The 57,032-nt window shown below is 41.9% G+C and carries 63 protein-coding genes, 2 tRNA genes and 1 pseudogene (1 of these 66 running past the window's edge); 28 read left to right on the plus strand and 38 right to left on the minus strand.

What is annotated here, in order from left to right:
* Both ACP5L5_RS00005 and ACP5L5_RS00010 read left to right on the plus strand, forming a co-directional pair.
* Nucleotides 1–458, plus strand: a pseudogene (locus ACP5L5_RS00005) (hypothetical protein); the annotation flags it as partial.
* Complete coding sequence (locus tag ACP5L5_RS00010; RefSeq protein WP_428760750.1) at nt 394–1,116, plus strand: hypothetical protein; 723 nt, start codon at nt 394–396, stop codon at nt 1,114–1,116. The pseudogene ACP5L5_RS00005 and the gene ACP5L5_RS00010, both read left to right, overlap by 65 nt.
* A gap of 80 nt (nt 1,117–1,196) precedes the next feature.
* Here the strand turns inward: ACP5L5_RS00010 and ACP5L5_RS00015 are convergent.
* Nucleotides 1,197–1,286 (minus strand) — tRNA-Arg (locus tag ACP5L5_RS00015).
* A 40-nt stretch (nt 1,287–1,326) separates the two neighbouring features.
* Entirely contained in the window at nt 1,327–2,133 is an 807-nt protein-coding gene (locus tag ACP5L5_RS00020; protein WP_428760752.1) for an aldose 1-epimerase, read from the minus strand.
* 87 nt (nt 2,134–2,220) lie between these two features.
* Here ACP5L5_RS00020 and ACP5L5_RS00025 point away from each other — a divergent pair, with 87 nt between their 5' ends.
* A complete protein-coding gene (locus ACP5L5_RS00025; RefSeq protein WP_428760754.1) occupies nt 2,221–4,551 on the plus strand; it encodes an STT3 domain-containing protein in 2,331 nt (776 codons plus the stop codon).
* A 2-nt stretch (nt 4,552–4,553) separates the two neighbouring features.
* Here the strand turns inward: ACP5L5_RS00025 and ACP5L5_RS00030 are convergent, their stop codons facing one another.
* From ACP5L5_RS00030 to ACP5L5_RS00070, 9 genes are all read right to left on the minus strand, one after another.
* On the minus strand, nt 4,554–4,787 hold the full coding sequence (locus ACP5L5_RS00030; RefSeq protein ID WP_013603846.1) for an RNA-protein complex protein Nop10: 234 nt from the start codon (nt 4,785–4,787) through the stop codon (nt 4,554–4,556).
* A 2-nt stretch (nt 4,788–4,789) separates the two neighbouring features.
* Nucleotides 4,790–5,641 (minus strand): translation initiation factor IF-2 subunit alpha, encoded by an 852-nt coding sequence (locus ACP5L5_RS00035; protein ID WP_428760755.1) that lies wholly within the window; start codon nt 5,639–5,641, stop codon nt 4,790–4,792.
* A gap of 43 nt (nt 5,642–5,684) precedes the next feature.
* A complete protein-coding gene (locus tag ACP5L5_RS00040; RefSeq protein ID WP_048057133.1) occupies nt 5,685–5,891 on the minus strand; it encodes a 30S ribosomal protein S27e in 207 nt (68 codons plus the stop codon).
* A 10-nt stretch (nt 5,892–5,901) separates the two neighbouring features.
* The gene (locus ACP5L5_RS00045) at nt 5,902–6,186 is read right to left on the minus strand and encodes a 50S ribosomal protein L44e (RefSeq protein ID WP_428760757.1); all 285 of its coding nucleotides are present in this window, start codon (nt 6,184–6,186) and stop codon (nt 5,902–5,904) included.
* Nucleotides 6,187–6,233: 47 nt separating this feature from the next.
* Entirely contained in the window at nt 6,234–6,734 is a 501-nt protein-coding gene (locus ACP5L5_RS00050; protein WP_013603842.1) for a hypothetical protein, read from the minus strand.
* Complete coding sequence (gene priS / locus ACP5L5_RS00055; protein WP_428760759.1) at nt 6,727–7,770, minus strand: DNA primase catalytic subunit PriS; 1,044 nt, start codon at nt 7,768–7,770, stop codon at nt 6,727–6,729. Before priS ends, ACP5L5_RS00050 begins: the two co-directional genes overlap by 8 nt.
* 68 nt (nt 7,771–7,838) lie before the next feature.
* Nucleotides 7,839–8,594, minus strand: coding sequence for a proliferating cell nuclear antigen (pcna) (gene pcn, locus ACP5L5_RS00060; protein WP_428760761.1), 756 nt, complete (start codon nt 8,592–8,594; stop codon nt 7,839–7,841).
* 77 nt (nt 8,595–8,671) lie between these two features.
* On the minus strand, nt 8,672–9,010 hold the full coding sequence (locus ACP5L5_RS00065) for a transcription factor S (RefSeq protein ID WP_193387200.1): 339 nt from the start codon (nt 9,008–9,010) through the stop codon (nt 8,672–8,674).
* Nucleotides 9,011–9,047: 37 nt separating this feature from the next.
* Entirely contained in the window at nt 9,048–9,920 is an 873-nt protein-coding gene (locus ACP5L5_RS00070; RefSeq protein WP_428760763.1) for a DUF1028 domain-containing protein, read from the minus strand.
* A 126-nt stretch (nt 9,921–10,046) separates the two neighbouring features.
* Between ACP5L5_RS00070 and ACP5L5_RS00075 the strand changes: the two genes are divergently transcribed.
* From ACP5L5_RS00075 to ACP5L5_RS00120, 10 genes are all read left to right on the plus strand, one after another.
* Nucleotides 10,047–10,529 (plus strand): 30S ribosomal protein S19e, encoded by a 483-nt coding sequence (locus tag ACP5L5_RS00075; RefSeq protein WP_428760765.1) that lies wholly within the window; start codon nt 10,047–10,049, stop codon nt 10,527–10,529.
* 66 nt (nt 10,530–10,595) lie between these two features.
* Entirely contained in the window at nt 10,596–10,964 is a 369-nt protein-coding gene (locus ACP5L5_RS00080; protein WP_013603836.1) for a DNA-binding protein, read from the plus strand.
* A gap of 6 nt (nt 10,965–10,970) precedes the next feature.
* The gene (locus tag ACP5L5_RS00085; RefSeq protein ID WP_428760767.1) at nt 10,971–11,126 is read left to right on the plus strand and encodes a 50S ribosomal protein L39e; all 156 of its coding nucleotides are present in this window, start codon (nt 10,971–10,973) and stop codon (nt 11,124–11,126) included.
* Between the two features lie 73 nt (nt 11,127–11,199).
* Nucleotides 11,200–11,682 carry a hypothetical protein gene (locus ACP5L5_RS00090; RefSeq protein WP_428760769.1) on the plus strand — a complete coding sequence of 161 codons (483 nt, stop codon included), beginning with the start codon at nt 11,200–11,202 and terminating at the stop codon, nt 11,680–11,682.
* A gap of 26 nt (nt 11,683–11,708) precedes the next feature.
* Nucleotides 11,709–14,354 carry an ABC transporter substrate-binding protein gene (locus tag ACP5L5_RS00095; RefSeq protein WP_428760770.1) on the plus strand — a complete coding sequence of 882 codons (2,646 nt, stop codon included), beginning with the start codon at nt 11,709–11,711 and terminating at the stop codon, nt 14,352–14,354.
* Between the two features lie 60 nt (nt 14,355–14,414).
* Nucleotides 14,415–15,524, plus strand: coding sequence for an ABC transporter permease (locus ACP5L5_RS00100; RefSeq protein ID WP_428760771.1), 1,110 nt, complete (start codon nt 14,415–14,417; stop codon nt 15,522–15,524).
* 6 nt (nt 15,525–15,530) lie between these two features.
* On the plus strand, nt 15,531–16,949 hold the full coding sequence (locus tag ACP5L5_RS00105) for an ABC transporter permease (protein WP_428760773.1): 1,419 nt from the start codon (nt 15,531–15,533) through the stop codon (nt 16,947–16,949).
* A gap of 5 nt (nt 16,950–16,954) precedes the next feature.
* Nucleotides 16,955–17,935, plus strand: coding sequence for an ABC transporter ATP-binding protein (locus tag ACP5L5_RS00110; RefSeq protein WP_428760775.1), 981 nt, complete (start codon nt 16,955–16,957; stop codon nt 17,933–17,935).
* A gap of 72 nt (nt 17,936–18,007) precedes the next feature.
* Nucleotides 18,008–19,024 carry an ABC transporter ATP-binding protein gene (locus ACP5L5_RS00115; RefSeq protein ID WP_428760777.1) on the plus strand — a complete coding sequence of 339 codons (1,017 nt, stop codon included), beginning with the start codon at nt 18,008–18,010 and terminating at the stop codon, nt 19,022–19,024.
* A gap of 48 nt (nt 19,025–19,072) precedes the next feature.
* Nucleotides 19,073–19,567, plus strand: coding sequence for a flavin reductase family protein (locus tag ACP5L5_RS00120; RefSeq protein ID WP_428760779.1), 495 nt, complete (start codon nt 19,073–19,075; stop codon nt 19,565–19,567).
* A gap of 94 nt (nt 19,568–19,661) precedes the next feature.
* On the opposite strand, the gene ACP5L5_RS00125 is transcribed toward ACP5L5_RS00120, so the two are convergent.
* From ACP5L5_RS00125 to ACP5L5_RS00155, 7 genes are read right to left on the minus strand one after another with little or no spacing between them, the layout of a single operon-like run.
* Complete coding sequence (locus ACP5L5_RS00125) at nt 19,662–20,000, minus strand: hypothetical protein (protein ID WP_428760781.1); 339 nt, start codon at nt 19,998–20,000, stop codon at nt 19,662–19,664.
* Nucleotides 19,997–20,593 carry an RNase P subunit p30 family protein gene (locus ACP5L5_RS00130; protein WP_428760783.1) on the minus strand — a complete coding sequence of 199 codons (597 nt, stop codon included), beginning with the start codon at nt 20,591–20,593 and terminating at the stop codon, nt 19,997–19,999. The genes ACP5L5_RS00125 and ACP5L5_RS00130 overlap by 4 nt, the downstream gene beginning before the upstream one ends.
* Nucleotides 20,594–20,603: 10 nt before the next feature.
* Nucleotides 20,604–21,017, minus strand: a complete 414-nt coding sequence (locus ACP5L5_RS00135) for an RNA-binding domain-containing protein (protein WP_428760785.1) — start codon at nt 21,015–21,017, stop codon at nt 20,604–20,606.
* A 26-nt stretch (nt 21,018–21,043) separates the two neighbouring features.
* Entirely contained in the window at nt 21,044–21,616 is a 573-nt protein-coding gene (locus tag ACP5L5_RS00140; protein ID WP_428760786.1) for a 50S ribosomal protein L15e, read from the minus strand.
* Nucleotides 21,617–21,653: 37 nt separating this feature from the next.
* Nucleotides 21,654–22,187 (minus strand): hypothetical protein, encoded by a 534-nt coding sequence (locus tag ACP5L5_RS00145; RefSeq protein WP_428760788.1) that lies wholly within the window; start codon nt 22,185–22,187, stop codon nt 21,654–21,656.
* Complete coding sequence (locus tag ACP5L5_RS00150; protein WP_428760789.1) at nt 22,184–23,134, minus strand: THUMP domain-containing protein; 951 nt, start codon at nt 23,132–23,134, stop codon at nt 22,184–22,186. The genes ACP5L5_RS00145 and ACP5L5_RS00150 overlap by 4 nt, the downstream gene beginning before the upstream one ends.
* Before the next feature lie 57 nt (nt 23,135–23,191).
* On the minus strand, nt 23,192–24,430 hold the full coding sequence (locus ACP5L5_RS00155) for a M20 family metallo-hydrolase (RefSeq protein WP_428761157.1): 1,239 nt from the start codon (nt 24,428–24,430) through the stop codon (nt 23,192–23,194).
* 125 nt (nt 24,431–24,555) lie between these two features.
* Between ACP5L5_RS00155 and ACP5L5_RS00160 the strand changes: the two genes are divergently transcribed.
* Entirely contained in the window at nt 24,556–25,728 is a 1,173-nt protein-coding gene (locus ACP5L5_RS00160) for an NAD(P)-binding domain-containing protein (protein ID WP_428760791.1), read from the plus strand.
* A gap of 6 nt (nt 25,729–25,734) precedes the next feature.
* Here the strand turns inward: ACP5L5_RS00160 and hemL are convergent, their stop codons facing one another.
* On the minus strand, nt 25,735–27,015 hold the full coding sequence (hemL, locus tag ACP5L5_RS00165) for a glutamate-1-semialdehyde 2,1-aminomutase (protein ID WP_013603819.1): 1,281 nt from the start codon (nt 27,013–27,015) through the stop codon (nt 25,735–25,737).
* An 86-nt stretch (nt 27,016–27,101) separates the two neighbouring features.
* Here hemL and ACP5L5_RS00170 point away from each other — a divergent pair, with 86 nt between their 5' ends.
* The gene (locus ACP5L5_RS00170) at nt 27,102–27,656 is read left to right on the plus strand and encodes a nucleoside-diphosphate kinase (RefSeq protein WP_428760793.1); all 555 of its coding nucleotides are present in this window, start codon (nt 27,102–27,104) and stop codon (nt 27,654–27,656) included.
* Between the two features lie 316 nt (nt 27,657–27,972).
* On the opposite strand, the gene ACP5L5_RS00175 is transcribed toward ACP5L5_RS00170, so the two are convergent.
* Together ACP5L5_RS00175 and ACP5L5_RS00180 are read right to left on the minus strand one after the other, a co-directional pair.
* A complete protein-coding gene (locus tag ACP5L5_RS00175; RefSeq protein WP_428760794.1) occupies nt 27,973–29,583 on the minus strand; it encodes a hypothetical protein in 1,611 nt (536 codons plus the stop codon).
* Nucleotides 29,584–29,693: 110 nt separating this feature from the next.
* Nucleotides 29,694–30,749, minus strand: a complete 1,056-nt coding sequence (locus ACP5L5_RS00180; RefSeq protein ID WP_428760796.1) for a glucose 1-dehydrogenase — start codon at nt 30,747–30,749, stop codon at nt 29,694–29,696.
* A 169-nt stretch (nt 30,750–30,918) separates the two neighbouring features.
* Here ACP5L5_RS00180 and ACP5L5_RS00185 point away from each other — a divergent pair, with 169 nt between their 5' ends.
* Complete coding sequence (locus tag ACP5L5_RS00185; RefSeq protein ID WP_428760797.1) at nt 30,919–31,668, plus strand: cyclase family protein; 750 nt, start codon at nt 30,919–30,921, stop codon at nt 31,666–31,668.
* 13 nt (nt 31,669–31,681) lie between these two features.
* On the opposite strand, the gene ACP5L5_RS00190 is transcribed toward ACP5L5_RS00185, so the two are convergent.
* Together ACP5L5_RS00190 and ACP5L5_RS00195 are read right to left on the minus strand one after the other, a co-directional pair.
* Nucleotides 31,682–32,257: an NUDIX hydrolase gene (locus ACP5L5_RS00190; protein ID WP_428760798.1), complete on the minus strand. Its 576-nt coding sequence runs from the start codon at nt 32,255–32,257 to the stop codon at nt 31,682–31,684.
* 69 nt (nt 32,258–32,326) lie between these two features.
* On the minus strand, nt 32,327–33,352 hold the full coding sequence (locus tag ACP5L5_RS00195) for a 2-hydroxyacid dehydrogenase (protein WP_428760799.1): 1,026 nt from the start codon (nt 33,350–33,352) through the stop codon (nt 32,327–32,329).
* Between the two features lie 89 nt (nt 33,353–33,441).
* On the opposite strand from ACP5L5_RS00195, the gene ACP5L5_RS00200 reads away from it, so the two are divergent.
* Entirely contained in the window at nt 33,442–33,699 is a 258-nt protein-coding gene (locus ACP5L5_RS00200; protein WP_428760800.1) for a DUF504 domain-containing protein, read from the plus strand.
* Nucleotides 33,700–33,703: 4 nt separating this feature from the next.
* On the opposite strand, the gene ACP5L5_RS00205 is transcribed toward ACP5L5_RS00200, so the two are convergent.
* Both ACP5L5_RS00205 and dph5 read right to left on the minus strand, forming a co-directional pair.
* On the minus strand, nt 33,704–33,892 hold the full coding sequence (locus tag ACP5L5_RS00205) for a hypothetical protein (protein WP_428760802.1): 189 nt from the start codon (nt 33,890–33,892) through the stop codon (nt 33,704–33,706).
* 98 nt (nt 33,893–33,990) lie between these two features.
* The gene (gene dph5 / locus ACP5L5_RS00210) at nt 33,991–34,827 is read right to left on the minus strand and encodes a diphthine synthase (RefSeq protein ID WP_428760804.1); all 837 of its coding nucleotides are present in this window, start codon (nt 34,825–34,827) and stop codon (nt 33,991–33,993) included.
* A gap of 53 nt (nt 34,828–34,880) precedes the next feature.
* On the opposite strand from dph5, the gene ACP5L5_RS00215 reads away from it, so the two are divergent.
* Nucleotides 34,881–36,128, plus strand: coding sequence for an NADP-dependent isocitrate dehydrogenase (locus ACP5L5_RS00215; protein WP_428760806.1), 1,248 nt, complete (start codon nt 34,881–34,883; stop codon nt 36,126–36,128).
* Between the two features lie 45 nt (nt 36,129–36,173).
* Here ACP5L5_RS00215 and ACP5L5_RS00220 read toward each other — a convergent pair whose 3' ends face one another.
* Nucleotides 36,174–37,064: a carbon-nitrogen hydrolase family protein gene (locus tag ACP5L5_RS00220; protein ID WP_428760808.1), complete on the minus strand. Its 891-nt coding sequence runs from the start codon at nt 37,062–37,064 to the stop codon at nt 36,174–36,176.
* Nucleotides 37,065–37,152: 88 nt separating this feature from the next.
* On the opposite strand from ACP5L5_RS00220, the gene ACP5L5_RS00225 reads away from it, so the two are divergent.
* Genes ACP5L5_RS00225 through ACP5L5_RS00235 form a run of 3 tightly spaced genes read left to right on the plus strand, consistent with a single transcriptional unit; the run spans nt 37,153 to nt 38,923 of the window.
* Entirely contained in the window at nt 37,153–38,022 is an 870-nt protein-coding gene (locus tag ACP5L5_RS00225) for an NAD+ synthase (RefSeq protein ID WP_428760809.1), read from the plus strand.
* Nucleotides 38,023–38,054: 32 nt separating this feature from the next.
* Nucleotides 38,055–38,570, plus strand: coding sequence for a hypothetical protein (locus ACP5L5_RS00230; RefSeq protein WP_428760810.1), 516 nt, complete (start codon nt 38,055–38,057; stop codon nt 38,568–38,570).
* A complete protein-coding gene (locus tag ACP5L5_RS00235; RefSeq protein WP_048056822.1) occupies nt 38,570–38,923 on the plus strand; it encodes a hypothetical protein in 354 nt (117 codons plus the stop codon). The genes ACP5L5_RS00230 and ACP5L5_RS00235 overlap by 1 nt, the downstream gene beginning before the upstream one ends.
* Here the strand turns inward: ACP5L5_RS00235 and moaA are convergent.
* Nucleotides 38,892–39,863, minus strand: a complete 972-nt coding sequence (moaA, locus tag ACP5L5_RS00240; RefSeq protein WP_428760813.1) for a GTP 3',8-cyclase MoaA — start codon at nt 39,861–39,863, stop codon at nt 38,892–38,894. The genes ACP5L5_RS00235 and moaA overlap by 32 nt on opposite strands.
* Before the next feature lie 55 nt (nt 39,864–39,918).
* Nucleotides 39,919–41,028 carry a DNA topoisomerase IV subunit A gene (locus ACP5L5_RS00245; protein WP_013603804.1) on the minus strand — a complete coding sequence of 370 codons (1,110 nt, stop codon included), beginning with the start codon at nt 41,026–41,028 and terminating at the stop codon, nt 39,919–39,921.
* A 79-nt stretch (nt 41,029–41,107) separates the two neighbouring features.
* Between ACP5L5_RS00245 and argF the strand changes: the two genes are divergently transcribed.
* The 3 genes from argF to ACP5L5_RS00260 all read left to right on the plus strand — a co-directional run bounded on the left by argF (nt 41,108) and on the right by ACP5L5_RS00260 (nt 44,671).
* Nucleotides 41,108–42,049 (plus strand): ornithine carbamoyltransferase, encoded by a 942-nt coding sequence (gene argF, locus ACP5L5_RS00250; RefSeq protein ID WP_428760816.1) that lies wholly within the window; start codon nt 41,108–41,110, stop codon nt 42,047–42,049.
* 81 nt (nt 42,050–42,130) lie between these two features.
* Nucleotides 42,131–44,041 (plus strand): S16 family serine protease, encoded by a 1,911-nt coding sequence (locus ACP5L5_RS00255; protein ID WP_428760818.1) that lies wholly within the window; start codon nt 42,131–42,133, stop codon nt 44,039–44,041.
* 9 nt (nt 44,042–44,050) lie between these two features.
* The gene (locus tag ACP5L5_RS00260) at nt 44,051–44,671 is read left to right on the plus strand and encodes a hypothetical protein (RefSeq protein WP_428760820.1); all 621 of its coding nucleotides are present in this window, start codon (nt 44,051–44,053) and stop codon (nt 44,669–44,671) included.
* Between the two features lie 23 nt (nt 44,672–44,694).
* On the opposite strand, the gene ACP5L5_RS00265 is transcribed toward ACP5L5_RS00260, so the two are convergent.
* The 3 genes from ACP5L5_RS00265 to ACP5L5_RS00275 form a co-directional block, all read right to left on the minus strand.
* Nucleotides 44,695–45,516: a mechanosensitive ion channel family protein gene (locus ACP5L5_RS00265; protein ID WP_428760822.1), complete on the minus strand. Its 822-nt coding sequence runs from the start codon at nt 45,514–45,516 to the stop codon at nt 44,695–44,697.
* Between the two features lie 193 nt (nt 45,517–45,709).
* A tRNA-Leu gene (locus ACP5L5_RS00270) sits at nt 45,710–45,811 on the minus strand.
* 55 nt (nt 45,812–45,866) lie between these two features.
* Entirely contained in the window at nt 45,867–46,736 is an 870-nt protein-coding gene (locus ACP5L5_RS00275; RefSeq protein ID WP_428760823.1) for an amidohydrolase family protein, read from the minus strand.
* Nucleotides 46,737–46,822: 86 nt separating this feature from the next.
* Between ACP5L5_RS00275 and ACP5L5_RS00280 the strand changes: the two genes are divergently transcribed.
* Nucleotides 46,823–47,398, plus strand: a complete 576-nt coding sequence (locus ACP5L5_RS00280; RefSeq protein ID WP_428760825.1) for a class II aldolase/adducin family protein — start codon at nt 46,823–46,825, stop codon at nt 47,396–47,398.
* A gap of 9 nt (nt 47,399–47,407) precedes the next feature.
* On the opposite strand, the gene ACP5L5_RS00285 is transcribed toward ACP5L5_RS00280, so the two are convergent.
* The 3 genes from ACP5L5_RS00285 to ACP5L5_RS00295 form a co-directional block, all read right to left on the minus strand.
* Nucleotides 47,408–48,112: a DUF120 domain-containing protein gene (locus tag ACP5L5_RS00285; RefSeq protein WP_428760826.1), complete on the minus strand. Its 705-nt coding sequence runs from the start codon at nt 48,110–48,112 to the stop codon at nt 47,408–47,410.
* A 171-nt stretch (nt 48,113–48,283) separates the two neighbouring features.
* The gene (locus tag ACP5L5_RS00290; protein WP_048056820.1) at nt 48,284–48,577 is read right to left on the minus strand and encodes a winged helix-turn-helix transcriptional regulator; all 294 of its coding nucleotides are present in this window, start codon (nt 48,575–48,577) and stop codon (nt 48,284–48,286) included.
* Nucleotides 48,578–48,631: 54 nt separating this feature from the next.
* Nucleotides 48,632–49,681 carry a hydroxymethylglutaryl-CoA synthase gene (locus ACP5L5_RS00295; RefSeq protein WP_273303923.1) on the minus strand — a complete coding sequence of 350 codons (1,050 nt, stop codon included), beginning with the start codon at nt 49,679–49,681 and terminating at the stop codon, nt 48,632–48,634.
* A 139-nt stretch (nt 49,682–49,820) separates the two neighbouring features.
* Between ACP5L5_RS00295 and ACP5L5_RS00300 the strand changes: the two genes are divergently transcribed.
* Nucleotides 49,821–52,067: a CDC48 family AAA ATPase gene (locus ACP5L5_RS00300; RefSeq protein WP_428760829.1), complete on the plus strand. Its 2,247-nt coding sequence runs from the start codon at nt 49,821–49,823 to the stop codon at nt 52,065–52,067.
* Here ACP5L5_RS00300 and ACP5L5_RS00305 read toward each other — a convergent pair.
* Nucleotides 52,053–52,766 (minus strand): N-acetyltransferase, encoded by a 714-nt coding sequence (locus tag ACP5L5_RS00305; protein WP_013603793.1) that lies wholly within the window; start codon nt 52,764–52,766, stop codon nt 52,053–52,055. The two genes, ACP5L5_RS00300 and ACP5L5_RS00305, sit on opposite strands and share 15 nt — an antisense overlap.
* A 53-nt stretch (nt 52,767–52,819) precedes the next feature.
* On the opposite strand from ACP5L5_RS00305, the gene ACP5L5_RS00310 reads away from it, so the two are divergent.
* Together ACP5L5_RS00310 and ACP5L5_RS00315 are read left to right on the plus strand one after the other, a co-directional pair.
* The gene (locus ACP5L5_RS00310; protein ID WP_428760831.1) at nt 52,820–53,398 is read left to right on the plus strand and encodes a hypothetical protein; all 579 of its coding nucleotides are present in this window, start codon (nt 52,820–52,822) and stop codon (nt 53,396–53,398) included.
* An 84-nt stretch (nt 53,399–53,482) separates the two neighbouring features.
* Nucleotides 53,483–54,943: a chromosome partitioning protein ParA gene (locus tag ACP5L5_RS00315; protein ID WP_273303918.1), complete on the plus strand. Its 1,461-nt coding sequence runs from the start codon at nt 53,483–53,485 to the stop codon at nt 54,941–54,943.
* Here ACP5L5_RS00315 and ACP5L5_RS00320 read toward each other — a convergent pair whose 3' ends face one another.
* From ACP5L5_RS00320 to ACP5L5_RS00330, 3 genes are all read right to left on the minus strand, one after another.
* Nucleotides 54,944–55,258, minus strand: coding sequence for a C4-dicarboxylate ABC transporter permease (locus ACP5L5_RS00320; protein WP_428760833.1), 315 nt, complete (start codon nt 55,256–55,258; stop codon nt 54,944–54,946).
* Nucleotides 55,259–55,263: 5 nt separating this feature from the next.
* Entirely contained in the window at nt 55,264–56,919 is a 1,656-nt protein-coding gene (gene lysS / locus ACP5L5_RS00325; protein WP_428760835.1) for a lysine--tRNA ligase, read from the minus strand.
* A gap of 103 nt (nt 56,920–57,022) precedes the next feature.
* Nucleotides 57,023–57,032 carry the end of a MoaD/ThiS family protein gene (locus tag ACP5L5_RS00330; protein ID WP_428760836.1) on the minus strand. It continues 275 nt past the right edge of the window, so the window shows 10 of its 285 coding nt (coding positions 276–285); its start codon lies beyond the right edge, outside the window; its stop codon occupies nt 57,023–57,025.

The following is a 57,032-nucleotide window of genomic DNA, read 5'->3' on the forward strand; positions in this document are numbered from 1 at the left end:
TGGATTTACTCGAGAAAAATGCCATTGACATAGTAGTGACTGGCAAAAACAACAGCGAGAAGTCACTCATGGTACACCTATACAACAGGGACGTGGCTATTGAGGTGAATAAGGTCGCCAAAGGCGGGAGCATCACGATAAACCTATCGCTATCCGAACTTGAGGGAGATGACGTTAAGGTGATCAACACATTCAGCGACAAGGAAGCCCTCAGGGCTATCCAACGTGGTTGGGAGATGACGGATGGAGGCGTTATAAATGACCACCCAGCAATGAACACCGCACAACCTTGGCAAGCAGTCCTGTGGGCACTTACTTACCCTGGAGTGGTTTACATGCATATAGGCGGTATAGGCATTAATGAGGAGGATATCTCGGTCATATGGATCTTGATTGCTAAGGATCATAGGGCTAAGCCGAAGAGAGGTCGCAGAGGAGGTCAAAAAGCTTGGTGTTGAGAGACTTAAGGCATTCATGGCTCCGGCTGTTTGGGGTGATGGCGATGTGGGTGTTGATGAGGGGCGTATAAGACTCACGATAGGTCTGGTCAAGTTCGAGTTGTGGCTTGGAATTATTGAGAGGTTGGTTAATGAATTGGGCTTCACGATACGTCTAAGGGAGTACAAGGTCGAGGTTATGCTCAAGTCAAGCAAGGCTGTTGGGTTGGCTAGGGATTGGCTCTCGGTGCCAGACATTAGGGAGTTGATTGAGCTTGGCGCAAGCATGCCAGGTGGCGAGAAGCTTAGTCGGATAATTGAGTTGGCATCAATGGAGATGAAGGAGCTCGGGTCATCATCGATTGTTATTCCTGGAACAAGCGTAAGCATGAACATCCACATAGACAGCCATTGCAAGGTTGAGCTTAGGGCAAAGAGGAAGGACGAGAATGAGGCTTTGGGGTTAGTCGAGGAGTTGAGGAGGGCCGGCTACAACCCATCAATATACGTCGATGGTGAAGACCACGTGGTCTCAATAGCCCATGCAAGAGTTCGCGACAGCCCATTGAGGGAGCCAGTCTGCAAGAAGCTGGGCGAGTGGCTTGAAGACGAAAAGAACGAGAGGAGGGAAAGGATAGCCAAGGCAATGCAAAACCTCAAATGCCTCGATGATACCTAACCACCCAAACCCACGGGCTGGCAAAACATCTCTTCCTTTTTCTCTTTAATCAAACCAAGAAAGGAAAGCACGACAGATAGCGGCCCCGGTGGGATTTGAACCCACGACCTACGGCTCACTCCCGCCTACGATAGAAGGCCGCCGCTCTATCCATGCTGAGCTACGGGGCCAATTTATGATTAGTTTACTTGGTTTTTTAGCTTTTCTCGTCTAAGCCCTTAGTACCTTTATCGTGAACCTAAAGTTCTTTTCCTCCCCTGGCTTTATTATAGTTAGTCCCATGCCATTATGGTACGCGTCTGGTGCTCCGCTCATCGGCTCTATGGCTATGGCATTAGGCACTCCCGTGAATAATTGTATGTAGGGCATACCATGCCTTATGATCTTAATTGTTGAGTAGTGGGACTCTAGGGTTATGTCGCCATTAACCAAGAAGCAATCATCAAATTCCCTTCTTTCTGTGTTATTTAGATCAACAGGTATTAATTTGCCGGTTGGTATCTTATTAACTGTCTCACACATTAATATCTCTCCCTGAGTATTTATCATCCAGTCATTACTGACTATAAAGTATGGATGAGCACCAACAACTAATGGTGCGCTCCTGAGTCCTGTATTTTTAATGATAAACTCAACATCGAGTTCTCCTTCAACTAGTGTGTATTTGATTATTGATGTTAATTCCGTTGGATAATCAGGGTGTTTAAGAACATGTTCGAGCGAGACACTGTTCTCACCGATGTATGTTATGCTCCATTCCTCGTTTAAGATGAGACCATGAATTGCATGGCCCTCCTTATTCCTAGGTAGCGAGTACTTTATGCCTTCAAATTCGTATTCTCCATTCTTGATCCTGTTCGCGAAGGGTATCATTATTGCCATGCCGCTCCACGTTGGTCTATCAGGATCACCAGGTAGTATTATATCCTTGCCTGAGACCGACCACTCGAGTAAGTACGCACCCCTATTGCATATTACAGCCCTCGAGGTGTAACTACTTACTTCGAGACAAACCACAGTGGTATTTTATTATGCCTTGCTAATTTATTTTTCGTGCTCGGTCTGTGAAAAATGCTTTTAAATTGATTATTTAATCAAGTCGTAATGAGTAAGGCAAAGGCCGTGAGTAAGGCTAAAATGGAGTCTATTACGCAGGTAGTACCTACTGTGCCACTTGATGTGAGGGTTACGCAGTGGGTTGCGATGCTTTCAGCCGTGGTCTCATTCACACTACTTGCATATTACCTGAGACTTTACCCTGTGTTGCTTTATGGTTGGTACATAAATGAGTTTGACCCATACATAAGGCTCTTCATGACCGAACAAATGCTTAAGTATGGAACCATCAAGGGACTTCTTTGGTGGCTTCATAAGGGTTATGGTGCACTATTCACACATTTCTGGTATCCATGGGGTGTTAACTGGACGGTAGTACTATCGCCAGGTGTTTCATGGTTTGGGGTACTTGCATACAAGGTACTGTCGCACTTGGGTTTTGATCTAGTACAATCGGTAGTTTTGCTTCCAGCAATTGCAAACGCCGCAGTGGTCCCAGCAATGTTTTACCTTGGCTACAGACTTGGCGGTAAGTATGTAGGACTATTAGCGGCTCTATGGTCTGTATTTTCAACAATGCTTCTTCAGAGGGGTACGGCTGGTTGGTTCGCGGCTGAACCATTATTTCAATTTATAGCGACACTAGGCATTGCCTTCTATATCGAGTCCCTGATTAGGAAGGATAATTACTGGATACTTTTTGCGGTGCTTTCGGCAATATTTAATGGAATAACGACTTGGGTGTGGGGTTCCTACGTATTCCTATGGAATTTCTACGGCTTATTCACAATAGTAATACTACTTTACCTGCTCATTAGGATAGCTAGGAGACAAAACCTACCATTCACCATTGATAAGCTTGTGATAACCTACGTACTCACTGACCTTGGGTTCTCGGCCTTTGTAGCAATAACCCCTAGATATGGCTTCCACACATTGATATCTGGAATGGGTGGCGTCGCCAATGTCGCTTTATTATTCTCAATAATCGCTTATGCCCTAATTAAGCTATACCCAAGGTACCCAAGGATTATGGTCCCTATAATTAGGTACTTCCTCATGGCTATTGTAGTGCTCGTGGTCGCCGTAATAGGACTAAGCTTCACATCGATAGGTGGTAAGTTCCTTGGTGCATTAGCGCCATTTGCCAGGAGCGCAATTGTACAGAGCGTTGCTGAGCACTCCCCATCAACTCTCCAACAGAGCATGTACAATATATCAATAACAATACCGTTTATGATATACACAATGATCCTCTCCATAATGTCACTATCACTCCCAGTAATACTAATTAGTCTTGGATCACTGGTCGCAGCCTACTTCGCATCGTCAGAGGTTTGGCTATTCATGCTGCTCGGCCTATTTTGGGTGCCGGCTGCAGCATATGGCTTTGTAAAACTCACTGAGTTAGCACTAAATAGGCGCATAGTTATTGGGCTTTCCTTAGCAGCCCTTCTCGGTATTATATTGGCAATCGCTCTCATTGTTAATATTCAACCTGCACTGTCAATGTCCATAATGCCGCAGCAAATAGTTAGTACTGTAACGCCACCAATACCAACGCCTGACTGGCTTGATGCGCTTCAGTGGTTGTCTTACAATACACCGCCAAATGCTACTGTGCTCTCATGGTGGGATTACGGCTATTGGATCGCCGTTATAGGTAATAGGACTAGCCTAGCTGATAATTCAACAGTAAATGGTACACAGATAGCGTTGATAGGTAATTTCTTCATGTCGAACCCCTATAATTACACGGGTGTTTTGGAAAAACTGAATGAGCTTCATGATCCACAGTATATACTGATTTTTGAGCCATATTATATATATGGACCTGTAAATATGACAAATTATGGCTTAGGATCAATATGCATTCTCATACCTGAGTATCCAGCGGGTGGTGATTTTGCAAAGAGCTATTGGATGGCAAGGATAGCCGGCTATACCAATAATTACATACTAAATACATTTATTTATCCTGCCCAGGTGGGCTCCTCGACCATTTACGTACCATATGCCAACAACACCTTCTATGCGGCTTATAACGTCACACTCTACAGCCTAATGTTTAACTCAGAGGTTGTTAGTGCGTCATATGCTGTGTGGTCAACATGCACTGTGAATAATATTCCGGCTTATTGGATATTTGAGGGTGTACCAACAATAATGCCAGGGGCAAGCCTCACATCAGCTAAATTAGCCTACATAGGCATACCTGGTTATAATGGCCCTACAACACCCTGGCCTCTCCTATTCTATCCACCACCCTGGGCCCAATTAGTGTATGTCTCTAGACCATATGGTTGGGTAATAATATACAAGGTCAATTACAGTCTCCTCAATGCATTAGCACGTAATCAAACACTTATTAATCAATAATTTCACTGGGCCTTAGAATCGGTTGAGGTTAACCCCAAAACCGCCGATATAACGCTTTTATCAAGCTTTATTTTACCACTCATTATCTTCATTAATAATCTGTACCTACCGTACTTATCCTCAGGCGAGAATTTAGGTGGATGCGGAATTTCAAGATCACCACCACAGTATGGACACTTGTCCTTCCTCATTGTATACCTACCGCAGTTCCTGCACCTCCTTAGTATTGAATCCATAATTACTCGCCTATCCTGGTGAAACTTGCCTCCCCACCCCTCCTCTTGATCTCTGTGGTGACTAGATTAACTACATCCTTCAGAACTTGTTCCAATTTCTTCGGATCCCTGCCCATAATGTCTATCCTATACCTGGGAGGACCAATTGTATATATCTTAACACTCTCAGCGCCCTCCTTCCTAGCCAACTCCATGGCCTTAAGCAGCACATCCCTGATATGCTTAACACCATCAGGTTTAATGTTTATCATCCTAATAATACCTGAAATCTCCACAGGTTCTACCTCGATCCTCTCCTTAGCAACCTCCATAATGGTGTTAATAACATTATCGCTAAGTCCTAGTTTCCTGAGGTCCGCAGGTCCATACTTTACCACATTCTCAAAAATTGATAGGAAGTCTCCATAGTAGTCCTCGAGCTTCCAACCAAAATCCTGTAAAGCTCTATCAAGCGTAATGTTTAATCTCTTGGCAACAAGCTCAAGAAGCTTAACGCCCCTAATTGTCCTCTTCCACCTAGCTAGTTTCTCCTTCTTCTCCTCTTCCTTGACTCTCCTAAGCGAGATATCTATGAGCCTCCTACGTGCATCAACCCTGATAACTCTAAAAACAGTCTTCTGACCCGGCCTTAGGTAGTCCTTAATATCGTGAAACCATGATTGAACTATCTCATTTATTGGCGCATAGGCCTCTAAACCTCCATACTCATCAAGAAGGACATAAGCGCCATGCTCCAGTATTCTATATACCGTGCCAATAACCAATTCACCTATTTCGGGTAATTCCTTCCTAGCAATCCTGACCGAGAAAACACTCTTCTTAATATCGTCTAACTTCTCCTCCCTCTTACTCATCGACTATGATAGGATGGGGTGCATTTATACCTTTTTCGTTATTTTACTCGTACGTCGCAACTACTGTTGCGCCAACAATCTTACCCTTACTACCGGTTGGTTCTATCAGGACATTGCCACAGACCAGGCACCTAACGGCCATGGCTGGTCTATCGAAGACCACCTGCTCATTACCACAATTATTACACCTAACCCTTAGGAACCTTGATCTCGGCCTTGGAACAAGGACTGAACGCCAATTACTGGGCATAATCACCACCTCACTTTGTTTCAACTATCTCAAGCTTCTTTAACCTACCAATTGGTCTTAATAATACATAACCGCACTGCCTACATTGAAGCTTAACGACGATCTTCTTTGTAGTCTTAGCAAATCTCTTCTGCTTTGGCTTCCTGCTTGAACCATAACCCTTAAGCTTTCTTAAGTATCTTCTCTGCCCCTCGGATAGGTTCCTCCTCTTCCCATGGCTATATATCGTAACTGTGTGGTCCGTATATGCATTACACCTTGGGCAGTAGGCTCTCACAACCTTAGGAAACTTCACGAGAAGCTCGGGGAAAACCCCCTTTTATTTTTTTACCTCCGTTGTTTTTAACGCACAATATCAATTACACTCCTACGTAGTAACTCCTCGGCATCACTTCTCGGTATTGCTGCGATGTCAAATTGCGAAAATGGTCCAATAGTCACTAAACGAACACTATAGAGCACGGGAAATCCCTTCTTAAAGGATATTATTGCTAATCCCTGGGCCTCGCTCTTTGGTGCCTCAGTAATTCTTAGCTCGAGTAATGGCATGAGAAACCTTCTCTCCTCCATAAACAATGCGTCTTGCGGTATCTCCTTATTAGTCTCATAGTACCTCATTATTTTCTCAATCCTCTTTCTAATAAGTGCTGCAATGGTTTCTCTAACCATTGTTCTTGTGGATTCAATCAATTCCTTATCAAGTACATTACCACTCATTAACAACCTATTATTCAATTCCTGCACTAACTGGGCATAGGACTCAAACGGTGGTCTCTGAATCTCCTCAGTACCTATCTCTAGTTTCGTGAAGTCTATCAACCTTCTAAGCACATCACTAATCAACTAACTCACCCCAACCACTAATTACTAGATATATACCGACATATGTGGGCACTTTAATAATACTGCCCTCATCACCCACGACATCCTCACCCAAAACCCTCCTAACTGGTACCTTCTTAATGAGCCTAAGCGTTAATATACCCCTTCTAAATTGTATTGCCTTATCAATAATAAAATCAGCACCCCTCTCTAGATCACTTGGACCTACCTTAACGACTCTAAGCCCTGTCTTACCATGCAATGAATTAGGCATCCTAATTAATCTATGTATGTCCATGGTCACCACCTCATCTATGTGTATGGAAAGTCTCTCACTAATTACGGAATTAAGTGTATTTAGTTTCCGAATTAAGGACTTACTCAATCTCTTCTTACTACCAAGGTTATTAAGTAATTCAGGATCCAATTCATGGATTAGGGACGCCAACCTACCACCAATACCCCTTAACCTAGCATCTATGAGAACAGCATTACCCCTGATTAGGCGTTCTATGTCAAAACCACGGAGAAGCAGGTAATCTATGATCTCCCTCCTCTCATCATCCATTAATCCCCTAATCTCAGGTAATTCAATATGTACATGATAACCCCTATGACCACTAAAGAATATCTTAATTGATGAATCAGAGAAGCCGAAGTCCTCAATGAGGGAATCAATGAGCTTACTAACTTCATCCGTGGCATCATTTAAGCACTCAAGCGTCATTAATTCAGCACCTTGACAGTTGGGTGTTGGTAAGTGATCACCATCAATGTCAAAAATCAAGTCAGCACCTAGCCAACCCTTAGCGTCCATATCGGGGTTTGCTGGGTCATTGTAGAGCGCTGATGAGTAGTAGACGTGGGATGGCACATTACTTATTAAGTAATGCCTTAGCTCGTCGCTATTTCTAAAACTAGCATGCCTAATCATTCCCTCCTTATCGAAGAATTGAAAACCGAACTCCCTCTTCTCTAGGTCACTGGTTTCCGATAGGTCAATACCTCGATAATAATTCCTAAATAATACCTTTACTAAATCAATAAAACTGGGCATATCACATGCCGAGTACTAATCTGCATTAAAAATTATTTTTACCACTTAATTAATTATAATACTTGGTATTACTCAATCATTGGTGCTATGTAGTACGTTAACTTACCACCCATGGGAATCTCGAATGTTAGCGCAATGGGTTTTTGCGTTGCGAATTCTACCGTGACTATATCACTTATCCTATAGGCCTTTGATATTGTATCAACCAAGTAGTCAAGGCTATACTTGGCTGTTGATGGCTCCTTGAGGTCATACTCAAACATTACCTCGCCCTCTCTCTCAAACTTAACCTCAACATCACCCTTATCACTACTTGCCGATACATAAAGACCATCATCCTTAGCATCAAACTTAACGGCATCAGCAATTACATCAGCATCCTTAAGTGCCTCATTCAATGCATCACTAGACACCTTAGCCAGTACTGTGTATACTACCTTTGGTGTTGGTAACTCCTCGGCACCAATATCAATAAGTGGGAGCGTCATTGTCCTAGATGCCTTACCAACAAGCCTAACCTTGAGCTTGCCCTCGCTCGTCTCAATACTCAATTTATCGCCTTTCCTAATTCTCCTAAGTAGCTTTTTGAAATCATCAAAATTAATGCCAATTTTAACCTCTTCATTAAGGCTTTCAGGAAACTCCTCAAAGGCCTCCCTGGGTATTAATAAATCAATCATTGCAGTCCTCGATGGGTCTAAAGCCCTTAACTTAAGCCCGTCGCTCGCTAACGTAAAGCTTGCCTCCTCAATTAGTGCCGATACTGCATCTATTATTTGCGAGAATTCCCTGGCATCTGGATATGTTATCTTAACCTCAGACATCAATTACTACTTAGTCGCCACTTAAATATAAACTCTACATCTTCAGCAAAAACAGTATTATTTAGCGACGCTTAAGCCTACTCATATTCACGCCAAACGTACCCACACCTAGCACATTTATAAAACCTGGTTGGTGGTTCATCAGCAGCTCTCGTCTGCTGAACCCAGAAGTACGCCTCCTCATAACCACACTTAGGACATGTCTTCTTAACCTTAGGCAGAGCCTCCTCACCAGACTTGGTTAGTACTATTGGTTTATCATCCTTCCTGGTTAATGTCGTCTTCTCAACAAGCTTCGCACTACTAACACTAACCTCCTCCTCATAACCACACTTAGGGCACTTCCAAACAGCTTTACCACCCTCCTTTGTTAGAACCATTACACTCTTACATCTCGGGCAGAATTTAATGGCCATTGCTCAAACCCACAAAACAACCTATTTATTAATCCTTCTAATCATTAATCAACAAACCCCTACGCCTAGCCTCATTAATTAAGTAGCGATAAACCGATCCCCAGATCTTATCATCATTCCTAATCTTGTTCTCGAAATTCTCGAGGCCAGCCCACGCCTTGAAGGCCTCCTCGGTTGCCTCATCCCAATTGCCATGAACATCACCATTATAAAAACCAAGCCCCTTAAGTATCCTCTGAACTGTTGATGCAACACTGGACTTTAGGATCACATCATTGGGATCCTCCCTATTCAACAACGTCAATTCCCAAATGCTGAATAACCTACGTAACTCAGCAACAGGGTCTGGGTGGTCATCTACCCTAAGATCAACGTAAGTATCGGTAAGGCCTAGGTAACCACCACTCGGCCTGAGCACCAGAATAGCGGCTGACTGCCTACCTCTCCTATCACCACCAGCTGCATCACCTGCTGATAGAGCATCAAGCAATTTATCCACTAACTCACCTCGCTTCGTCTCGAAGGCCCTAGCCATTCTCTCAAGAACATCAGGACCAGTCAATATATTGCCCTGAACTGCATAACCACTACCCACGATATGTCCTGCATATTCAGAACACTTAGAGCCTGTATATGCGATTGCATCACCACGTATAGAAACAACACCAACCTGTCTCTCCTCCTTATCAGAATCCTCATTTAGCGCCTTACTTAATGCATCATTGGTATTAAGGCCCGACTCAAGTAACTTAAGTATTAATGAACCCAACCTAGGGTTTGCATAACACTGTGATGCAACTGCACCAACTTTAGCCTGGGCCTGTGGTACTATTGCACCCACTGCTATGAATTTAGATGCCACGGCAATGCCAACATCAATCCCATCAGTTGCCACAATGGAGAACGTCATATAACCAAGTAAAAAGAATCTATGCTATATACTTAACTGGTATTAAGTTCATTGCTATACGTGACTGTGAATACCACGTTTAGTAAATACTTATTAACCCTAGCTATCCCGCATTCTTGATCGGCCTTGGTTAGTGTTAAGGACGTACCCGCAGAATTACTAATTAGGGAATTGGCTAAGTACCTTAAGGAGAATGTGCCTCAGGTTAAGCCGCCGGACTGGGCGTTATTCGTTAAGACAGGCCCGAATAAGGATAGACCTCCAATGCAGGATGATTGGTGGTACATAAGGACTGCCGCTATTTTAAGGAGGATCTATCTAAACGGACCTGTGGGTATTGGCAGCCTTAGGATGGCATTTAGCTATAGGGCTAAGGCTGGTAGTGCCGTTAGGAGCGAGAGGACTAGGAAGGCTGGTGGCGCGGTAATAAGGAATATACTTCATCAACTTGAGACTGCTGGTCTCATAACCAAGACCAAGGCAGGTAGGGTGATAACACCCCAGGGCAAGTCATTATTAGATAAGATAGCCCTAAATACACTTAAAGAGTTAGTTAAGCAAAGACCTGAGCTCACTAAATACTTAACGCCAAAGACTACCGCTGAGTAGGTTTGTTCACGGTTAAGATCCCCAAGGTTTAAGGTTAATAAATAGGTTTACTGCCTTTGTTATGCCATGTCTATTGACGAGAATTACGGAGAGGAGGAAGGTAGTGATCAAGAAATGAGTGAGGATGAACTTGAAGCCATTAGGCAGAAGAAGCTTCAGGATCTTCAGAAACAAATGGAGGAGGAAAGGAAAAGACAGGAATTAGCTGCCCAGAGGAGAGCCGTGCTCAGGGTGATACTAACGCCTGAGGCCAGGGAGAGGCTTGATAATCTTAGGGTTGTTAAGCCCGAACTTGTCGAGGCTCTTGAACAACAATTAATAACATTAGCCCAATCCGGCAGAGTCAAAGTGCCCATTACGGATGAAGACCTCAAGAAGATACTGGAAACAATTTATAAACAGACCCATAGGGAGTTCAGGATAAGGTACAGGTGAGCGGGCATGGCTAGGAATAAACCATTGGCAAGGAAGTTGAGACTTGCCGCAGCCAATAAATCAAATAGGGCCCCACCGATATGGGTAACAGCAAAAACCAATAGGAAAGTTTTAACAAACCCAGCCAGGAGGTACTGGAGGAGAGTTAAGTTAAAGGTTTAAGCAATGGTAACTGTGCAGGTTATGAAAATAAGTAAATAAATTTATTAACAGCAACCTCATAACTATATCATAAATGCATATATTGTTTAATAAAGTAGTCATAACAGGATACGTATTGGGCCTAATGACGATATTACTTGCGATATACTTAATAACGCACCCATACGTGTCTCATTTGTATTATAGTGGCTCTATAAACGGTACACTTATCGTAAACACAAATCCAAATGATTATCTAACCCTCCTACTGTATAACACTAATTGTAAAAGGGCCTCATTTAATGTAACAGTTATTGAAAGAGTACCAGAGACCAACGTTACCGTACCCCAATACTACACCATTAATTTGGGACCCAATGAGAACAGAACCATGAATTTCATGCTAGTTAGTAAGCTGTACGTGGAGGGTAATGGTTCGGTAATTCTAACGGGTATTAGGAGACCATTAATAAATTATTTACTTACATTATTATTAATAATAATGTTTGTATTCACAATAGCGCTATTATTCATCGGCTATCTTAAATCAATAAAGAATATACTAGGAAAAGCTTAAATAAAAGTTAATAAAATAGGTCCACTATGACGAAGGAATCTAGGAAAATAGTACAGGTAATACTCGTATTAATGACCCTACTAATACTCTCACTAGTACTAGTCCTTAATGCACAACAAGCGGCACCGATGCCCCAGACCGTAAACATATACGAAGTACCCAGAGACCAAATAGCTCAGTATTTCGCATCTGGAAAGATCGATGTATTCCTTAATCCTTGGGCGATCCCAGTCAACGTGCTTCAGCAGCTCCTTCAGAATCCTAATGTGACGTTCGTAAGCCCAGGCCTAATATCGGCATATGACCTCTTATTCAATCCATACCCAAGCAACACCACTTTCAACCCATTCGCCTATTGGCAGGTTAGATTCCTAATGAATTACCTAGTTGATAGGGATAGATACGTAACCCAGGTATTCTTTGGATATGCAATACCCATGTATAGCTGGCCAAGCTCCTTTGCACTTTACAGTCAACTGCTCATAGAGAATTACGTAGCGAGCTTTAACATCCATTACGACCCAGTCTACGTCAATCAGTCACTCTACAACTTCTTTGTTTACTTAAATAAGACAGACCCAGTATGGCACGGCAGGATACTATATATAAGCCACAAGTGGTATTACATACCGCCTAACAGCACAACACCACAGCCCGTTACCATAATATTCTTCATAAGGCAGGATGACCCATACCGATACCAAATGGGTCAGATATTCATGGCAGAGCTTCAGAACCTGGGCTTCACCGTCAAGCCAATATACGGAACCCTACGTCAAGCATTAAGCGTGGTCTATGGCTCAAACCCCGCAGACATGCAGTGGCAGATATACACTGAGGCTTGGTCAATAAGCCCAATGCCCTGGGATACTGGTGGCGGCGCTTCATTCTGTGCTTCATGGTATGGCAATATGCCGGGGTGGGGTGAGGCAGGTTTCTGGCAGTACACGAACACTACAATCGATAAGCTAACCACATGGATCTCAAATGGCAACTTCACATCACTTGATCAATTTAAGGAATACTCAACAATAGCACTAGAGGATTGTTTCCAGCAGGCCGTGAGGGTATGGCTTGTTTCGAGGGCCGCAGGTTACCCCGTGATTAAGGGGTTCAGCAACTACTTGCCATCAGTGCTTGGGCTAGAGTCCTTTAACCCGGTAGGCGTTAAGTTCGCCTACGTATCATCACATCCGAGCGTGCTTAATGTCGGTATGCTCCATGTTACGCAGTATCCGTGGAACCCAATTGGCTGGATACTATCTATAGATTCTTATAGTGCCGATGTATTTACTGAGTGGTTGTACGATCCATTCGCCGCCTATAGCCCATTCACTGGCGATCCGATGCCATTCAGAGGCGCTTGGAAAGTCGTAATTAACCTACAGAGTAGTGCTCCTCAATTCCCTGTTCCTCCTGATGCCGTTGTTTGGAACGCAACGCTTGGTAAGTGGGTCCCAGTCGGTCCCGGCAAGATGGCCAGGGATATCGTTTATTTATACTTCAACGGTACATGGCTAGGTACGAAGTGGCAGGATGGAAGTCCGATAACCATGGCAGACGTGGTCTTCTGGTACTACCTACTCTTTGATTTAGCCCAGGGCGCGCCTGACCTAGGCGCATGGTCTTCACAAATATCTGATTTACAGGGCATTGTACAGCCCACCGTATCTTCGATAGTAGGCATGCAATTCTTCCCCAACGGTACAGTAGTTATATACAGTAATTACTGGTTCCCAGATCCTAACATAGTCGCTGGTTACTTCGCACCTGGCGAAACAAGCATGTTAGTGCCGTGGTACATCTATGCAGTAATGATGGAAGCCTATAAAGAAGGTAAGGGTGCATTCACAAGCGGTGAGTCTCAGTCCCTTAAAGTGCCTCAACTTGATTTAACAGCGCATGATCATGCTGAGATGCTTGCAGGTATACTGAGTAGCTGGGCTCAATCTGGCTACATATGGGATAATGGCTCCTGGGCTGTGGTTAATGGTTATAACTTCATTGATAAGGCCACGGCAATAAGCGACTACAAGAACGCACTCAACTTCTATAATACATATGGTCATCTATTTATAAGTAACGGCCCCTACATACTAAAGACACTCATTACCACGGCACCGCAATCCGCCACACTAGTATTATGGAGTGGTTATCCATTCAACTACACATATTGGTTCAATAAGATCTATGCAAGCCAGGGAGTAACCACCGTACCAGCCAATTTGGCGCCCACGGTTACGTCCGTCACGCCCACAAGCATACAAGCCAATACAACCGCCACAATAACAATATCAGTACAGGGAGTTGGTTATCCACAGGCCTACGTATACCTAATGAGCCCACAGGGCAAGGTCGTATATAGCACATTTATAAACTCCACAACCCCTGGAACACTAACATTAACGTTACCGCAGTCATTAACGGCAACGTTAGCGCCCGGCACGTATCAGTTATTGATATTCGCATACACTAATGTAGTAACAGTACCGGCTCAGTACTCAACGTATTTAACAGTATCACCACCACCGAAGCCCACACCAACCCCAACACCGACGCCAACACCAAAGCCCACAGCGGCGATAAGCCCGTTACTCATAGCCGTGGTGGTGATAATAGTCATAATCGTGATAGCAATAGCCGTATGGCTACTCGTTAGAAGGAGGAGGTAAGGGAGTTATAGAGACCTAAAGAGAGATAAATTTTTAAATATCACTCGTTTACATTTTTCGATGTCGTTATTAAGGACTTTATCATTAAGGATGGTTAATCTGGTAATATTATTATTAATTGTGTTGTTTATGGTGTCTTATGCCTTATCGGGCCCAGCATCTAAAATATTGGAGCAGCAAATACAACAGGAGGCTAGGGCTATAACCATAAACTTAGTTAGGTCTGGCCATTTTAATTCTACACAGGTGCAAGCCGTATATAATGCCATAGTTAATCAGCTCAGAGAGGCCTATGGGCTTAATCAACCACCGATGATAAGGACGTTTTACGTCATGTATAACATGCTTGTATTTAACTGGGGGTACTCTTATTTTCCCCAGGAATATGGTGTTGCAAGTGGTAAGGTTGTTGATATAATAATGTCGGCGTTTCCGGGCACGATATTACTCGACACTTTTGGCATTTTATTAAGTGCGTTAATTGGTATTGAGATAGGGCTTAGGTCAGCGCTTAGGTACGGATCTAAACTCGATAGGGGCGTTATGTATTATGCCGCTATATCAAATGGAATACCTCAATGGTGGCTTGGTATAGTTATGTTATTAGTTTTCTCATTCTACTTAGGCATGATAAGATCGCCAATACAATTCCCCGCAGGTGGTATCTTGAGTCCTCAGTATTACTCGGTATGGCTGGTTAATCCATTTAAGGTATTTCTTAATTATAAAGCTGTTCTTGACTTACTATGGCATTTAACTCTTCCATTGGCCACAGTATTGATAATAAATGTCGGTGGTTGGGCCTACTTCGCCAGAACTGTCGTACTTAACATATCGCAGGAGGACTTCGTAACCTTCGCTAAGATTAAGGGATTACCTGAAGGTTACGTTGTTAATAGGTACATTCTTAGACCTGCAGCACCCACAATACTAACCAGCATCTTCATTACATTACCATTCATAATATTTGGAGGCTTCTTAATAACAGAGATTGTATTTAGATGGTGGGGGTTAGGTTATGTTTATAACATAGCAATTGTTCAATCACCAACGCCCGATATGCCTATTGTAGTTGCCTTAACGTATGCGTCAACATTGCTATACATAGTAATCATATTCATAATGGAGATACTCTATATAATTCTTGATCCGAGACTTAGGGAGAGGTGATGATTTATGGCGAGGAGGAGAGAATTTCGAATACTAGGAATGACACCTCATGAGATATCTAGGGAATTTTTATCATCGGGTGTGGGTAAGGTGGCACTGACATTCTTCATAATAATGGTTGTAGTATCATTATACGCCCTCATAGTATTACCACCAAATTTCAGTGATATGTGGAATAATCCAAATTATTGGAGGCTGAATCCCCCATACGCGCCTCCAAGCTGGATCAACTCATTCCTTGGCAATGCATATGCACCTCAATTAATAATTGATAATCGTAATTACGCATTTAGTACCAGCTATAGTAATAATATTGAGTACGTAGACGTGTCATTCACCGTTAATTATAATTATAAAGAGCCATGGAGAGAGCTCTACGTAGCCCTAGATAACCCAATAGTTTATGGAAATCAGCCGCCCGTGATAACAATAACCATTACTAGACCGGACGGTAAGGAAATAACCATAGGGCCTTTACCATTAACAAGTAAGGTTACGTCCATAGGAACAACGACACAGGCTATTGGCCAATTAATACAGTTTTATCAAGAGAATTACCAAGCAGGTGATTTAGTGCCTATAGGTGCTTCTGCAACACCCTACATATTTTATAACGTTACTGAGCATAAACTGAGTCCATTGTTTGGTACGTATAAATTCAGTATAACAATTTATGCTTTTCTTACGAACAATTCTAATCCTATAACCAGTAATCAATTAAGGTTTATACTTCAGGGGGATGTCTACGGCCTCATGGGAGCAGACTTTGAGGGACGCGATCTCTGGCTAGGTTTATTAGCAGGTTTTCCGGTGGATTTGGCCGTAGGGTTGCTCTCTGCATTAATAGTAGTTGTGATTTCTATAATGGTGGGTGTAGTCTCAGCATTCTTTGGTGGATTTACAGATGAAATACTTACCAGGGTGACTGACTTCGTGATATTACTTCCCGCGTTCCCATTACTGATAGTATTCTCGGTACTGTTCGGTTGGAACATTTGGGATGCCGTCATCTTCCTAGCCCTAGTGAGTTGGGGCGCTTCAGCAAGGATTGTAAGGGTAATGGTAATGCAGATAAAGACTGCCCAATATATAGAGTCAGCCATAATAGCCGGTGCCAATAGGTTATGGATACTTAGGAATCACGTATTGCCTCAGATAGTGCCTTACGTACTCTACCTACTTGTCACTAATGTACCAGGAGCTATACTTACATTATCGGCTATAAACTTCTTAGGTCTTGCTGGCTCCGAATACCCAACGTGGGGTAACATACTTTATTACGCCGAGGAGTTCGGCGCATTAACATCAGGATATTGGTGGTGGGTAATACCACCAGGTCTTTTGATAGCCTTTGTGGCTGTAGTATTTATAATAACTGCGATAGCAATGGAGCCCATAGTAAATCCAAGACTTAGATATGGGTGATCCGCATGGTGCTCCTCGAAGTTAAGAGAGCTAAGCTCTACTACATGACGACAAAGGGTGTTGTGAAGGCCGTGGATGATGTATCCTTCGAATTGGGCGAAGGAGAAACATTAGCCATAGTCGGTGAGTCAGGTAGTGGAAAGTCAACATTAGCCAAGTTGTTAGTTAGGGTTTGGGAGAGGAATGTGTCACTTGTTGAGGGCGAGGTCTACCTTGATGGTAAGGAAATCCTTCACATATCTGAGGAGGAGTTTAGGAAAGAGGTGAGGTGGAGAAAAATCGCCATGGTGCCACAAGCTTCCATGAATGCGCTCAACCCAGTTATTAAAATTGGTGATCAGATGATAGAACCATTACTACTACAGGGCACTGGTAGGGATGAGGCGCTCAAGATGGCTATGGATGCTCTAGAGGCCGTAGGCCTACCAAGAGATATCGTGAATAGATACCCACACCAGCTCAGTGGTGGCATGAAGCAGAGGGTTATAATCGCAATGTCTATAATGGCTCATCCCAAGATCGTGATACTTGACGAACCAACCTCAGCCCTAGATGTTATAACTCAGGCAAACATAATGAACTTACTCAAGAAACTAAAGTGGGAGTTTAAGTTGTCCTATATATTCATAACACACGACTTAGCCCTGGCCAGCGAGCTTGCTGATTCGGTAGCCATCATGTACGCAGGAAAGCTCGTGGAGATAGGCGGTGCTGAGGATATATACGGTAACCCAAGCCATCCTTACACCCAGGGTTTAATATCAAGTGTGCCGACGTTAAGGGTCGACAAGACATTATCTTTCATACCGGGAGAAGTGCTAAGCCTAATAAATCCACCGCCAGGCTGTAGGTTTCACCCAAGATGCCCATTCTATAAGGATAGAGATTACCTCAGAGGGCTTTGTGATGCCAAGGAACCACCGATGATTGAGCTAAAGGGTAATGCCTCAAGAAGGCACTTAGTGGCTTGTTGGTTATATAAGTAATGTAAGGACCAATAAACTATTAATGCAAATATAGGTTAGCTTTTTAAGATGAAAATAAATGGAGCCTACTGAATGCCTGAAACCTTTGAAGATGCGCCGTGGGTTAGAAAGGATAGTTTGGTCATTGCGCATAGATTAAGGACTTACTACACAATAAAGCCCGGGTTATTGGCTAAACCTAGGTTTGTTAAGGCTGTTGATGATATTAGCCTTAGTATTGATAGAGGCGTTACCTTGGCTGTTGTTGGTGAGTCAGGTAGTGGCAAAACAACATTGGGTAGGACACTTATCAGGCTTTTGAAACCCATATCCGGCGAAATATACTTTGATGGTAAAGATATAACCCGTATGGACGAGGATGAGCTCAAGAGCATTGGGTTCAGGAGGAGAGTAAGCATGGTGTTTCAAGACCCATACTCAAGTCTTAATCCATTCCATAGCATACACTTCATACTTGAGGAACCACTAATGATACATGGAGTACCTAGAGAGGAAAGGGAGGAGAGGATACACGAGGCACTTGAGGAGGTTAAGTTAACGCCGCCTGAGGACTTCATAAATAAGTACCCGCACATGCTGAGCGGTGGGCAGAGGCAGAGGGTTGCTATTGCGAGAGCCATAATTACAAACCCTGACTTCATAGTTGCTGATGAGCCGGTCTCCATGCTCGATGCCTCTATTAGGGTTGAGATATTAACCATACTTAAGGATATACAACAAAGGCATAAGATGGCCTTTATGTACATAACACACGATATATCCACCGCAAAGTACTTCAGTGACTACATATTAATAATGTATGCAGGTCAGTTTGCCGAGTACGGCCCGTTTAGAGACGTCGTTAAAAATCCACTGCATCCCTATGCTCAATCACTCATCGAGGCAATACCAGACCCCGACCCAAACAATAGATTGAGAGAGAGAAAGGTAGCGCCAGGAGAACCACCAAACCTAGTTAATCCACCCAGCGGTTGTAGATTTCACCCAAGGTGTCCGTACGCCATGGACATTTGTAAGAGGCAAGAACCACCGGTTGTTGAGGCAAGGCCTGGCGTATTCGTTAAGTGTTGGTTATATGTTAAACGTTGATTTAATTGGCGAATAGGCTTTTAAAAGATCATTTCCAGATACAATTTAATGGAAATCTCGGGGGAGACCCTTAAGGCAATAATGCGTAATTACCCAACAGGCGTTACAATAGTTACGACAGTATATAATAATGAATATTACGGATTAACAGTAAACTCTTTCACATCACTATCCCTAAACCCACCACTCGTGCTCATAGCAATTGATAAGAGATTACAGAGTCATGAAGCCATAGACAAGTCCAATGTATATGCAGTAAACATACTGCCAGACGATATGAAGGATTTAGCCATAAAATTCGCAACAGCACCCAGGGAGGAAAGATTTAAGGGACTGAAATTAAGAGCCGCAAAGACAGGTGCGCCGATAATTGAGGGCTCAATAGCTTACCTGGACTGTAAGGTTACAGCTAAATACCCAGGTGGTGACCACACAATATTTATAGGTGAAATCGTTGACGCACAAATCTTAAATAACAAGGCACCATTAATATACTACAACAGGGGGTACTATTCAATAGCACAGGCTAAACAATTACCGTAATTCTCTAAGACCATCCAAGGACAAAACCATTTAAACCAATTACTAATTCATAATTATGGTGATGATGGGTATCAAAACAGATTAAGTGATGACCTCACGACGAGCTGAATCCCTCTTGGCTTATGAATTCATTAAATACGTATGGCACTGATGAGGCAATAGCTAATGCCTTCCTCATTGTACCAGTCACCTTAACAGTAATTACTGAAATATCACCATCCCTACCAACCATCACAATGGCAGCCCTTAAATACCTAGTTAAGTTATTTGGAACCTGTAATACTAAACGACCCTTATCCTCATACCTCCTAATCAACCTAAACCCAGAACCAATACTATCCTTACCGGCGAATAACCTAAACCAATTATTTAATTCAATGATTACATTATTAATCGAGTCCCTGGGGTATACATCGATTATTACGTACCTCATAAACACACACCCCTCTTATACACTGCATCAACTAATATTTCACTCGGATAGTCGCTTAGGAATGGCTTTGCATCAACATTAGATAAAACCCTCATTAACTCAATGATATCCCTGGGATTCCTAACATCAGATACCTTACTTATACCCTGGGAGACTACGATTTTAAGGCCATCAATTACAGAGTACTCATTAATAATGTCCCTGAGAAATGCAAGGCCGTGCTCACCATGCCTAATTATGGGGTTGAGAACTATTTCCAGAGCCTTACCTTCATTAGCCATAACCCTGGCCTGCGGTTTAGACGGTAATGCGTTTTTATCAACGTCATTTATGGTTATCAGGTCGATCCTCTCGTCATTAATGAACTTATTAATAACGAACCTATTCCAAGGGATTACGGAGACTATGTCGAAGTTTTTGTGCATGCTTATCTTCCAAGTACTATTCTGCGTAATCACTAATTTTCTAAATATAGGTAATTCCACGATATCGTTACTTCCACCAACTGTAATTGCGACTAGTCCATAACCAAGCCTACTTAGCAATTTAATTAACGATTTATCCACAGAAGCTAGATGCAGTTCCGCAAACATTGGTCAGTAACTATTTACAGATCTCATTAATAAACTGCATAGTATCAACTCCCACAGCTCTGATCCTAAGTCTAATAACGTCATCACCATCAACAATGACTAAACGACCTTTAACGAACTCCTGCTTATCAAACCTAATGAAAATATTCCCAGACGCATCAATCCTATTCGTGATTGTTGATAATAAACTCTCCTTATTTATAAATGACGAACATATAACAGAAATCACATTTCTCACCAACTCTTTATCACTAATAAATGAGTATACCTTATATATGGGGTTTCCGTAATGCCCGTAAAGAACCTCTACAATTATTGGTGCGTTTTCCGTAAGCAGTCTAATTAATGAATCAACAATCTTATCCAAGTCTTCAGTGGCATGAATTATCGTTTCAACCTCAAGCTGTACTGAGTTTAAAGTCATAGGATGAATAGCAAGTATGTTAAACCCTACCGTGCCTGACTCTCACTCTTTGTCTGGGATGCCTTCCTTAATCTCTCAATCAACCTCCTCTGCCTCTCTCTCAATCTTCTCCTCCTACGGCCTTCCCTGTCTTCCTTACCAACAAGCCACGCAAAGTCTGGGTCGCTCTTTATGGCAGGGTGGTTCGGGTCCACAAGTATTACTTCATACCATACATAAGTACCATCCTCGCCGACCCAGTATGAACCTAAAACCTCCATGTTAGGGTACTTCCTAGCAACCCTCTCTTCAGCTATTAACTGCAGGCTTTTACTTGTTGTTATTCCATAAACACCCATCCTCTTAGGCCTCCTACCGCTGTTCGGCCTTCTCCTATTGAACGGCCCCCTCCTAAGCCTGACCCTAACAACTATTATGCCCTGCTTAGCCTTATAACCATACTGCCTAGCCTTGTTAATCCTCGTGGGTTTCTCAACTCTAACAATAGATGGTTCCCTACGCCACTCTATCAATCTCTGCTTCATGATCACGTCCCAAATCCAGCTACTCCTGGCTCCAGCCCACGCCTCAGCTAAATAGTGATAAAGTCCCCTCGCCATCAAGACCAGGTTATGAGTGGGTATTAAAAACATTATGCTAACCAAGCACGTTCTCGCAGGGCCTCCTCAAATCAAGGGCTAAATCCCTCAGGGCATCGCCCTCAATACCACCTTCCTTAAGTGACAACTCTCTAAACGCCACTGAGAGTAGCACTGCAGCATCCATATCCTGATAGGCATTGACCAACCTTATTAACTCATTAAACAAGTCCCTCAACTTCACTATTAAGTAATCACCAAATAGCACGTATTCGTTGCTCATACCGTATAACTCACCTATTAATCGCCTACCCTTATCAGTGACCTTGACCATTAACCTACCGTTTATTGTTCTTAACTCTATCAATCCCTCACTAGCAAGAACACTCAAGTCACTTAGTATGGACTTACTGTTTATTGGCGGTTGCTCGAACACATATCTAACAATATATGATGCCAAGTAAGTTATCAACAACAATCTATATAGACTTATTGATGAACCTCTCGAGTACCAAGCCATAAATAACAACGCATACTTACTAGGAAGCGCCTTGAACCTACCACGCCCTACATTAACCTCCGGGAGCATCATTGATTCATTAACCACGTTGTGTATATAACACTAATGCCGTAAGCCAACGCAATAGTAGTCCTCATAGGATGACCAGTCATGGGCCCAAGCCTGATTTCATACATCGCCCTGCCCCTCAGGTTCAGGCTAACATCATCGTACTCATTACCAAGTATCAAGCCAATCCTCAACCCCTTACTAAATGCCTCCCTACTCACCTCAATCAGCTTCCTCTCATTGTAGTTGGCATGCATTGACAACACAATGGGTATGTCAATGCCATTCAACGCCTCATCAATATTCACAATCCTAACCCTAGGTAAGGAACCAAGTCTCAAAGCTCTAAACGCCCTATCAACAATTAATGGATTAGTTATTAACCTAATCTCAATACCTAATGCATGACTTAATTGTACTAGATCCATCGCTTCGTAAACCTCCTTAGGACCATCAACAATACCAACCACACGATTCACCCAATCACTCGGTATTGTCTCCCTCCTCTTACGGAATAAATCTCTTGTTGAATGAGCAACTATGAAGGAGTCATCCCTAACCTCAACATACACTATGTAATCAGGATCCTCCAAATCCACCCTAGCGAACTGAGCAAGGTATTCACCAAGCTTTTTTGCAAGCTCGATACTAGTCACTGGGTACTTCTTATCCATCCTTCTAACAACGACCTTAAATGTACCATCTCCATTACCAATAAGGCCCAGCAACGTCTCTTTAGCCACTACGAATAGGGTATCTAGGTCCCTACTAATTATTTGATCTATTATCGATATATGACCAACATAGTTAATATCCCTAAGCATTGTTAGAATATTTGTATCGCAATCGCTCAGGTCAATAATACATTTATTACGACCACACTCAACGATTTGACCACAGTTAATCCTAGCTAGTAAATCGTATGGGTTTATACTCCTTGCATATGGTTCAAGTGTTATTAAAGCCCTCATTTTTACCTACGGTTAGGTTAGAGAATTATGGATTTAAAAGGGTATGGATCGTACTTACTATGGTTCCGTAAATAATGACACCACTACAGTCTTTATGTCATTTATAACATCAGTAAGGAGCACATGCTCATCAGGTGCATGAGCCGTTTCCTTGGAGGTCATCCAAACGGCCACGGGTATACCTCGGGCCCTTAAGTAACGTGCGTATGTACCACCACCGATACCCATTAACCTGGGCTCTAGTCCTCTGACAACTCTTATTGCCTTAGATAGTCTCCTAACAATCTCACTATCTGCACTGGTTGGTTGCACGGGATCATCCCTACTAATAACCTCAATATCGACCCTACAACCATGTGAACTACAGTAATTACTTGCCGTATCCTTAATAACCTTAAGAACATCATCGATGTTGTACTTAGGCAATATCCTACAGTCAATATAGAATACGTGCCTACCGGGTATTGTGTTTACATTCCCTACATTAGGTTCTACCTTAGTTGGTTCAAAGGTCGACTTCGGTGGTATGAATAAGGCATCCTCATGGTTAAACGTTTCGTGCAACTTCCTGTCTATTTCGAGCGTTAATTCACTACCAAGCCTATAGGCATTGAGGCCAAGCTCAGGGAGCGAGGCATGTGCTTGCTTCCCGTAAACAGTCACTTTAACCCAAAGTATTCCCTTCTCGGCAATCTCTATCATTGTGCCATCAGCATTACCAGCATCAGGCACAACAACTAAGTCCCTACCTGTTATTAGATTCGGCTCCTTATCAATAACATACCGAATACCGTACTTACTATTAACCTCCTCATCACTTGCCAGTATAAGTCCATAGTTAATTGGTGGCTTAATACCAAGCTCCCTAAGCACCTTACCAACGGTGATTCCCATGACTATTCCCTGTCCATTATCCTCAACACCCCTGCCATAAATAGTATCACCAACCACCGTGGCCTTAAATGGATCATAACTCCACAAAGACCTATCACCCTCGGGCACAGTATCCATGTGTGCAATAACCCAGTAGGTCCTTGACATATCAAGCCCTTTTATCAGGGCTACTATGTTCGGCCTTGAACCCCTACTAACCCTGTTATCAGAAGCCTCTACAACCTTAACCTCATCAAAGTATTTTCTAACCACATTCAATAGGTAATTAGCCCTATCCCACTCACCATCACCTCCATTCTCAGGAGCTAGTGCCTTTATTGGTATGAATTCCTTGTATAGTGTGATTACGAAATCTCTTTGATTGTCAGCGTATTTCAGTACCTCGTTTAAATCATTTACCATACCCACGGAAAGCTAAAACTAGGGCTTATTATTTAGTTTTTATGTTATGTTTAGCGTTGTTATTTTACGTTGTCACCTGAAACAATGCTTAAATTAGTATTATATTTAATGCTTGATGATTATGAATGGTTAAGGTTAAGGCATTGGTAATGACTTATCGGGATTACGACCTCAATACATTAGCTAAGGCCTATTTCACAAATGATGAATTAGTTAAGTTGTATAAATTCTATGACTCAGTAATAGCACTAGAGACTTGCAACAGGATTGAGTTTTACCTAGATGGAGATGAGGATGAGGATATACTAATTAAGTTAATTAATGAGAAGGCTGGGATTAAGCCTAGGATTCTCTATGATTTAGATGCCGTTAAGCATTTATTATTAGTAACGGCAGGCCTCGACTCAATGTTTTTAGGAGAAAGGGAGATACTGTCCCAGGTTAAGAGGGCTTATGGTGTAGGTAAACCGTCATTAAGGCTAAGGATATTGTTTGAATCAGCAATTAGGTTTGGGGAGAATTTTAGGCGTAAGTATGATCTTTACGATATATCATTCGTGAAGTTCCTGTCGGACTACATAATAAGGAGTATAAGTAAGGACAGTAATGTACTTATCATTGGTGGTGGTGAGGTTGCCAGGGGTATTGCTAGGGAGCTTATTAAGAGCGGTTATAGTAACATAACAGTCATAAATAGGACTCTGGATAAACTTAGATATGAATTTGGAAACTCAATAAGGCTATTGGGTCTTGAATCATTAATGAGTGAATTAACGTCTAATAAATACGACATACTAATTACTGCAGTGTCAGTACAATCACCACTAATTAACCTCAATGCAACTGACTATTCACTGCCAAACCTGGTAATTGATGTTTCAACTCCAAGTGCCATTAAGGTGCAGGGCAACGGTCATGTCAGGATTATTAGGCTTGAGGATTTAAGGGAACCCTATCTAAAGTATGTTAATGGTAGGAGCAATATAATGGAGAAACTGTCGGAGATCAATAATGAGACTGAGAGAATAATGAGATTAATTATGCGTAGTGATGCTGATGAGGTAATTAGGGATGTTATGAGGTTTGTTGAGAATATCAGGGAGGAGGAGGTTAAGGAGGCGCTAAATGCATTAAGAAGGAGTGATAATGTTGAGGCCATTATTGATGCCATGAGTAGGTCCTTGGTTAAGAAGATCATGCATAACTATTTAGAAAATATGAGGAGATACGCGGAAGTAGGTGATGAGACTACCGTTAAGAAATTAAGGAGTTATTTAATGGAAGTAGTAAAGGAATAATGACAATTAGACCTGCTTAAGGACCTTAGCAGCATCCTCCATGTGTCTTAATGTCTCCTCAATTATTTCAGTGGTATGGCTTGAACTCGTGAAAACAGCCTCAAACTGGCTGGGCGCTATGAAGATTCCACGCTTCAATAACTCCTCGTGGAGCTTAAGGTACTGCTTTGCATTTGATTTACTGGCTGTTTCATGGTCAATAACTTCACCCCTAGTGAAGAATACCTGTAACATGGTTGGTACCCAATTAATCACATGGTCAATACCTAGTCTACTAAGTATGTCATTAAGCCCTTCAGCTAACCTACGTGATGCGTTAATAGCAATATCATAGGCATTCGTGGTTTCAAGAACCTCTATAGTGGCTAACCCAGCAACCATTGATATTGGGTGTCCATTAAATGTACCGGCATTAAAAACGGGGCCCTTTGGTGATAATAATTCCATTATTTCATCACGAGCGCCCACAGCACCCACTGGGAATCCTCCGCCAATTATCTTGCCCAGTGTAGTTATGTCGGCACTAACGCCGTAATATCTCTGAGCACCACCAAGGCCAAGTCTATAGCCAGTGACCACCTCATCAAGTATTAATAAGGCTCCGTACTTATCCGCGATTTCCCTAAGTCCCTTCAGGAAACCCTCCCTGGGTGGTATTACCCCATAATTAGCCATTACAGGTTCAACAATTATTGCGGCAACATCATTACCCTCGTTCCTCATTATTCCTTCCACACTATCTAAATCATTGTACTTAGCCACAAGAGTTAATTTAGCTACATCCTCAGGTACTCCGGCCGATGAAGGAGTTCCAAAATGCGCTGCCGCACTACCTGCCTTAACTAGCACGTAATCAATGGCACCATGATAACAACCCTCAAACTTCAATATCTTTCTGCGTTTAGTATATCCACGTGCTAACCTAATCGCTGCTGAGACGGCCTCACCACCACTATTAACAAACCTAACCTTCTTTATACTTGGAAAATGAACCACTATTTTCTTCGCTAGCGCTACCTCAACCTCCGTTGGTGCTCCATAAAGCCAGCCTTTGCCTAGGTGCTCCATCACTTGCTTAACAACAGGCTCTGGGGAGTGACCGAGAATTAATGGACCGTAACCAAGCACGTAATCTATCAATCGATAACCATCCACAGTAAAGAGATATGGACCCTTACCTTCCTTCACAAAGAACGGGTATGGCTTAATCGCGGCCCTAACAGGACTATTAACACCACCAACAAGAACCCTCTGTGCCTCTCCATATAACCTACTGGACTCACTCATCAAGTTCCTAAATTAATTGCCCCATTAAGCTTTACTTCCCTAGGATCATAAAACTTTAAAGAGCATTAGTGTTATCGATTCGTAATATGATTGAGAGAACACTGGTAATAGTAAAGCCGGATGCCGTTAAAAAGGGATTGATTGGAGAAATAATCAACAGGTTCGAGAGAGCTGGATTAAGGATTATTGCCATGAAAATGATAAGGCTAAGCAAGGAGGAGGCAGCCAAGTTCTACCCAAGTGATGAGAATTGGCTACGCTCAGTGGGTAGTAAGTCCCTGAAGTCCTACTCAGAGATTGGGAAGGATCCAAAGGTTGATTTGGGCACTGACGATCCAGTGGAGATTGGGAAGATAATTAGGGGTTGGCTCGCTGACTACCTATCAATGGGTCCAATAGTCGTAATGGCTCTCGAAGGCAATAGAGCCGTTGAAGTTATTAGGAAGATCGTCGGCTCAACAACACCATACTCATCACCACCAGGCACAATTAGAGGAGACTACTCAGTGGATAGCCCAGACCTGGCGAACCTAGAGAAGAGGGCATTATTCAACCTAGTGCATGCAAGTGATAGTCCTAAGGAAGCTGAAAGAGAAATTAGGTTCTTCTTCCGTGAGGATGAATTCGTGGATTACTCTTAATCCAATGACAATACTAAAAGTAAAATCACTAAACTTACAAAAGGGCTAGAAAATACCTCCTAACAATTCAGTCATGATTTCAGCCATGATGATACTATATATTGTCCGTATGTTACGTCCGAGTTAATAATTTACCTACATAGATTGCCACTTCATGCAATGATTGCGGTATAATATCTATGCTCCACTGTGTCTGTAACCATATCGTCTCTGTATTACATAGGTAGCCTTAACCTAATGCTCATCAAGCCAGGCTATTCGGGACCGTTATTTAACTTATATCTAACTTATTAGCCATGGTCATCATGAGCAGCGTTTAACCGCCACAAATATACGGTATATACACTGTGCGTGATGAAATCCCTGTTATGGCGTATGGACTTTGTGAACTCAGCATGGAAACATTATGATTTACTTGTGACAATGCACCTGGATTGTATTGGAGTACCCATAATAGCTTTGCCCAGATTATTTCGTAGTTGTAAATCCACTCGGTGCATGGGATGTCTCGAATAGAAGTTACTAGGTTAATGCCAAGTTCATTGTAGAATGTGGCTTTTTGCTGGGTGTTGAGGCCTTGTGGTAACACCCACTCATCAGCGTCCTCTGCAAAGGCAACCATGTAGGCTTGATTAGCCTGCTGGTTACCACCCATGTAAAACCACCAGGTATTGTTAACCACAGCAGTATTAGTAGTCGGTGCCGTATTCTTGTAAATAATCTCCGTAGACGATGGAGATTCGGTGTACTCCACTGGTAATGCTATGACTATACCACTAGCCCCAAAGTTTACAGTGAATGACTTAACATAATTAGGCGATGTTGATGATACCGGATTTGCTCCACTTTCATACTCAAGGTATGAATTGACGGGTATCCCCAGATACGAATTATAACCGTTTTGATGATCGAACCACCCTGGATTATGGTCCATTGTACCTATGAAGTAGTTTATGTAGCCGTCATTATTGATAATCGTGCTTGATGACACATAAGCCATCCACGCGGCGGTAGCTACGGGATAGTACGGTCCAGCACCGGCTGGTTTATACGGCTCCCCAGTTCCATTAAACACGAATATGCATGCATCGTAGAAGAAGGTGCCATTACCATTACTGAAAGCCTCGGTACTAACACCACCATAATAGGGTTGGTAATCAAAGACCACACCACTCAAGCTACTAGCCTCCTGAACATACTCCTGACAAGGGTCGATGTTCGTCAATGACGCACTTTGCAGTCCATACGGTCCATAAATACCGAGAGATAATGCTTGGCTTATTTCAGCTTTGTGTCTCCATACATCAATTACACCTTGGTAGTAATTAACCATGCCGACCACGTCCTTAGCCTCATAACCACTACCGAATACCAAGGCATTCCTACCTTCAAAGACCGATACATAATAACCACTAATAACCGGGTACACCACTACTCTTTCATTATAAGCCCTAGCCCACGCCAATGCCAAGGTCTCTACAATAACGAAATCTTTAGATACATCGGTTGTATGGATAATCACTAAATCATCATGATTAATCAATCTCTCAATTAGTTTAAAGATTATGGAATTAGTATTTACCTGGACTATACCACTCTTATTAATAATGAGACTTTGTTCAATCAGAGACCAATCAATAAGCACAGCACTACCGTTTGGTAAGGTTGATAATTGATTTATGGTTATTAATTTAATCAGAGATCCATTAACGCCAGCATTTATAAGTCCCTGTACTAACGTCGTCGGTCCGACTACATAGATCGGCATGTCAATGTTAATTGACGATGCAACATTAACCGCACTGGGACCCACCTGGCCGTCAGCTTTTGCTGATGTACCACTAGCGATGGAAAGCAGGAAGATTGATGCTAAGAAAGCAACGATGACCATTAAGGCTATCGTAAACACTCTTAGATTAAGAACCATTAATTCCTAGATTATTGAAACCCTAATAAAGTTTAATCAATCTAGATGAGAACTATTAATGAAGAGGTATTCCTCATTGTAGGCTAATCATGGACTGGTCAAATCGTGGTTTATAAACTCCTTATTTGGATCACGGACTTTATATCCTCATGACCCCAGTTATATGCGTATTCATACTCATCAAGTGTTACCTCCTTAGTTATTAACTTCCTAACCCAACCTCCAAACTCGAACTTAGCCTTAACGAGGTCCGCAACACCCATTTCGAAAGCCCCTATACTGGCATTGGTCGCACCAATAATTAATTTATTCCTTCTCCAATCATCCAGTAACGGCCTAATATTAACATTCTTACTATCTAGGTATATCCCCAGTAATACTGCCACGCCATCAGCCCCTAGATGCCTTAGTGCATCGTATGCCGCGCTTGTTGAGCCCGTTGCCTCAATTACTATGTCGAAATCACCATTTATTTGATCAATGTTCGTATTAACATAGGTTGCGCCTATCTCCCTAACAAGCTTCGCCTTGAGACTGTCGTAGGGTCTCGTAGCTGTTACCGTTATGTCGACGAAATCCCTAAGTCTCATAACCATTAATGCCAACATACCAATAGGCCCAGCACCCATTATCAAAACCCTCCTTGGACTCCAGGACTCGAACCTAGCTTTACCAAGCCTCAATGCCAAGTCAATGCCCTTCTCAACAATGCTTAGGGGCTCCGTAAGCACAGCAACGTCGACGGCCTCCTTAGGTACCTTAACAAGGTACTGGGAATCCGTTACAGCGAACTCAGCGGCGAATCCGTGCAAGTACCATATGCCGTGCTCCGCATATGTACCTCTTGGGCAGTAATCCACCTCAGTTATTGGTAGGGTGCACGTTATCGGTCTCCTTACTGTTGGTACGACTATGTCACCGACACTCACGTTATCAACATCGTCACCAAGCTCAACAACCTCAGCCACAGACTCATGACCAAGAATAAGGTACTCCTCACCCGGTGGTGGTGCACCGTACCTTCCCTCAATGATATCCTTATCAGTACCACAAACACCTACCTCAATTGGGCTCAATAGGACTTGGTATCGCTTTGGTGATGGCTTAGGCATATCCCTTAATGCCAATGAATCCTTAACCAATGGAATTACCGTAACGGCCTTCATCAATGGTCATGGATGTATTCCTCTTAATAAACCAGATATGTGTAGTGTTTTCAATTCATTAATAATCGTTATATCATGTTTAAACACTCTAAGGGGTTTAATCACTATATAGGTTATTGAGCCACTAGAGGAAATGCGTATTAAGTCCGTAGTATATAATTAGCACGGTATGTCGCAAACCCTAAAGGAGTTAATTAATCAGTTAATGAGTAAGAAACTCATACTAATAGACCTAACCCACGAACTATATAATGGAATGCCCACTTACCCTGGTGACCCACCCTTTATGCATGAGTACATTAAGGTTGGGAGAAGTTACGGTGAATCAACACTATCAAAAATATCTGCAGGGTTACACAGTGGTACACACATAGACCTACCACGACATTTCGTACCAAATGGCTTAACTGCAGAGTCATTACCATTAATGGACTTCATGACTTACGGCGTAGTACTTGACCTAAGTTACAAGAGGAATGGTGAGGCCATCACTGTGGATGACCTGAGGAGATTTGATAATAGGATACAGCGTAATTACGCAGTAATGCTTTACACGGGCTTCTCTAAAGCCTGGGGTACTGAGGAATTCCTCTATAATTGGCCATACCTGGATAGATCCGGAGCCGATTACTTAGTAAGCAAGGGAATTAGGGTTGTGGGTATTGAGGCACTGAGTATAGCTGGTTGGCCGGGTAAGGAGGGTTATCCATACCCACCCAGGGTTCCTAAGGATGATGTTGCCTACGTGCATTATAAATTACTGTCAAATGGCATATACATAATTGAGGGCGTTACTAACCTAGATAGTGCATTAAGTACATGCAAGAATGGTGAGGGATTATTCATATTCATGCCACTTAAGATCAGAGGAGCTGAGGGTTCACCATTACGGTTAATAATGGTGTGCGAGCCTAGATAATTCATGGAAGCACCTAGTCAATGTCTCTTGGATCCTTTGGTAGGTTTATGCTGAAGGCCTCTTTCAGTAATCTGCGTAGTATTCTGTAAGTCATGCCCCATATTATTACGTCTTCCATAATTATTGCAGGTCTTGGAAAACCCTTTATATTAACATTTATATTAACATGCTTGGTAATGTCATCAATCCTTAGCCAAAATACCTTTGATAGTTCGGTTTTATTTATCGTTAATTTAGGATTACAATCCCTTAGCGAGAATATTACGGGCACCACACTAATGTTCGGTGCATTACTTGGTGAGAAAAAATCTAAAACGCCCAATAAATCGGCATCCCTAATAAGGTCAAGCCCCACTTCTTCCCTGGCCTCCCTAATCGCAGTCTCCACTAAATCGTTATCCTTACTTGGATTAAATCTACCGCCAGGGAATGCCGCATCGCCACTCCATGGATCCGTCGGATTCTCCGTTCGCTTACCTATGAGGATTGCATTAAGGCAGGGATTATAAATAACAGCTACTGCAGCCCATAAATGCTTATTATCCGGAATTGGCCTATTATTCTTCGTAACTTTCCTTAATCTTGCCACATTATATGACTCCATAACTATATTTCTTAGTGATCTATGCCTAAACTAATAAATGCTATTCACCATAAATCATATCAAGGCCTGTAATGGTCTAATTGAGAGAACCTCAGGATTAGCTAAGTAAAGGGGTCTTTTTCCCATTAATACATTAATGAGGTTTCTAACCGCGATTTCCGCCATTCTCTCCCTTGTTTCATAAGTCGCAGACCCTATGTGTGGCGTTAATACAACGTTATCAAACTTAGTTAATTCGTGCGTGCTTGGTAAGGGTTCCTCCTCAAACACGTCCAATGCAGCACCTGCTATCCAACCTTCCTTAAGCGCCTTAACTAAGGCATTGGTATCCACAATGTCGCCCCTAGCCACATTTATTAGATAGGCAGTTTTCTTCATGAGCCTTATTCGCTCCTCATTAATTAAGTGCCTGGTCTCTGGAGTTGCGGCTATCGTTATTACCACGAAGTCTGACTCACTAAGTACTGACTCAAGGGGTCTATACTCAATACCGAGTGCAAATTCTATGTGTGGTTTCCTAGTCCTTGACCAATAAATAACCTTCATATCGAATGCCTTGGCTCTCCTGGCCAATGCCGTACCAATATTACCTAAACCCACTATACCCAATGTAGCGTTATGAACATCAGTCCCAAGAAGCCAACCCCATTTATCATATATACCGCCTATTCTGACAAGCCTATCGCCCAGGACTATCTTCCTGCCCAGTGCTATTAATAGGCCCATTGCCAGGTCAGCCACAGCCTCAACAAGCACCTCAGGTGTATGCGCTACGTATATTCCCCTCTCAGTGGCTGCCTTAACGTCTATGTGATCAACACCAACACTATACGTACTAATCACAAACAACTTCTCTGCCTCATTAAGTAGGGATCTATCAATAATGTCGCCTAAAGTCACAATAGCACCAACACAGTTCTTAAATGCATCGACCCAAACCTCCCTTGGTGGTGATGCTTGTTTACCCCACATAGGACCTGTCTCCTTCCACATCCTAATCTCTATAGGTAGTTTATTGAGTTCCGTGTATATTATCGAAGGTAAGTTACTCCTGCTTATGAATACGCAGGGACCAACCATCACTAACCGCTAGATCGACTACTTAATTAAGATTTCATTATACATTGTATAGTCAGTATTAAATAATAATGCTCCTCCTCTAAAGGTGAATGGTAACTATAAGGGATATACTCAATAAATTAAAGTGGACAAACCAGTTGGATAATTACGTACTCATCTACGTATCAAGAGGGTCGCCTAATAATGAGGAGGTTTTGGAATTATCTAGGATAACTGTGATAAGTAGGGATGGGTTTATGTTTGTGAGTAGGGATGGTAAGGAGACGTACATACCTTATCATAGGGTCGTGGAGATTAGGAGAAAGGATAATGGCGCAGTAATATTCCGCAGGGATGTACCTCATTGATGGGTTATGGATCGTCAATCTCATCCCTATATCTTAGTATTACTGTATTTATGTGTTCATGGAATAGCTTTATGAGAGATCTTCTCGTAATAATAATCGTGTATATACTCAGTAGCGTAATCAATGAGTATGCAATAAACCACTTAAGGCCTTGCTCTATGCCTTTGGTGATAAACGCATTATTCAGTTTCACAAGGATTGTGAAATTCAGTTCCTTATAAACTATATTCCGAAAAATGCCAATAAACCTACCGAGAAACTTAAGAAATTTCAAGGAATAATTATGAACAATCATTTATTTTCCACAGTAAGACTATGAATAAATCTTTGATGATTATCAACGAAATCCTTACTCGCATTTAACACATGGACTAAATAGTCAACCTCAACGGGATTTAATAACCCAGGTATAACGATAGTATGTGGAGTATCACCAATATCGGGCACATTATTTACTGTGGAAACGACAATCCTATGATCAACCCAGCCCAGCCTAGCCACATAAATAACCAACAACCTCTCATTAACAATGCCTAGTTTCCTCTCCTCCTCTAACCTCCTGAGTATATCAACCGCTTCATTAGCACTCATAAAGCCTTCATCATCCCGAATATCAAGTAATAATATCGTGTGCAGCCCACGTTTAAGATTGTCGCCCAACACATCGTAAGCCCTAGTACTAAGCACGCCCATTCTAGGGTAGGTCACTGTGGCTATGGAACCCAGTTTATACGGTGATAAACCAAGCTGACTAAGTAATGCACAAACTATGCTTACTGAATTCACAATCTTAACATTAAAGCCATGTTTCTTGGCAATTACGGCAATTGCCGCATGTGTCGTGGCTATCATGGGATCACCAAAAACAAGAAGTGCAGCATCATGCCCCCTTTCTAACTCCCTCATTATGACATCACCATTCCTATTCTCTAGATCCTCCCTTGAAACTAGGATTAAATCATTCCTAATACTTCTCAAATAGTTCATGAATTCTACGGGACCCTTTGACGTATAGGTTTCCAGGAAAACCACATCGACGAGCCTCATGATCTCTAACGCTTCAGTTGTAATATTCCTAGGGCTTAGTCCAAGACCAGTAATGTATAATGTTGGTCCTCCTCTACTCACATTATTCCTCGATTATTGAAAGATTTAAAAACGTAGTAATTACGTAAATAGAGATGGCATCTAGGATTAAGATACCGGAGGATGGGGAACCAATCGTGGTTCAGGGCGGTATCTGGAATGTCCCCAATAAGCCACTAATTCTTTATATTGAAGGTGATGGAATAGGACCCGAAATAACGAATGTGGCTATTAAGGTAATTAATAAGGCCGTTGAAAGGGCTTACGGCAGCTCAAGAGAGATTAAGTGGGTTAAGGCCTATGCAGGTGAAGAGGCTGAGAAGATATACGGTAATAGATTCCCGGAGGAGACCATAAACCTCATCACGAAGTACAGGGTCATCCTGAAAGGACCGCTGGAGACTCCGATTGGTGGTGGTTGGAGGTCAATAAACGTGGCCATTAGGATGCTCCTGGATGCGTACGCTAATGTCAGGCCTGTTAAGTACATGCCTGGTTTAGAATCACCACTTAAACACCCTGAGAGAGTTGATTTAGTGATCATTAGGGAGAATACTGATGATCTATACAGGGGTATTGAGTGGAGTTGGGATAGTCCGGAGGCTGCTAAGTTAAGGAAGTTTCTTAAGGAGGAACTGAAGGTTGATCTTGAGGATGACACTGGAATAGGCATTAAACCCATCAGTAAGTATAAGACACAGAGAGTTGCTAGGTTTGCCTTTAAGTTCGCCATTGAGAATAAGAGGAGGTCCGTAACAATAATGCATAAGGGCAACATAATGAAGTATACGGAGGGCGCCTTCAGGGAGTGGGCCTACGAAGTAGCCCTTAAGGAATTTAGGGATTACATAGTTACTGAGGAGGAGATGAATAAGCAGTATGGTGGTAAGGTACCACCTGGTAAATTACTCGTTAATGATAGAATTGCCGATAACATGTTCCAGCAGATAATCACAAGGCCTGAGAATTACGACGTAATACTGGCGCCCAACCTAAATGGTGATTACATAAGTGATGCCGCTGGAGCCCTCATAGGCGATATTGGAGTACTTGGTGGCGCGAATGTTGGTGATACTGGCGGCATGTTCGAGGCAGTGCATGGTACAGCGCCTAAGTACGCTGGTAAGAATGTGGCTAACCCAACGGGTATAATTAGGGCTGGTGAGTTAATGCTTAGGTTCATGGGTTGGAGGGAGGCTGCTGACTTAATTGATAGGGCAATAACAGAGGCCATTAATCAGAAGAAGGTAACTCAGGATCTGGCCAGGTTCATGGGTGTTCAGCCACTGGGTACTAAGGAATTCGGCGATGCATTAATAGAGATAGTTAATCAACTAAGGTAAATGAAATACTATTAAAATATTTAATCAAGCATTATCTTCATTGCGTTAATAATTACTAACTGTAGTCACCTCCTTCTCTTTAGTCTTGATTATTGGTAGTTTTGGATTTAAGTACTCAGCAAGAGCCTTTACTACAAGATCCACATCGCTTGGATCAAGATCCTTGAGTATTGGCCTATGACTCCTATAATTAGCAATATCACTTGGGTCTATTTCAATGGTTTTCATATCTTCTTCGTAATACTTAGCCTTAATGAGAACATTACCTAGTGGATTAACTACGTGACTACCTCCAAAGAATCCAAGACCATCGTACTGTCCAACCGTATTAACATAGACTGTGTATGCCACGTTCTCCAGTGCCCTAGCTATCATAAATGTTTCAAAATGAAGCCTAGACATATCGGGTGCAGCACTTATGTATACATGAACCTCGGCACCCCTAAGCATCATAACCCTCGAAACCTCTGGATAGAAAGCATCATAGCATATCGCTATCCCGACCTTATGTCCATTAATACTAATGACGGGTATGTCGCCCTTACCAATCCCAAAATACCTGTACTCATCAAATATGCCATATGACGGCAAGTGTCTCTTCCTATATACCGCTAATACTCCATTAGGGCCTACGGCAACTGCTGTATTATAAAGTACGTGAGTATCCTCATTCCTCTCAGCAAATCCAGCAATCACGTGACAATTTCTCCTTCTAGCCTCCATGGCTAATTTCGTAATGGTCTTGCCACTTATCGGCTCGGCAATTTGGAAGAACATATCCTTAGACATGTAACCTGGTAAGTAAAGCTCCGGCGTCACTATTAGATCTGCCCCATCACCCACACAGAGTGTTTCCATGGCCTTGATTAACCTGCCCAGGTTAAAGTCCACGTCACCCAATTTACTGCTATATTGAAGCAGGTGTATCCTAAGCATTAAGTAATAATGAGCGCGGGGAATTAAAAATACAAACTCCATTTTGTAAAATGAGTAAGCAATATAAGTCGTTAGTGACTGAACTCATGTGCCTAGAATAACACTTGAAAACCTAGTACGCATTGATTATGATTACGTAACACAGAGAATAATTGATTTCATTAAGTCATATGTTAAGGATTCAGGGACCACCGGCGCCATTATAGGTCTTAGCGGTGGTGTTGATTCCAGTGTTACGGCATACCTACTCGTTAAGGCATTGGGTAAGGATAACGTTATTGGCTTAATACTACCATATAAAACAACGCCACCTGAGGATATAAGGGATGCTAAGTATGTTGCTGAAAACCTGGAGATCAAGTATTACTATATAGACATTGGTAAAATAAGAAACGCCTTCGTCGAGTCAATACCTGTGTTTGATGAAAGTGATAAAATAGCGACCGGGAACCTCCTTCCAAGGATTAGGATGACCATACTTTATTACTTTGCCAATAGATTTAACAAGGTCGTGGTTGGTACTGGAGATAAGAGCGAATTGTTAATTGGGTACTTCACGAAGTATGGCGATGGTGGCGTCGACATATTACCAATAGGTGACCTATACAAGACACAGGTTAGGTACCTAGGTAAGTACCTGGGCTTGCCGGATAGCATTGCCTTCAAGCCTTCAAGCCCAAGGCTTTGGGAGGATCAGACGGCTGAGGGTGAGCTTGGAGTGAAGTATGAGGACATTGATGTAATTTTGCATGCACTTATTGATTATAGGATGAACACCGAAGAGGCGGCTGAGGCCACGGGCAAGCCTATCGAGCTTGTACAGACCGTATGGCGTAGGGTATTGAATACTGAGCATAAGAGGAAGATGCCAATAGTTCCCAGGATTTCCATGAGAACCCTTGGTATTGACTGGAGAATGCCAGTGAATAAGACCGGTGTAAGCGAATTCATGGAATAAGCCTTATAATTTAACGTTTCTTATTTCCTTAAATGAATAGGCCACTCTGGCATGTCATTGAGGATCCAGCATACATCATTAATTTATATGCGGGCATTGTAATAACTCTCATGCTTATTGGCGCCGTAGTCATCTTCATAATAACTCAATCAATAATTGATGTAGTACTCGTATCATTACCACCAATATTCATTGCGTTAATAATGGTTGCTGCCAAGAAAGCCATTAAGAGGAATGAGGTGATAATGTATGCAGATCGATTCATAGCCCTAAGGGGTTCCGAGAGGATTGAATTATCATTATTTCAAATAACTAGGGTGAGGATAAGGCCCGTAATTAATACTGTTAGAATTATAAACATGAGATTAATACCAATACCCTCAATACCTAGGTTCAACACCTGGTCCGTTACCTTTATGTCTGGTAATAATGAGATTATTAAAGTGTGGATAAATGAGAATGAACTTGATAAGTTAAGGGCAGTTATTAGGAAATTATGCACTGAGAGATCGATATGCATAAATATTGAGAGTACAATGTCCATTTAATGAGTATTACAATAAGGGCGGGACCCGTAGATAATGTGCACATTGAAACCACGTTCTCAGCAATATGCCCGGTGGATCATAGTGTTGATAATTATAACCTTGAAATAGATTATAAGCCGTTATGTCGCAATAATGAGTGTATCTATATAGAATTGAATAGTCTTAGGGAATACTTAGACGGATTTAAAGGCAGGATTGTATATCACGAGGACTTAATTAATGAATTAATAAATGAGTTAGTGAAGGTTCTATCTCCCATCGAAATAACAGTGACACTTACAAGTAATTATAGGGGCATTAAGTACGTAATAAGGCGTAGTATTAGTACACGAGGTTCCCAATACGCACCTTAATCCTTATTCTACTTAAATCACCTGATGAACCCTCTACAAAATTAGGCTTCCTAAGTGAATTTGCATAGATCATAGCCTTCATTAAGCCCTCTCTATCCCTAGTTCTTATATATGGCCATAGATCAACCACGGGTTCCTTATATAAACAGGTCTTCAATTTACCATCACTTGTTAACCTCATTGTTGTGCAGCCTGCGCAGAACGTTGGGTTATTATAGTTCTTTACAATCTCAACCCTAACGCCATCAACCTCGTATAACGGCCTATTATGAAGGTCCTTCCTCGTTCCTAGTAATTTACCATGCTTATTCAACCAATTTATTATATCGCTTAGGTCGTCATAATATCTGGCAAATACGGGAAAGCCCTCGCCCATGGGCATCAACTCTATTAATTGAAGAACGAAGCCATACTTAGCGGCGAATCTTATCATCATTGGTATTTCATTAGTGTTCAATCCCCTTAAGGCAACAACATTCAGTTTTATCTGCCTAAAGCCCAGTTTACTCACGTAATCAATATTCTCAAGAACCTTATCCAGGGCATCAACACCAGTTATGAAACTGTACTTCCTTCTATCTAATGAGTGGAGCGATATATTTAATCTACGTAAACCATGAGAAAGCAAATCCTCAGCATATATATCAAGAAAATACCCATTTGTCGTTAACGAAAGATCCTTAGGACCAATCCTGCTAATCTCGTCTACGACCTTTACAATGTCCTTACGCAGTAATGGCTCACCACCAGTTATCTTGAAATCATCAACACCTAAATCCTTGGCCACAGAAGTCACGAAACCAATATCCTCAGCACTTAACTCCCTACTCAGAAATTTGCCCTGACCCTCAAAGTGGCAGAAAATACATCTATAATTACATACGCTGTTCACCACAATCCTGAGTTTCAACCAGGGTCTTCCATAATTATCAATTAGCATTATACGGCATAGCCTAATTGCGCATTTAAAATCATTATTCCTGCATTAATTGGGCTTAATCAATAAACTTACCACCATGAATCTTATCAGTTAAGTAATCATGAAGAAACCTCAAACCATGTGTTGATAAAGCCTCAATCTCAACCTTCTTCTTAGTTCTTAGGAAAAGCTCAATTTCCTTCTTCCAATGGTCACTCTGGAACCAGGGATACCTAATGAGTTCCTGAGCCCTCTTCAAATCCCTATCCGTAGCCTTTATCACATATTCATCGCTTATCTTATAAGTACGTATGTCCGTTGCCGTAACACCCACGAACTTAGCCTCAGGGGTTGCCAACCTATCGCTCTCGTAGCTAAGCTTTATCGAACCACTCTTATAGACACTATATATATACCACCCGTATGGATCGCCATCAGTCAATATATAGATGGGTAATCCATACTCCTCATTAAGTCTCCTAACAAACCTCCTGGTAGCCCTATCAGGCATACCCTTAGCCGTAATTAATAAACAACTCTCCTTATTCCAGAAACCCTCCCTATTAAGCCTCTGAAATATTGCATCCTTCTCTATGACTAATACGTAATTGGCCTCGACCTTAACAATATCGAGATCATCAGGATTCGGCGGAAGACTTAACGCAGTATCACCAAGCTTTGTTGCATCTATCTCAAACCCCTTAGACCTTACAATTATTGGGCCCACGACCTTACCCTTAACATCAGCTGAAAGCCCCATCTCCTCCCTGAGCATTCCAGTGGCTACTTCAATATCCTCAATAACAGCATTTGATTCTGACTGTTCATCCCATGTGTTCTCCCTAATAACCTTATTGATTATGTCCGCCTTAAACTCCATCGTATGTTTACCATTATAGTAGAGATCCCTTATTGTTGGGTAAACACCCTCCCTAATCGCTTGAACAATAAGCCTAAGCATTAGCATTGTCTGCATGAACCTCTTAGATTCCTTAAGATCGAGGAATCTCCTCTTTAGTTTTTCTGGACCAAGTACAAGCATCTTCTTCTTAGAGTCCCATATAGTATTACTTAATGTTCGTGATGGTATTTCAAGAACAGGTTCCTCATTACTAAGTATCTTATTTGTTACTGAATCTCCCCAATTCTCAAGAACCTTAAGTACCTCATCCCTATTCCTAGCCACGACACATGACAAAGCACTTACTATAAAAACTTAACGCCGTGAGGTCATGCTTTAATAACCCTATCAATAATACATTACCGTGACAAACGTAAGAGCACTCAAGGGTAGGGACTACATAACACTTATGGACTACACAACCGATGAAATCAAGTACTTACTAAACCTCTCCAGAGACCTTAAATCAAGGTATTACCAAGGTGAGCGGTATAGCGATATACTGAGGGGCAGGACTCTCTTAATGATCTTTGAAAAACCAAGTACGAGAACCAGGGTAAGTCTTGATGCGGCTGCAACTCAGTTGGGAATGCATGTCATTTACTCAAATCCGCAGGAGCTTCAGCTAGGCCGTGGAGAGACCATTGCGGATACCGCGAGGGTTGTTGATAGGTTCGTGGACGCCATCGCAGCCAGGGTGTATAAGCATGAGTCATTAATCGAGATGGCTAAGTATGCCGTAGTGCCTGTTATAAATGCCTTGAGCGATAAAGAGCATCCATTACAGGCATTGGCAGATGCATTAACCCTATGGGAAGTAAGGAGCAGACTCGAGGGATTAAGAATTGCTTTTGTTGGTGATGGTGATAATAACATTGCCCACTCTCTAATGATAATAGGCGCTAAACTTGGTTGGGAGGTTAGGATAATATCACCTAGAAAGTACTGGCCCACTAAATTTGCTGAATTGCTTACGGAAGATACGAGGAGGACTGGTGCGAATATCATGATTAGTGATAATACTGAGGACGTGAGAGGGGTTGATGCGGTGTATACGGACGTTTGGGTTAGTATGGGTATGGAGACTGAGGCCGAGGAGAGGAAGAAGGTATTTAGGTCCTATCAAGTCAATGCTGAATTAATGAGGAAGGCAGGTCCTCAGGCTGTCTTCATGCACTGCCTACCCGCACATAGGGGTGAGGAGGTTACTGATGATGTTATTGATGGACCACAAAGTGTAGTTTGGGATCAGGCGGAGAATAGGCTGCACACGGCTAAGGCCGTGTTAATATCACTATTAGCGTGAGAATTTACAATTACTCATTTAAATTAATTCGATTAGTGAAGTGTGTAAGTTTTATTAATCAAGGGAGCATCATCACATTGTATGGTCAAAGACCTTAAGATAGTAAGTATCATAATACTGATGGCGTTGGCCCTAGTACTAAGTTCGTTAATAATTGGACTGGCAGATGAGTGGCAGCAAATCGTCGTATATACTAGGTCATTGACTGTGCATGCATTAGCTGTGTCCTCAAACAACAGTGGTGCTATTATAAATATAACAATAACGGCAATAAAACCAGGCTCAGGTTATGTATATGTTGCCTCAAGCCCACTACCAACTGCTGAAAGTGGTACGTTCTTATCATCATCCCAAATAGCCGCATTGGTCGCCACATACTTAGCAAATCAACCATTTAACGAGTACAATTTCTTAATAAACGTTGAACCAACAACCCTCGAAATTGGTGGTCCATCAGCAAGTGGCTATATGACGGTCGCAATGTGGGCATTAATAACGAATCACACGTTAAATCCTGATGTTGTGATGACCGGTATGATACTACCCGACGGTTCAATAGGTCCAGTGGGTGGCTTACCGTCCAAGATTGAGGCAGCGGCTCAGGAGGGTTATGAAATAGTGTTGATACCGTATGGACAACAAATATATCAGACCAGTAGTGGTCAGGTGATTAACTTAATAAGTTATGGAAAGAGTTTAGGTGTTGATGTAATACCCGTAATGGATGTTAGACAAGCCATTTATTACTTCACGGGTGCCAATCTCTCAATACCATCAGTATCAACACAAGTACTTAAGAATCAGGCTTATGTCAATGTTACGAAATTCCTATGGATGAGGATATACAATAGGATAATTAGCACGGGTGCCATTAACTCCACAGATCCTAATGTCACTAATTACATTAAGAAGGCGATTAATTACGGAAATCAGAGCATGTACTATACCGCAGCAAGTCTTGGATTTCAGGGATTAATTAATTATTACCAAGACGAAATGCAGAACTATACAAGCCAGCAGCTAAGTGGGTTACTTAATCAATTGAACATTGAATTACAGAACTATGAAAATACACTACAGCATTATAACGTGACTACAGCCAACATAGATATAATAATTGGAATATATGATAGGATCTTTGATGCACAACAATCATTGAGTGCCGCGGCTCAGGACTTATCAAGTAATGATATCAGTGACGCAATAAGTAACTTGGCTTATGCGAAGGCTAGGATAGAGACACTGGGTGATTGGTTAGCAGTACTGAATGCAATAAAGGGTGGAGCACCATTATCAGAGTTTTACCTTGAGGATTTAACAAGCATGTACCTGGTATATGCACAATCAATAACCGAGTACACACTCTCATTATCAAGTGCGGTTGGAGTATCTAGTGTTCTTCAGGGTATGAATTCAATAACTCAAGAGGTTCAGGAAGCACAAAATAATTACCAAAATGGCCTCTATCCACTAGCTCTTGCGCAAAGTCTTGATGTTATATCGAGTAATGACGCCATGCTACATCTATTATTTACGCCGATAATAAACGGAGAAATAAACACTGGGTATCTGGTTAATGTTACGGATTACGTCAAGGAGCTAGCAATATTCAATACATATGAGGCAGAGAATAGGTGCGGCTTATTCCCCATGCTTGCAGTATCATACATAGACTTCGGCAACTACTACCTAACCAGGTATAATTCAACCGGTAATATTAATGACCTAACAGCCGCATTACAACTCTATGAACTAGCAGCCTCATATTCACAGGCTCTTTATGAATTGGCTTCCTCAACGAATTCCTGTAGTATTTCATTCACGATATCGAGCATAGTACCAATAAATGCAAGTAATGCCTCATTAAATGTTGCGCCTAATCAACCAATAAGTTATAACACAGTACCCCTTGCCGTGGGGATCGCATTAATAGCACTTGCGGCAGGTGTTGCTGTATTCTCAATAAAAAGCCTAAAAGCAACTCAAACTTAATCCTGGTAAATGAATATAATACCAATATTAATAATGGATTTATTCGTAAGCTTCATAAGTAATGCAGTGCCATTCTTCGGTGAGGCATATACAGTGTACGCATCACTAACCTTACTTAGTACTAAAGCATCGACCCTATATATAGCCTTAGCAATTATTATAACGGCATTAGGTGCGACAGTCTCTAAGAACGTATCATACATTCTAGGCTATGCATTACGAAGACCCCTCAAACGAACCAGCGCCGTGAAACTAATAATACTATTATCTAATAAGGCGCCATTATGGATACTAGTAATAATCTTGGCTGCATTACCGGGATTGCCCCTTGATGATTACCTATACATAGGCACCGGGGCTGCATTAATAAGTCCATTAAGATTAAATGCGTACGTACTCATTGGTAAAATAATAAAGAGTTCAATAGAAATACCAATAGAACTTCTCCTCTTCTCATCATTATACGGCATATTAAGACCAAGCATTGGCCTAACCACGTTCCAGATAATCATGGCAATTACATTCACAGCATTAGCCTTCATAATATTCAGGATTGATTGGATAAAAATATACATAAAACTTCAGAATAGGATTGGTGTATTACCAAGAATAAAAAATGAAGATTTTTAATGGAGTAAAATTCATCGATTCTATTATGTCTGCACAATCTTTTTAGCGAGAGCGTAAATTAACGGTATTACTATTATGCCAAAGGCAATTGCTAGACCCCATGCCATAGCGTATATTATCTGTGTTATGTTAGCGAAGGGCTGCACGATTATGGCTACAGTGACTAGTATGAATATTGCGTAAAGTATTAACCTCGCATAACCAAGTATATCCTTCATCTCTGGGTGTTCCTTACTAATGTCGTTAATTGCCTTATTAACGATGCTGAAGCTGAATAGTAGGATTATCGATGCTATTATTATATCGTAGAATAGGTATGGGCTTATGTTAGGTATCCAATAGAAAATGGCTAGGTTAGCCGCTATCGTTATTATCACTGCGTAAAGACCGAACCTAAGTACATTAATTATCGTTGCAAGTAACTCATCTGTAACACCCATCTTCTTCTGCATGTAGTCGACCAATAAGTCAACAAGTAATAAGCCCAGTGTCAGCAATATAATGGCACCGGCAAGCGATGGCAGGTACTTAGCGATCATTGCAACCCAAACCGTGGCAGGTCCAAGACTCAACACTGAGAAGGCTATAGCAAGCGCTATCAGAATTATGAAGGCCTCAACGGCACCAGCAATAATACCAACAATCTCAGGGCTCAAACCAGCCTGCTTGATCAATGATGGCAGGAGCTTTTTAATTACCCTGGCTACAACAACGGCTATTGCATAACCTATTAGTGCTATTATTATGAAGAGTATTATCGATGGTATAGCAAGAATTAACTCACTCAACATACTGGACAAGGCACTGGATATGGACGTAGTTGCTTGGAGTATAAAATCTGTCATTAGGTAATACATTCTTTGAGAACTTTTTAAGTATTATGTGAATATTAAGATTGAAATATTATTAAAGGCCATATTTAAAGATAAAGGTTTGAACTAAAAGTACGATAGTATTAACAATAGAGATAGTGAAATAAGTACGAACTAACATAATTAAATTAAGGCGCACAGCACCGCGAAAAGCAACTTCGGTTTTTGGTGCGGGGGGTGGGATTCGAACCCACGCAGGCCTTCGCCAGCGGATATCTCACTTATAATCTTGAGTCCGCCCCCTTTGACCAGGCTCGGGCACCCCCGCAAGATAAATACTTCTTCATAGTATTTTTAAACCTTAAATTACCTTTACTCATGCTCTATCTATTTCTTGATAACGGCTTCAGAACCCTTCTTGGATTATCATCAACTATCTTCTTTATCACTTCCTTCGACATTGATATATTTAGGAATTCCTGCAGATTTGCCTTTATATCATGGACGCCAGGTCCTGGATAGTCACTCCCATATATTGATTTATCACTTATTTCAGCGAGTCTTGGTATGTAGTCCAGGATCCTTTTAGGAGGTATACTTGAAAGATCAGCTAAAATGTTTGGTCTTATCCTGATTAATTGAAATGCTGTAGCAATCCAATTCGGTCTACCTACATGCGATACGAGAATCGTTAGCCTTGGAAAATCCACAGCGACATCATCAACGAATATTGGATCTCCATATTTATTCCTGGCCCTTGAGAATGCGCTCGTACCCGTATGTATGTAGACCGGCAATCCATGATCTACTGCGAATTGATAAATAATCTCAAGCTGCCTTAATCCACCCTCCTCCGGCCTGTATGCGTTCGGTTTCAGCCACATGTGCGGTGGATGAACCTTAATTGCACTAATACCCGCCTCATACTGTCTCTCAAGCCAGTGCCTAGTATCCTCTATGGACAACTCATTAGCTTCAACACCACCTATTATCGCAAATCTATCCGCGTAATCCCTAACTGCGTTTATTACCCTTATTGCATAATCCTCCTTGGCAATACCCAGCTTTCTCGATGGAAATGCCATAACACCTACATAATCAATATTCGCATCATCAAGTATCTTAACAACGTCCTTAACACCCATTAGTACCGTCTCACGAGGCGCACCCCATTCCCTTAATGCAAAGTTAAGTAATTCCTCAGTTATTGTTTCCTTAAATACAATGTGTGTATGGGCATCGATATACCCCATCAATCCTTTATTATATGGCCATGTACTTATACGTTTTAACTATATTTAGAACATATTTTTATACCCTAATAATATACCGTCTTTATATGAACGAAACATCATTAAGAAGATCACTTGTTGAGATCTTTAGATTAGCATATGCAAGAAAACTCGTAGACCTACTTGGCGGAAATGCCAGTGCTAGGTTGAGTAATGATGAGGTTTTGATAACACCGACATCGATGCCAAAGATACTCATAAAGCCGCAGAGCATCGTCAAGATTAGGCTTGATGGAACAATCATATCCGGCAGCAATCCCAGCAGTGAGTGGAGGATGCACGTAGGTATTTATAAGGCTAGGGATGATGCTAAGTTTATACTTCATACTCACCCACCCAATATATTGGCATTAAGCAGAGCCGGTCTTAAGATTGACCTATCACTTAGTGAGGCGATATCATACGTTGGTGAAGTTGTTGAGGTGCCTTACCTGAAACCTGGAAGTGCTGAGTTGGCCAATGCCGTTAGTAAGGCAGTGTCTAGAAGGGGCGTGACTGCTGCGATTCTAAGGAATCATGGATTAGTCACACTAGGTTCAACACCGTATGAAGCACTTAATAGGGCTGAGGTTCTTGAAGACCTTGCTTACATAACATTAATATCTAACTGTTCTAGTAAGTAATTTAGACGCTCATAGGTTCACTAATACCTCAACCTCATCACCATCCTTAAGACCTAATTCATACCTTAATCTATAGGGCGATATTATCTCTATTGTGTCAAGACCGTGGTGAGTTCTTTCAATCAGTAATATAGCACCTGGTAATCCATGTATTGATGCCTTGAAGCACTTAACACTCCCATACGTTCTAACACCATTACTAAAGCCCTCTATGTATATGCCTGGCAATGCGTCTAGGTAAAGTCTGTACTTAATGTACTCGGGCTTTAGCCTAATATTGAGGGTTCCTGGGTATGGCTTAAACCCAAGCTTCTCAATAAATTGTTTAACATAGCCATCAAGACTCATGTAGAAACTACCCTCACCAAGCCCAGAGACCACATTACCAACAAGTCTAATCACCAGCCTCTCATCAAGGTAATGCCTAATCGTGTCTATCACGAATCGAAGAGCCTCGGAGGCCCTTTGGGAAAATTTAATCGCTAATTGACCATTAATCGTAGACTTAATAATTAAATCGTCCTCAGCAAGCCTATTTATTATTTTAAATACATTCTGTGGTGTTGTGCCTACATCATTAGCGAGTCTAGTTAGGTTTATTGCCACGTAATCTCTATCATTAATGCCGTACTTAACCAATAATATTAAGTATGGAATCCTTCGAAGGAGCTTATAATCAATTCCCAAGGAAGCGCGACTCACGGAATTCTCCATAGACTCCGCATTGGCGTAAATTACCCATTTATTAACGCTTCCTCTTTTAGTGAACAATCATGGACGATTAATAATGTTAGTATTTTAGTCAGTGTGAGACAGTCTCGTCATTTTTACGGATTCTGCCCGCCTCATCATTCAAATACTACATTAATTCTTGAATTAAAAAGCCTAAGTCTCCCCCGTCGTCTCCTCACCCTCCATGACCTCCTCCTTAACCTCCTGCTCAAGTGCCTTAAGCGCCTCCTGAGCATTATCTGAAGCCTTCCAGTAGGCCACCTTACCTCTCTTAATCTCCCTAATTAATCCATCCCTCTGAAGAAGCTTTAATGCGTAAAAGACCTGGCTGTGGCTTAAGTTCGTTTTCTTAACAATTTCATTGGTCGGTAACTCACCCTCCTTAATTAATAATTCTAGTATTTCCTTTTTCCTCTCCACTATTCTAACGGTTTGCTTGCGAGGCATTACGTTGTTTTTTAACTATTTATTTTTAAAGATTAAGATACCGACAAACCGATATTATTGAAACACCTTAATCAAGTTCCTGAATCTTAAGTAGAGGGCGTAGTCTAAGTATGACTTATTCTCAAGGTAGTAACTAACGGTCCTAGCCCTACCCACCTTCTCAGGTAGTAAGTCCGTGGTCACTAGACTAAAGGCATTAGAACCAGCACCACTTCCAAAGGATACCATGAGTATCCTAGAACCTGGCTTGGCATTTTCAAGGATGTTTGCAAGACCTATTAATACAGCGCCATTGTATGTGTTGCCTATTCTATCAGCAATAATGCCAAATTTAACCTTCTCAAGGGGTATACCAAGCATTTGGGCAACCCTAACTGGGAATCTGGCATTTGGTTGGTGAAAGACCGCGTAATCAAAGTCGCTTGGTTTAAGTCCCGTCGCCTCCATTAGAGCCTTCGCGGCATTCACAATATGCCTAAAGTAGGCTGGTTCTCCGGTGAATGACTCACCATGTACGGCATAAGGCATGCCATCCCTACGCCAAAAGTCCGGCGTGTCAGAATTATATGCATATATATGCTCAATCTCAGCTGCAACACCATCAGACCCTATTATATAGGCCGCCGCACCGCCAGACACCGTATAGTCAAGGTGATCCCCCGGCTCTCCATGACTGTGGTCAACACCAACTGCAAGTCCATACTTAATAAGACCGCTCTTAACGAGACCTGTTGCATTAACTATTGCGTCTGAGCCGGCCTTGCATGCGAATTCCATGTCCACGGCAAAGGATTGTTTTCTCATTCCTAGTGCATCAATTAATATTGAGGCTATTGGCTTAACGGCATAGGGTTTCGACTCAGTGCCAACAAATACTGAACCCAGTTCCTTAGGATCAATACCTGCCCTCCTTAATGCATTTCTAGAGGCTTCCACAGACATGGTAATGGCATCCTCATCAGGACCACCAACACTCCTCTCCTCAACCCAATAAAGATCCTTAATCCTTAGTGGGTCATCACCCCAGACCCTGGCTATTTCCTTTGTGCTTATTCTGAACCTAGGTATATAGATGCCCCATCCAACAATGCCTACCTTACCCACAGAATACGTTATTTTATACCCTATTTAACTTTTAGCGTTGTTGAATTCGACAGTAAACGCATGGTATTGAACCAGTGAGAGAGCAAAATAAAGATAATTATATAAGCTAATCACAAGAATTAAATAACGAGGATAAGTCATGGGTTCTAACAATGAGGTTAGTCTTAGGGTTGCAGAGGCCAGGACTAGGGATGTTGGTAGGCTAATTGTTAGGATACCACAACGTTACATGAGGGTACTTGGCATTGAGCCTGGTGAATACGTTGAAATAATTGGTAACAAGCGTAGTGCCTATGCCCAGGTATGGCCTGCCTACACTGATGATGAGGATAAGGACTACATAAGGATGGATGGTGTCTTGAGGCAGAATGCCGGTGTTAGTATTGGTGATGTTGTTAAGGTTAAGAAGGCGAATTTAAGATCTGCACAAAGAGTTACAATAGCGCCTGTGGGTGAGTACATTAGGGTTGACCCTGATTACCTAAAGAGGGCTTACTTGCTTGGTAAGCCTGTTTGGAAGGGTTCAATCATAGAGATACCGTATTACACAGGCTCCATTAGATTCATGGTCACGAGTGTAACGCCAGGACCAGCTGCGTATGTTGGTATTGATACCGAGGTTCAGGTTAGGGAGGAACCAGTTAGAGAGATGGAATTAGCGATGCCTAGGGTTACTTGGGAGGACATTGGTGACCTTGAGGAGGCTAAGAGGAAGATTAGGGAATTGATAGAATTACCATTAAGACACCCTGAAATATTTAAGCACCTTGGTATTGAGCCTCCTAAGGGCGTTCTTCTCATAGGTCCACCAGGCACAGGCAAGACCCTTTTGGCGAAGGCCGTGGCCTCTGAGGCCAATGCTTACTTCGTATCAATTAATGGCCCAGAAATCATGAGTAAGTATTATGGTGAGTCTGAGGCTAAGTTGAGGGAGATTTTTGAGGAGGCTAAGAAGAATGCTCCTGCTATTATCTTTATTGATGAGATTGATGCCATAGCACCAAAGAGAGAGGAGGTCACGGGCGAGGTCGAGAAAAGAATAGTGGCGCAATTATTGACTCTAATGGATGGTTTGCAGGAGAGAGGTCAGGTAATCGTAATAGGAGCAACCAATAGGCCGGAGGCCGTAGACCCAGCACTAAGAAGACCAGGAAGATTCGACAGGGAAATTTACATAAGCATGCCCGATAAGAATGCGAGGAAGGAGATACTCCAAGTTCATACGAGGAATGTGCCGTTGTGCACTGAGGAGGATGTTAAGGAGAATATGTGTGATCCTAATAGTGATGTTGTGAGTATTGATGAGTTGGCAGAGATGACTCATGGTTATACAGGGGCTGACCTAGCGGCACTTGTTAAGGAGGCTGCGATGATAAGACTTAGGGAGGCTATAGAGAAGAAGGAGATTGATCTTGAGCAGTCAGAAATACCATCAGAGCAATTAGCAAGGATTAGGATTAGGAGGAGGGACTTCCTTGAGGCTATGAAGTATATACAACCAACAGTTCTCAGGGAGGTCATTGTTGAAGTTCCTGAGATTCACTGGGATGATATTGGTGGCTACGATAATGTTAAGCAGGAGCTTAAGGAAATGGTGGAGTGGCCGCTTAGGTATCCCAGGTACTTTGAGGAGCTCGGTATTGATCCGCCTAAGGGTATTTTGTTGTTTGGTCCTCCTGGTACTGGTAAGACTTTGTTGGCTAAGGCTGTGGCTACGGAGTCGAATGCGAATTTTATTGCTGTTAGGGGTCCAGAAATACTGAGTAAGTGGTTTGGGGAGAGTGAGAGGGCAATCAGGGAAATATTCAAGAAAGCAAGAATGGCAGCACCATGCGTAATATTCTTCGACGAAATAGACGCAATAGCACCAGCAAGAGGTTTGAGGGTTGATAGTGGGGCCACTGATAGAATAGTCAATCAGTTATTGGCAGAGATGGATGGAATAGCACCGCTAAAGAACGTCGTTGTCATAGCAGCAACAAATAGGGCGGATATAGTAGACCCAGCATTGCTTAGGCCAGGTAGGTTCGATAGAATCGTGTATGTACCACCACCTGATGAGAATGCTAGGTTTGAAATAATTAAGGTTCATATTAGGGGTTTGAAATTATCTGATGAGGTTAAGGACAGCGATTATAAGTACCTTAAGGACATCGCAAGGAGAACCGAGGGTTATACAGGTGCCGATCTAGCTGCCTTAGTTAGAGAGGCTGCAATGCTTGCGTTGAGAGAAACAATTAGGAGCAACTCTAACCAAGTAAGGCCTGTTGATATTGAGCACTTTGAGGAGGCATTAAAGGTCGTTCCGCCATCATTAGCCAAGCAGGATATCGCTAGATTTGAGGAGATGGCAAGGAATTTGAGGAGAGCATTAAGGGGTCTCTGACTTTTCATATTCAATTCTCTTCTTTATGAAAACATCGACACTATAAATGGATTTAGCAGGTACGCCAACAACTACCTCACCTGGTGGTACATCCTTAGTTACGACAGAGCCAGCCGCAACCACGGCATTTTCCCCTATTTCGACACCAGCTATCAATGTCGCATTAGCCCCTATGACCGCGTTTCTTCCTATTTTAACGCCATCAAGCCTTTTACTTGGTGGATACTTATCATTGGTTATTACTACATTTGGTCCCAGGAACACATTATCCCCTATCACAGTACCCCTTGGTATATATACCATGCTTTGTATACTAACGTTGTTTCCAATTACCGTATCCCCATCTATAATAACACCAGATCCAATTCTGGTGTTACTCCCTATCTTCGTATTCTCCCTAATCAATGCATTATGCCCTGTTTCAACACCATCATGAACCTCCACGTTTTCATAAATAACAACATTACTCCTAATAATGCAATTCCTGCCGATTACTGTACCATTACTTACCTCGTTCATTAATTGTTCAATCTCTAAATCCGTATTCCTCATACTTATTAACTTCGACCTAATGGGATGCCCTATTACAACAAGCGGCTCTATTATTGTACCTTCACCAATTACTGAGGGTCCTAGTATCACGACATCCCTACTTATGCTTTTACTTAGTATTTTTGCCTTAGGAGATATGTATGTCATTAATTGATTATCATGAGATAAGTATTTAAGTAATTACTAATTGGTCTAATGCAATGAGTTATTACCCAGCACCACCGCCTCCGCGTGAGGATCCAATAGCCAGAATACTTAGGGAGTTAATGAATCTCAGTAATAAGGTTGATCAAATATCCAGAAGCTTAACCGATATTAATACGAGAGTTGAGAACCTGGAGAGTAGGGTTAATGAGATTGAGAACTCATTATCAGGCCTAATTAAGACTCAGGAATTAATTAGTGGAATAACACCACAAAGTATGGCCGAATTAGCTGGTATGCTTTCCAATACATTAAGGGAATTGACTAGGATTGAAGCATCATTAATTGCCTATAGGGATTCCATATCCTCAATACAGGGTAAGGTTGAGAATGCTGTGGATCTCCTGGCAAAGGTATCAATGGATTTAAAGGAATATAGGACGCTCGATGTTAACCAGGTTGTTGATATCACGAATCAATTGTCCAATGTTGCTACGAGACTTAATGAACTCCAGAAACTTATTGAGGAGCAGGGTATTAGGTTGATTTCCGAGTATAGAAAAAGTTCTGAAGTTATTGAGGGTCTTAAATCAGTTATTTTGGATGTTCTAGGTAAGGGTTCTAATAGGTCTTAAGTTCGGTGTTGTTTTCATTACGTTCAATTTCATTTAGAATAATAAAAGCAAAATATATTAGTTCCCTTGCTTAAAATACGTACTGTGTTCAGACAGCCTAAGGAGTATACGGAGCTTTATCAGAGGATTAACGATATAAATAATTTACTTCAGGCGCTGCAACAGAATGTCCAACAACTAATAAATAATGCCAATCAAATGCAAAAGAATCTTCAGGCCATTTCAAATGGGATTGAAAGAAATGATAAAACACTACAGGATGCTATAAAGGTCATAAACTCATCAACCACGGACATAGCCAGTAGAGTTGCTCAAATGAATAACATGGTTAATCAATTCAATGACATGAGCAAGAAATTAATGGACTCCTTATTCGATGCCCTTGAGAAAATAAATAACCTGGTGGATAGACTTCAGGGATTATCGAGTAATATGCAACAAAGCCTCACAAGCGCCACTACGACTCTCGAATTAATTAATAACAATGTTAAGGATCTTAATACCAAAATTGAAAGTGGTGTTGACAAGGCATCATCGCTCGTATCTGAGGTTTCTAAGTTAAGTAGCCTATTGGGAGAATTGAATAGGGTATATAACGAAGTCCTAAATAGGGAGAAGGACCTAGAGAGCAAGTTACTTGATATAAGCAGAAGAGAGAGTGACGTTTCAGTTAGGGAGAAGAGTATTGAGGAGATTAGGCAGAGGTTGGAAAGCGACAGAAAGGCACTTGAGGAGGAGAAGGCTAAGTTGGCTGAGATGAGCAATGTAATGGCATCTCTCATAACACTTTCTAATCAATTAACATCAAGGCTTAGTGAACTTGATAGTAGAGAAAAGGCATTGCTCGAGAGAGAGAAGGCGCTTGGTGAGAGAGAGACTAAGCTTAGGGATTGGGAGGTTGAGTTGAAGTCCCGTGAACAGAGACTTGAGATGGAGGCTGTTAGGATAGATGCAGAGAACGCAAGACTTAGGGAGCTTGAGAAGAAGGAGCAGGAGGTTAAGGAAAGACTTGAGCAATTATCACAGAGGGAGGCTGAGCTTAAGGAGCTTGAGAAGAAATTGAATGAAAGACAAAATGCATTGAATAAGCTTGAGGCTGAGCTTAAGGATAAAGAGAGTAGACTCAACTCGCTAGAAAACCTGCTTAAGGAAAGAGAGAATGCATTGAAGAGCCTTGATGATGAGATCAATAAGAGGAGGAAGGAAATTATGGAGAAGCTTGAGCCATTAATGACGAAGTTAATTGAGGAGGAAAAGAGACTCACAGATTGGGAAAAGAGACTTCTTGATAAGGAGAGGGAATTAATGAATTATCAAAGGGCGTTAATAATTAGGGAGAATACCTTAGTCGAACTTAGGGAGAAGCTTGATAGGGAGAAGGAGGAACTAGAGAGCAAGATGAAGGAGGTTAGTAAGATTGAGAGCGAGTGCCAAGACATACGTAAGAAGTATGAACAACTACTTAAGGAGAGGGAGGAGTTAATGAAGATTATTGAAAGTAAGGATAAGGAGCTTAATCAATTAAGGGCTTTGATTAAGAAGTGATCAAATAGCCACAATAAGTACATAAGCAAATACTAAAATAATATTAACAATATTCAATCCTAATGCAAAGAACGCAAGTATTCGCTTTAACTTCCCAATAATTAATTCCCTATCTGTATATGCTGTATTAACATCATACCATGTCTGCTTAATTGATAGGAATGACGTGAAGAAACTAATTAATGTTAGAACAAGTATAGCAACATCAAGGGTTAAATTACCCTTACTAGGTAAGTAGGTGCCTGCTAATGATGATAATAAAACCGTGTAAACAACCACGGCAAAAACAATCGCCATCACTAACAACCTAGACATGGTAATCACCTCAATGAATCCCTTAACCTATTAAGTACGAATTCCTTACCCAGCATCGCCAAGTATGGCGCTATCCTCGGACCACTTGGCTTACCAAAGAATATTAAGTACGTGGCCTCAAAGAAAGCCTTCTCAATGTTCTTATCCTCCCTAGGCACGCTCTTCATCGCCTCCTTAATATTATCCTCACTCCAAACGTCAATTCTCTCAAGCTCCTGTAGCAGCAACTTCAACTTAGCCCTTTGAACATCCGTTAACGAATTCCTTATGGAACCAGGTAATTCCTCAAGAACTCTAATCCTATAGGTCTCAGGTGCATACTTGTTTACCCAATTACGAGCTCTGATGAGCCTTGATCTAATCCTTTCATATGACACATTATCTAAGTCCTTCGTTAGTATCTTTGTTTCCTTCAGTCTCTTAATAACTCTCTCCATAAGCTCATCCTCACTTAATGACTGCGGCAATGTTTGTATTAATGCCACTGCGTGGAGATACGGCAATTGGAACGGCAATTCCCTAGGTAATGGTCTCTTTAACTGTGCATACTCATAGGACCTAATAATTAAGTCTAGGTAATCCTTCTCCTTAGAGCTTGGTTTATCAATTCCATAGTAAAGGCGCTCAGCTCTATCATAAATATCAACATATTGATAAATGGAATCTAGACTAAATGTTAACCTTTTTGTTGGCTCATGGAATATATAGATATACCTAAGAACCTCAGGCTCAGCAACCTCAACCCATTCTCTCGGCGTAAAGCCTATGAAGTCACTACTACCCATGTCACCCACGTCCTTACCATTAACCACATAACCAACCCACTCATACCAAGTACCTAACGGTGGATTAATACCGTAAACGGACTTAGCAATCTCAATTGCAGAGTCCCTTGAGCCACCTGGCATTGCATGATCCTTACCATAAGGCTCAAAATCGACTTGCAACGTGTACCAAACACCAACCCACTCAACCCTCCACGGAAGCTTACCATCAGTCAACTTAGCCCTACCAACATGTCCGCAATACGTACACCTGTACTCAACTTCATACTTATCAAGGTCTAGTTTCGTGACCTCCGCAGTGCCAATCCTACCGCAGTTCTCGCAAATTGGCTCGAAGGGTATCCAATCCTTTGGATACGGATTCCTACCCCTATACTTATTAATGACCTCAATCAACCTCTCCCTATTCCTCATGGTCATCATTATGAACTCCCTCATCCTAGGATGCTCCCTATACATCTCGCCAGTCGTTATAACCTCAACATTCTTCGCGAAGTAATCAAGGTAATCACCAAAGTCCCTCCAGTAATGATCAACCCAGGACTTATGACAACCCTTAGGATCCGGAACGTGCTCAAGCGGCCACTCAATGTACTTCCTACCCACCTCAGGGTTTAGAAACTGCTCTAGTTGTTTATCCTTACCCTTCCAGGGATCTACAGTGTATAGGGTTAAGACCTGCCTAACTCTTAAGCCAGCATCCCTTAGTCTTTCAGCAATAACACTATTCAATACTATCTCACCCCTAAGCCTACCAATGTGCTGGAGCCCAGAAACGCTTAAGCCACCATTAAGTACGCACTCATCCTTACCTTCACTACGGCATCTCTCAAGGACTTGATTCGCTATCCTATCAACCCAATGAGTATAACTCATTAATGATAAGGAATCAAGGACTAATTTATAAGTTATCCTAATCAAGATCATTCTTCTGAGGAATCGTTAGCCACGTCTAATTAAATTGAAAGCAATGAAGCGATTAACCCCCC

It is taken from the genome of Vulcanisaeta sp., from assembly GCF_049966235.1.
GTDB lineage: Archaea > Thermoproteota > Thermoprotei > Thermoproteales > Thermocladiaceae > Vulcanisaeta > Vulcanisaeta moutnovskia.

What these genes read in the sequence shown, in the direction of transcription:
- ACP5L5_RS00145 (WP_428760788.1), bottom strand. Translation starts at nt 22,187, where the DNA reads ATGATGCTCCCGGAGGTTAATGTAGGGCGTGGTAGGTTCAAGGCGCTT.
- ACP5L5_RS00070 (WP_428760763.1), bottom strand. Translation starts at nt 9,920, where the DNA reads ATGACGTTCTCCATTGTGGCAACTGATGGGATTGATGTTGGCATTGCC.
- ACP5L5_RS00155 (WP_428761157.1), bottom strand. Translation starts at nt 24,430, where the DNA reads ATGGTAAATGATTTAAACGAGGTACTGAAATACGCTGACAATCAAAGA.
- ACP5L5_RS00185 (WP_428760797.1), top strand. Translation starts at nt 30,919, where the DNA reads ATGTCGCAAACCCTAAAGGAGTTAATTAATCAGTTAATGAGTAAGAAA.
- ACP5L5_RS00300 (WP_428760829.1), top strand. Translation starts at nt 49,821, where the DNA reads ATGGGTTCTAACAATGAGGTTAGTCTTAGGGTTGCAGAGGCCAGGACT.
- pcn (WP_428760761.1), bottom strand. Translation starts at nt 8,594, where the DNA reads ATGTCTGAGGTTAAGATAACATATCCAGATGCCAGGGAATTCTCGCAA.
- ACP5L5_RS00305 (WP_013603793.1), bottom strand. Translation starts at nt 52,766, where the DNA reads ATGACATACATATCTCCTAAGGCAAAAATACTAAGTAAAAGCATAAGT.
- ACP5L5_RS00320 (WP_428760833.1), bottom strand. Translation starts at nt 55,258, where the DNA reads ATGTCTAGGTTGTTAGTGATGGCGATTGTTTTTGCCGTGGTTGTTTAC.
- lysS (WP_428760835.1), bottom strand. Translation starts at nt 56,919, where the DNA reads ATGAGTTATACTCATTGGGTTGATAGGATAGCGAATCAAGTCCTTGAG.
- ACP5L5_RS00110 (WP_428760775.1), top strand. Translation starts at nt 16,955, where the DNA reads ATGGTGCTCCTCGAAGTTAAGAGAGCTAAGCTCTACTACATGACGACA.
- ACP5L5_RS00065 (WP_193387200.1), bottom strand. Translation starts at nt 9,010, where the DNA reads ATGGCCATTAAATTCTGCCCGAGATGTAAGAGTGTAATGGTTCTAACA.
- ACP5L5_RS00290 (WP_048056820.1), bottom strand. Translation starts at nt 48,577, where the DNA reads ATGCCTCGCAAGCAAACCGTTAGAATAGTGGAGAGGAAAAAGGAAATA.
- ACP5L5_RS00215 (WP_428760806.1), top strand. Translation starts at nt 34,881, where the DNA reads ATGGCATCTAGGATTAAGATACCGGAGGATGGGGAACCAATCGTGGTT.
- ACP5L5_RS00135 (WP_428760785.1), bottom strand. Translation starts at nt 21,017, where the DNA reads ATGACTTTAAACTCAGTACAGCTTGAGGTTGAAACGATAATTCATGCC.
- ACP5L5_RS00310 (WP_428760831.1), top strand. Translation starts at nt 52,820, where the DNA reads ATGAGTTATTACCCAGCACCACCGCCTCCGCGTGAGGATCCAATAGCC.
- ACP5L5_RS00140 (WP_428760786.1), bottom strand. Translation starts at nt 21,616, where the DNA reads ATGGCGAGGGGACTTTATCACTATTTAGCTGAGGCGTGGGCTGGAGCC.
- ACP5L5_RS00095 (WP_428760770.1), top strand. Translation starts at nt 11,709, where the DNA reads ATGACGAAGGAATCTAGGAAAATAGTACAGGTAATACTCGTATTAATG.
- ACP5L5_RS00105 (WP_428760773.1), top strand. Translation starts at nt 15,531, where the DNA reads ATGGCGAGGAGGAGAGAATTTCGAATACTAGGAATGACACCTCATGAG.
- ACP5L5_RS00150 (WP_428760789.1), bottom strand. Translation starts at nt 23,134, where the DNA reads ATGAGGGCTTTAATAACACTTGAACCATATGCAAGGAGTATAAACCCA.
- ACP5L5_RS00235 (WP_048056822.1), top strand. Translation starts at nt 38,570, where the DNA reads ATGAGTATTACAATAAGGGCGGGACCCGTAGATAATGTGCACATTGAA.
- ACP5L5_RS00280 (WP_428760825.1), top strand. Translation starts at nt 46,823, where the DNA reads ATGAACGAAACATCATTAAGAAGATCACTTGTTGAGATCTTTAGATTA.
- ACP5L5_RS00120 (WP_428760779.1), top strand. Translation starts at nt 19,073, where the DNA reads ATGGAAATCTCGGGGGAGACCCTTAAGGCAATAATGCGTAATTACCCA.
- ACP5L5_RS00285 (WP_428760826.1), bottom strand. Translation starts at nt 48,112, where the DNA reads ATGGAGAATTCCGTGAGTCGCGCTTCCTTGGGAATTGATTATAAGCTC.
- ACP5L5_RS00220 (WP_428760808.1), bottom strand. Translation starts at nt 37,064, where the DNA reads ATGCTTAGGATACACCTGCTTCAATATAGCAGTAAATTGGGTGACGTG.
- ACP5L5_RS00035 (WP_428760755.1), bottom strand. Translation starts at nt 5,641, where the DNA reads ATGAGTAAGAGGGAGGAGAAGTTAGACGATATTAAGAAGAGTGTTTTC.
- ACP5L5_RS00275 (WP_428760823.1), bottom strand. Translation starts at nt 46,736, where the DNA reads ATGGGGTATATCGATGCCCATACACACATTGTATTTAAGGAAACAATA.
- ACP5L5_RS00160 (WP_428760791.1), top strand. Translation starts at nt 24,556, where the DNA reads ATGGTTAAGGTTAAGGCATTGGTAATGACTTATCGGGATTACGACCTC.
- ACP5L5_RS00100 (WP_428760771.1), top strand. Translation starts at nt 14,415, where the DNA reads ATGTCGTTATTAAGGACTTTATCATTAAGGATGGTTAATCTGGTAATA.
- ACP5L5_RS00125 (WP_428760781.1), bottom strand. Translation starts at nt 20,000, where the DNA reads ATGAGGTACGTAATAATCGATGTATACCCCAGGGACTCGATTAATAAT.
- ACP5L5_RS00170 (WP_428760793.1), top strand. Translation starts at nt 27,102, where the DNA reads ATGATTGAGAGAACACTGGTAATAGTAAAGCCGGATGCCGTTAAAAAG.
- priS (WP_428760759.1), bottom strand. Translation starts at nt 7,770, where the DNA reads ATGCCCAGTTTTATTGATTTAGTAAAGGTATTATTTAGGAATTATTAT.
- ACP5L5_RS00230 (WP_428760810.1), top strand. Translation starts at nt 38,055, where the DNA reads ATGAATAGGCCACTCTGGCATGTCATTGAGGATCCAGCATACATCATT.
- hemL (WP_013603819.1), bottom strand. Translation starts at nt 27,015, where the DNA reads ATGAGTGAGTCCAGTAGGTTATATGGAGAGGCACAGAGGGTTCTTGTT.
- ACP5L5_RS00025 (WP_428760754.1), top strand. Translation starts at nt 2,221, where the DNA reads ATGAGTAAGGCAAAGGCCGTGAGTAAGGCTAAAATGGAGTCTATTACG.
- ACP5L5_RS00260 (WP_428760820.1), top strand. Translation starts at nt 44,051, where the DNA reads ATGAATATAATACCAATATTAATAATGGATTTATTCGTAAGCTTCATA.
- ACP5L5_RS00130 (WP_428760783.1), bottom strand. Translation starts at nt 20,593, where the DNA reads ATGTTTGCGGAACTGCATCTAGCTTCTGTGGATAAATCGTTAATTAAA.
- ACP5L5_RS00030 (WP_013603846.1), bottom strand. Translation starts at nt 4,787, where the DNA reads ATGGATTCAATACTAAGGAGGTGCAGGAACTGCGGTAGGTATACAATG.
- ACP5L5_RS00180 (WP_428760796.1), bottom strand. Translation starts at nt 30,749, where the DNA reads ATGAAGGCCGTTACGGTAATTCCATTGGTTAAGGATTCATTGGCATTA.
- ACP5L5_RS00175 (WP_428760794.1), bottom strand. Translation starts at nt 29,583, where the DNA reads ATGGTTCTTAATCTAAGAGTGTTTACGATAGCCTTAATGGTCATCGTT.
- moaA (WP_428760813.1), bottom strand. Translation starts at nt 39,863, where the DNA reads ATGCTAATTGATAATTATGGAAGACCCTGGTTGAAACTCAGGATTGTG.
- ACP5L5_RS00080 (WP_013603836.1), top strand. Translation starts at nt 10,596, where the DNA reads ATGTCTATTGACGAGAATTACGGAGAGGAGGAAGGTAGTGATCAAGAA.
- ACP5L5_RS00115 (WP_428760777.1), top strand. Translation starts at nt 18,008, where the DNA reads ATGCCTGAAACCTTTGAAGATGCGCCGTGGGTTAGAAAGGATAGTTTG.
- ACP5L5_RS00255 (WP_428760818.1), top strand. Translation starts at nt 42,131, where the DNA reads ATGGTCAAAGACCTTAAGATAGTAAGTATCATAATACTGATGGCGTTG.
- ACP5L5_RS00195 (WP_428760799.1), bottom strand. Translation starts at nt 33,352, where the DNA reads ATGGTTGGTCCCTGCGTATTCATAAGCAGGAGTAACTTACCTTCGATA.
- ACP5L5_RS00200 (WP_428760800.1), top strand. Translation starts at nt 33,442, where the DNA reads ATGGTAACTATAAGGGATATACTCAATAAATTAAAGTGGACAAACCAG.
- ACP5L5_RS00085 (WP_428760767.1), top strand. Translation starts at nt 10,971, where the DNA reads ATGGCTAGGAATAAACCATTGGCAAGGAAGTTGAGACTTGCCGCAGCC.
- ACP5L5_RS00040 (WP_048057133.1), bottom strand. Translation starts at nt 5,891, where the DNA reads ATGCCCAGTAATTGGCGTTCAGTCCTTGTTCCAAGGCCGAGATCAAGG.
- ACP5L5_RS00090 (WP_428760769.1), top strand. Translation starts at nt 11,200, where the DNA reads ATGCATATATTGTTTAATAAAGTAGTCATAACAGGATACGTATTGGGC.
- ACP5L5_RS00265 (WP_428760822.1), bottom strand. Translation starts at nt 45,516, where the DNA reads ATGACAGATTTTATACTCCAAGCAACTACGTCCATATCCAGTGCCTTG.